Origin of the sequence: Streptomyces sp. AC558_RSS880, assembly GCF_019049255.1 — a bacterium.
Classification (GTDB): Bacteria; Actinomycetota; Actinomycetes; order Streptomycetales; family Streptomycetaceae; genus Streptomyces.
The window spans coordinates 1-54,981 of record NZ_JAGMUJ010000007.1 but is presented as its reverse complement, the minus strand read 5'-3'; the positions used below and the strand labels follow the sequence as shown (position 1 = coordinate 54,981).

The following is a 54,981-nucleotide window of genomic DNA, read 5'->3' as shown; positions in this document are numbered from 1 at the left end:
GGCTCCGTGTTCCACGCCCCGCTGATCGCCGCGACCGAGGGCCTCGCGCTCGACACGGTGGTCACCTCGAACCCCGAGCGGCAGCGGCAGGCCCGCGCCGGGTTCCCGGACGTACGCGTCGCCGCGACCCCGGACGAGCTGTTCGCCCGCGCCGACGAACTGGACCTGATCGTCATCGCGTCCCCGAACAGGACGCACGTCCCGCTCGCCACGACCGCCCTCGAGGCCGACCTCCCGGTCGTCGTCGACAAGCCGCTCTCCGGCACGGCGGCCGAGGCGCGCGGGCTGGCGGCCCTGGCCGAGGAGCGCGGCCTGCTCCTCTCCGTCTTCCAGAACCGCCGCTGGGACAACGACTTCCTCACCCTGCGCAAGCTGGTCGACGAGGGCGAGCTCGGCGACGTGTACCGCTTCGAGTCCCGCTTCGAGCGCTGGCGTCCGCAGCTCAAGGGCGGCTGGCGGGAGTCCGGCGACCCCGCAGAGATCGGAGGTCTGCTCTACGACCTCGGCAGCCACGTCGTCGACCAGGCGCTGGTCCTCTTCGGCCCGGTGACCGCCGTCTACGCCGAGGCGGACATCCGCCGCGACGGCGCGCGGACCGACGACGACACCTTCATCGCGCTGACGCACGCCGGCGGCGTCCGCTCCCACCTCTACGTCTCGGCGACCACGGCCCAACTGGGCCCGCGCTTCCGGGTCCTGGGCTCGAAGGCCGGCTACGTCAAGCACGGCCTGGACCCCCAGGAGGCCGCCCTGCGCGACGGCCTGCGCCCCGGCACCGGCTGGGGCATGGAACCCGAGGAGCTGTGGGGCCGCATCGGCTCCGGCGAGTCCCCGGTGACCGGCGGCGGACACCCCGTGCCGACCCTCCCGGGCGACTACCCCGCCTACTACGCGGCCGTGGCGAAGGCCCTGCTGGAGGGCGCCCCCAACCCGGTGACCGCGCGGGAGGCGGCCGCCGCCCTGGACGTGCTGGAGGCCGCCCGCCGGTCGGCCCTGGAGAAGGTGACGGTGACGCTGTGACCACCCCGAAGCAGACCCCGGAACTGACCCCGGACGTGGCGGAGCTGGAGGCGCAGGAACGCCGCCTGGTCTTCCAGCGGTTCACGTACGACGACGCGTGGGCGCTCGGCTCCCTGCTGGTGGAGATGGCGCGCGAGCGCCAGGCCCCCGTCGCCATCGACATCCACCGCGCGGGCCAGCAGCTCTTCCACGCCGCCCTGCCCGGCTCCGCCCCCGACAACGACGCCTGGATCGCCCGCAAGCGCCGGGTCGTCGAGCGCTACGGCTCCGCCTCCTACCTGGTGGGCGCCCGACACCGCGCCAAGGGCACGACGTTCGAGGCGTCCTCCCGCCTGGACCCCGACACCTACGCGGCCCACGGCGGTTCCTTCCCCATCACGGTGGAGGGCGTGGGCGTCATCGGCGCGGTGACGGTCTCGGGCCTCCCCCAACTCCAGGACCACGAGCTGGTGGTGGAGGCCCTGGAGCACTTCCTGAACCGCACCCGCTCGTAGGCACTGTCGGGCCGCCTCACGGCCCCCGCACGGATCGACAACGGATCGACAGCCGTGCGGGGGCCGGCGTCTCCGCGCCACCAGGCCGTCCTCGTCGGCCCGGGGCCGGTCCTTCCGGGTCCGCCCGGCTCCCGCCGGTACGGCGGAACGCGAGGACGCGCTCCTCCTGCCCGACGACTGTCCGACGACCGCCCGCCCGCTGCCCCGCCTGCGGCGCTGCTCCGGCCGGGTGACACTCGGAGCGCGGTCCTGCGTCGCGGCGGCGACGCTGGCGCCATGACACCCTTCATAACAAGGCGGCTGGCCGCCGCACTGCTGGTCTGGCTCGCCGTCGTTCCCGGGACGGCCGTGGCGGCCCCGGCCGGCGGGGACCCCGGGGCCTCGGACGGGCCCCGCACGACGGTCGCCGACGACGCACCGTCGCCCCTCGAGGTGGCCGCCCGTCCGCTGCGCACCACCGAGCCCTCGGGCCCCTTCGAGGACCTGCGCCCCTTCGGGGAGTCGGTCGGTGACGCCGTGGTGGTCGGCATCGGCGAGGCCGCCCACGGCTCCCACGACTTCGTCACCTTCCGGCACCGGGCGCTGCGGTACCTGGTCGAGGAGAAGGGCTTCCGCTCCTTCGTCCTGGAGGCCAACTGGAGCGCGGGGCTCCGTCTGGACGACTACCTGCTCACCGGGCGCGGCGACCCCGTCCGGATCATGTCCGAGGAGTTCCGGAACGCCTTCCTGCTGCTGCACAGCCAGGAGTACCTGGACATGATCCGCTGGATGCGCGCGTACAACGTCGCCCACCCCGACGACCCGGTCAGGTTCGCCGGCAACGACAACGGCTACGCCGGCCCGGAGCTGTACGACCGGGTCGTCGGCCACGTCCGGCGCGCCCACCCCGACCTGCTGCCCACCGTCACCGAGCTGTACCGGGGACTGCGCCCCACCCTGCCCGTCGACGCGTGGATGCGCGCCGCCGTGGCCGAGCCCCTGGACGAGCGCCGCGCACGGGCCGAACGCACCGGACGCGTCCTCGGACTGCTCCGCGCCCGCGAACCCGCCGGGACGGACGAGGACCACGCCTGGGCGCTCCAGCACGCCACCGTCATCGACCAGGTGGCGCGCCTGTACGCCTTCGACCTCTCCGACCCCCGGAAGGGGCCGGAGGCCATGGCCCACCGCGACACCGCCATGGCGGAGAACACCCTGTGGTGGCACCGTCGCACCGGCCACCGGGTGGTGCTCGGCGGACACAACAGCCACCTGTACACCAGGAGTTCCACCCCCGCCCTCCCCCTCCCCCAGGGATCGGTGCTCCGGCAGCGACTGGGCGACGGCTACCTGGCGGTGGGGCTCTCCTTCGACCGGGGCGCCGTGCACGCCACCGCGCAGGGTCTGCAGAATCCGGCCGACCAGGACGTCGGACGGTTCGAGGTGGAGCCCGCCGCTCCCGGTTCGGCCGAGTACGTCCTGGACCGGGTGGGTCACCGGAACTGGTACGCCGACCTGCGCACCGCGCCGCCCGCCGCCCGCGCCCTGCTGGACGTCACCCGGCCCAAACGGGAGATCGGCACCGACTACCCGCCGACCGGCGACCAGGTCAACCTGCTGAGGTCGATGGACCTGGTGGTGCACCTGGACGAGATCCGGCCGAGCCGGAGACTCGCCCGTGAAGCGACCGAGCAGCGGCCCCACGCGCCGGGGACGTCCACCGACCTGCTGCCCGCCCTGGAGGAGGCGGCCCGTCCGCTGCGCACCGTGGAGCCCGTCGGCCCCTTCGACGACCTGCGCCCCCTGGGGGAGGCGGTGGGTGACGCCCGGCTGGTCGGCGTCGGGCAGGCCGTCCACGGCTCCCGCGACTTCCTCGCCCTCCAGCACCGGGTGTTCCGGTACCTGGTCGAGGAGCAGGGCTTCCGCTCCCTCGTCCTCGAAGCCCCCTGGAGCGCGGGGCTCCGCTTGAACGACTACCTGCTCACCGGGCGCGGCGACCCCGCCCGGATCATGTCCGAGGAGTTCCAGAACGCCTACCTGTTCATGCGGACCGGCGAGGTGCTGGACCTGATCCGCTGGATGCGCGCGTACAACGTCGCCCACCCCGACGACCCGGTCAGGTTCGCCGGGAACGACAGCAGTTACGCGGGCCCCGAGCTGTACGACCGGGTCGTCGACCACGTCCGGCGCGCCCACCCCGACCTGCTGCCCACCGTCACCGAGCTGTACCGGGGACTGCGCCCCACCCTGCCCGCCGGCGAGTACATGGTGGCCGCCATCGAGGAACCCCTGGCCGTGCGGCGGGAGAAGGCCGAACGCACCGGACGCGTCGTGGAACTGCTGCGCTCCCGGAGCTTCGCCGGGCGCACCGTGGCCGGGGACGCCCACGCCCGGGCGGTGCGGAACGCGGAGATCGTCCACCAGGTCGCACGCCAGAACGCCTTCGACTACGACGACCCGGCCGACGCACGCGAGGGCCTGGCCTACCGCGACACCGTGATGACGGAGAACACCCTCTGGTGGCTCCGGCAGACCGGCGCCCGGACGATGCTGGCCGCCCACAACGGCCACGTGTACCTGGAGGGCTACACCCCGGACTACCCGGTCATCCAGGGCGGCCTGCTCCGCCGCGCGCTCGGGGACGCCTACCGGGTCGTGGGCCTGGCCTTCGGCCACGGCTCCTTCCACGCCACCGACGCGGGCGTCTCCAACCCCCGTGACGAGGACGTGAAGGTGTTCCGCTCGGGGCCGACCGCGGCCGGTTCCGTCGAGCAGACCCTGGACCGGGTGAGCCACCGGGACTGGTACCTCGACCTGCGCACCGCACCGCCCGCCGTCCGCACCTGGCTGGCCGTGACCCGTCCCAAACGGGAGATCGGCACGCACTGGCCCCGGGACCCCGACCCGGTCAACCTGCTGGGGTCGGCGGACCTGGTGGTGCACCTGCACGAGATCCGGCCGAGCCGCCTGCTCCTCCACGGCTGAACTCAGCCCGGCCGGGCGGGTCCGGACCGGGCGGGCGGGTCCGGACCGGGCGGGCGGGTCCGGACCGGGCGGGCGGGTCCGGACCGGGAAGCCGGAGGACCGCGCCCGGCTTCCCGGTCCGAGCGGCTCCGCGTCCTCACCTCCCCCGCGGAGCGCTACGCCTGCTGGAACTCCTGCCGCTGCCGCCCGAGCCCGGCGATCTCCAGCTCGACCACGTCCCCCGCCCGCAGGTACGGCTTCGGCTCGGGCCGCCCCATGGCCACCCCCGCCGGCGTCCCGGTGTTGATGACGTCACCGGGATACAGCGTCATGAAGTGACTGACGTACCGCACGACCTCCCCCACCGGGAAGATCTGCTCGGCGGTCGTCCCGTCCTGCTTCAGCTCCCCGTTGACCCACAGCCGCAGCGACAGGTCCTGCGGATCGCCGACCTCGTCCGCCGTCACCAGCCACGGCCCCAGCGGGTTGAACGTCTCGCAGTTCTTCCCCTTGTCCCAGGTCCCGCCCCGCTCGATCTGGAACTCCCGCTCGGAGACGTCGTGCGCGACGGCGTACCCGGCGACGTGCGCGAGCCCTTCCTCCGCCGACTCCAGGTAGCGGGCCGTACGCCCGATCACGACCGCCAGTTCGACCTCCCAGTCGGTCTTCACCGAACCGCGCGGCACCAGCACCGTGTCGTCGGGGCCGACGACCGTGTCCGCCGCCTTGAAGAAGATCACCGGCTCGGCGGGCGGCTCGGCCCCCGTCTCGCGGGCGTGGTCGTGGTAGTTCAGCCCGATGCAGACGATCTTCCCGATCCGCGCCACCGGCGGCCCGATCCGCAGCCCCGTCCCGTCCAGCGCGGGCAGTTCCCCGCTGTCGGCGGCGGCCCTGATCCGGCCGAGCGCGGCCTCGTCGGCGAGCAGCGCCCCGTCGACGTCCGCGACGAGGCCCGACAGGTCCCGCAGGGTCCCCTCGTCGTCGAGCAGCGCGGGCCGCTCCTGTCCCGCCGTGCCGACTCGCAGCAGCTTCATGATTCACGTCTCCCTCGATCGCGGGCCCGCCCGATGGACACGGCCCGGATGCGGCGGGGCGCAGCCATCGGAGGACTGGTCGATCCTCCAAGCCCGCGTTCCACTCCGCAAGACCCGGTTCACGTACTGGACCTCGGAGAACCGTGCACCCGGCCTCAACAGCCCCGACTCCCCAGGGGCGCGGGGAACCGCGCACCCAGCCCCCGCAACCCCACAGCCGTCGGCCACGGCACCCCTGACTCCGGCCCGCCCCGCGCTCAGCGGTACAGCACGGCCCGCTCCGCCACGCTCCACGTCGTACTGGTCACCATGTACAGCGCGGCCGCCAGCGGCATGACGGCGACGGTGACGAGCGTGAAGAAGGACATGAACGGCATCACCCTGGTCACCGCCGCCAGCCCCGGCACCTGCTCCCCCTCACCGGCCGCGGGCATCGCGGGGTTGGCGGCCATCATCCGCCGGGACAGCCGGTAGCCGAACCAGGCGACGACGGTGGCGACCGCGAACAGCCCGACGTACACGAGTCCGGGCCCGCCGAACACCCCGCCGTCCCCGAGCGCGTCCGCCCACCTGCCGCCGAGCGGCGCCTCGAACAGCCGGTGCCCGAGCAGTTCGTTGGCCCGCCCGCCGATCGTCTCGCTGGAGAAGAGGTGGTACAGCAGGAAGAACGCGGGCAGTTGGAGCAGGCCGGGCAGGCACCCGGAGAGCGGCGACACCTTCTCGCTCGCGTGCAGTTCCAGTACGGCCCGCTGCAGCTTCTCGGGGTCGCGGCCGTGCTTGCGGCGCAGCTCGGCGATGCGCGGCTGGAGCGCCGCCCGGGCCTTCTGTCCGCGCGCGGCGGCCCGGGACAGGGGGTGGACGAGGAGTCGTACGAAGGCGGTGAACAGGACGATCGCGGCGGCCGCCGCGGAGACGCCGAACAGCGGCCGGAGCAGGTCGGCCAGGTGCTCGACCAGGCTGGCGAAGACGGACATGGGTGAGCCCTCCGGGGGTCTCGTCGTGCCGGGAGTCCCGGGAAAGCCGGGACGGACGTACGGAATGGCGGCATGACGACCCGCAGCGGGGCGTGGTGAACGTACGGAGCGTACGGAAGGAGTGCCCTACGCGGCGGTCGCCGGGAGGGCGTGCCCCGGTGCCCGGGGTCTGGTGCGCCCCCTGGCGTCGGGGTCGCGCTGGGGCAGGAAGGCCGTACGCCGGTCACGGTCGCGTATCGCCGTACGCACCCGGGTGGGCGGTACGGCGGGCGCGCAGCGGGCGAGGACGAACGCGCAGGCGGCGAGCGCGGCACCGGCCGCGGCGGTCGCGGCGAGCGTGACGTCGGCCAGGGAGAGCCCGCCGGCTGCGGGCAACAGCAGCAGGACGACCTGGACGAGGGGCAGGAGCACGGCGACGAGCCGGACCGTCCGTCCGCGCATCACTCGCCCCCTCCCCTCGACACCGTCCCGGCTCCGTCCGGGCCCCGCACCACCTCAACGCCCGGCACCGGCCTGTGGTTCCACGGGACCGCCCCGTGATTCCACGGGCCGGACATGCGCCACATTCGCCACATTCGCCGTACGGGCCGGCTCCGGTGCCGCGGTCGGCGTGCCGCCGTTCCCGTGGTGGCTCAGCAGGACGTCACGGGAACGGCGGTGACCGGCTTCACGAAGCCGCCCTGGAGGCCGAGGAACCGGGTGAGGCGGTAGCACTGTTCGACCGGCGCGGACCCCTCGTCCTGGGCCTGGTACCGGTCCGGGTACCGGAAGAGGACGACGGCGACGACCGTCCGCCCCTCCCGGACGACGCTCCGCACGTCGGACCGGCTCTCGCCGCTCGGACGGCCGGTGAGCCCGAGGGCCCGCCGCAGACCGGCGCGCGTCAGCCCGGCCGCCTCCGTGTCCTCCATCCGCGCCTGCGCGATCCGGACCCGGTCGCCGATCCGACTGCTCCCCCGGCACGCTTCGACGTCCGGCTCGGTGACCTTCGAGGCCCATCCCGCACCGGGACGGTGTGCGTAGGTGTAGGTGAAGCAGCGCTCCACCATGCCCGGTCCGCGGGGGAGCAGGATGGACTTCTCCTCGTACACGGCGGACCGCGCGGCGACGGCGGTGAACGCGCGCCGTTCCTCGTCGTACGTGATGACGGGACTCTCGGTGTGCTTCCAGATCACGCCCGTCAACGCGTCGGTGCCGGTGTCGCCGCTCCCGGTCAGCGCGTCGGCGGTCCGGTCCGCCGCCTCGTGGGCCTGACCGAGCAGCGAGTCGAGCGCGTCCTGCCGGCGCCGGTCGTTCTCGTTCCCGGTGTGCCAGACCGTGAACCAGAAGTAGATCATCAGCGCGGCGGGAATCATCAGCAGCACCAGACACCCGTTGGCCAACGTCCTGCGCACGCCCCGCCCCCTCGATCGCCTGCCCCTGCCGAAGGGTAGGCCCGCCGCAGCCGTCCCGCCCCGACGACGGCGGAACGCCCCCTCCCGGTCCCGGACCCCGCTCCGGCCTGCGGCTGTCCCACCTTTGTCACCCACCGGCAGTACGGTGTCCCCCATGCGCCCCGACACGCCTGCCGAAAACGTCGACCACACCACCGAGGCCGCCCGCCTGGAGCGGACCGCCGACCTCTACCCCGAGGACGCCGAGGCCCTGCTGCTGCGGGCCGCCGCCCACCGCGAGCTCTCCGGCGACCGCCCCGCCGCGACCGCCCTCTACGACCGCCTGCTGGCCTCCTCCCAGGAGCTGGACGACCCGTATCTGGTACGGGCCCTCAAGGCCTCCAACCTCTGGGAGTACGGCCACGAGGCGGAGGCCCGCGCGATCATCACCGGCATCCGCACGGCGGCCCCGCGCGACGCGGCCCCCTGGGTGATCGTCGCGGAGTCCCTGGAGTCGCACGACGAGCTGGAGCAGGCGCACGAGACGTTCACGGAGGCGGTACGCCTCCTCCTGACCGGTGTCGAGGCACCCCCGCGCGCCACCCACCCGCTCCTCTTCGGCCGCCACCGCGTGCGCAGGATGCTCGGCGCCGCGCACGACGAGTGGGACGCGCTCGCGGACACCGTCCACACCCTCCCGATCACCCTGGACGAACTCCACGACCCCAAGCGGGTGTGGTCCCTGGGCTCGGAGAACCCGGTGGAGCTGGAGGCGGAGATCGTCCGCCTGCGCGCGGAACTGGGCGCGTACCGGGAGGCGCTGTCCCGCCCGTTCCCGGTGGCGGTGCTGCACTGGCCGGCCGGTGAACTGGCGGAACTGACGGAGGCGTACCCGTCCCTGGCGGAGGAGTACCCCTCCTACGAGGAGCACCTCGCGGCCATAGAGGCGGCCCTGCGCGAACTGGCCGCGTCCGGCACCCCGAACCTGGGCATCGTCACGGGCACGGTCCCGTCGTACGAGGCCTTCGCCGCCTCGGAGCTCGCCTCCCCCGCCGACCCGACGCTGCTGCCCCAGTACGCCACGACGCTGGCGGCCCGGGGCCGGGCGGTGGCGTGGCCCCCGGAGCGGTCGGCGGCGTGCTGGTGCGGGTCGGGGCGGGCGTACGGGGAGTGTCACGGGGCGGACTGACGACCGGCTGTGCGCCCGGGAGCGCCACGGGGAACCACCCCGTGACCGCGCCCGTCTCCATGGAGACCTGAAGTCGGCTCCGGGGGACGTCACATGGACCAGCCATGGCTCACGATCACGCTCGTCATGGCCGTCGGCGCGCTGGCCCTGGGCATCGCGATCCTGCGCGGCGCCCTGACCCAGCGCCGGGCCCTGCGCCGCCTCGGCGTCCGCGGCGTCCGCACCCGCGGCGAGGTCGCCCGCAGCGCCCGCCGCGAGGGCCCCACGATCCACCCGCCCCAGGTCCGCTACCAGGCCCCACCCGTGAACAACCTCGACGCCCCGCCCGTCCAGACCTACCGCCGCGCCCCCCTCAACCACGAGTCCCACCCCCTGCACGCCGGCATCCCGGTCGTGCTCCGGTACGACCCGAGGGACCCGCGCAGGGTGGTGGTCGTCCACACGAAGGACGGACGACCGGGAAAGGTGTCGTACTCGGCCACGGCGAACATGACCTGGGGGATCTTCTTCGTGCTCTTCGGGGTGGCCATGGGGGTGGGGGCGTTCCTGTAGCGGCCGCGGGGTGTGCGGGTCAGGCCGCCGCCCGGTCGCCGACGGTCACCCGCTCACCCGGGGCGCACCGCACCAGGCGCGCGTCGTGGCCCCGGCGCCCCGCCTCCGCGAGGAAGTCCTCCAGCGGGGAACGGAAGACCGTGTAGTCGCTGTGGTGGACGGGCAGCGCGCGTCGCGGACGCAGCAGGTCGAGCAGGTCGGCGCCCTGCCCGGCGTCCATGGTGACCACCAGGCCGCCGGGCAGGGTCGTACCGCCGAGGTGCAGGACCGCCAGGTGGATGTCCGGGTAGCGTCCGGCGATCCCGCGCAGCCCGTCGTACATCAGGGTGTCGCCGGAGAGGTAGAGGACCAGCCGGACCTCCCCCGAGCGGTCGCCGAACTCCAGCATGCTGCCCATCACGGGCGGCAGCAGGACCCGCAGCGGGCCGGGCGCGTGGCGACCCGGCAGCGAGGTGACGCGCACGGAGGAGTCCCCGTGCCGCAGGGTGCGGCTCTGCCAGGTACGCAGCCCGGTGGCGCGCCGGAACCCGTACAGGCCCTTCAGCAGGCGGGCGGCGTGCGGGGTGGTGACGAACGGCAGCCCCCGGTCCAGCCCGCGCCGGGCCACCCGGTCGAAGTGGTCGCCGTGCAGGTGCGAGAGCACGACGGCGTCCAGGTCCTGGTGAGGGAGTCCTGCCACGTCGACGGCGGGCTCGGTCAGCCGACGCGCGACCAGCCCGTAGCCGAGGTGGGCGAACTGCCCCCGGTGCAGGAAGTTCGGATCGGTCAGCAGCGTCAGCTCTCCGTAACGGATCAGCAGGGTGGCGTTGCCGATGAAGAGGATCTCCGCGGTGCCCTCGGGCGGATGCTGCCGCACGGCCGACTCCCTCCGTCGTACGTGAGTCCCGTGGGGCCGGGTGAGCGGTGGGGGCGGTTCTACACCTCCCGGGGCGTGCGGTCCGGGCCCGACCCGTGTTCAGGGCGGGGATGAGGGCGGGGGCGCGCCTGCGGTGGCTTCGGGGCGAGGCGTCCAGGACGCGGACCCGGCCGGGTGGAGCGGGATCGGCAGTCCTGCCTCGTGGACGAAGTACGGCCGCAGCTGGATGAGCTGCTGTTCTGGTCGGTGGAGAACGTGGCGGTGGAGTCGGCCGCGCCGGCTTTGGACTCCTCCGCAAGCGCGTCCTGCCCTACTCCTGAGAAGGCTGCTCAGGACGCATCGTCGATCAGCCCGAAGCCCTCCGGGAACTCTTCCAGGAACTCGCGGCGAGCCGGGTCGCCTTCGGCGGCCGCCATCTCCCCGACCAGCTCGATCAGCTCCTGTCGCTGATCACTCGGCAGCGTGCCGACCACGTGGGCGACACCCTCCATGACCTTGACCGCGTCGTCCTGATCCATCTGCTCGTCTTCGCTGCCGTCGATGAACCACAGGACATCGACCAAAGCCTCGGCCAAAGCACGAGTCAGCGAGGGGTACGAGGACGTCACGAGGGCCTCCCGGCGGATCAACGGCAGAGTCCGACCATCCCACCACACACCACTGACATCACTGTCCGTGAGTCTCCGCAAGAAGTGGGCCGGAGCCCGAGAACGGGAGTCGTCCGCCGACGACTCCCGGAGTCGCCGCGCGTCCCCGCGCCATGATCCGTGCCGATGACTTCGGGAGTCATCCGGAGGCCGCTTTCACCTGGTTCGTTCCGGCGGAGACCTCCTGGCCCGAACGCGTCCGCCGGGTCCGGTCAGTCGGCCGTACGCAGCACCAGCCGCACGACCCCCTTGACTCCTCGCCAGAGCCAACCGAACAGTCCTCCCCCCGAAGCAAGGTCAACGGCGTCCGCGGCAGGCTGCGACCAGTCCAACTCGGAGCGGCACCGGGAGCAGGAACGGGGCCAACTGCGCTTTCGCGCACCGCACTTCTTGCACATCGCCATGACCTCATTCTCCCCTACCGCCGTGCCCCCCTTCCCCGTCACCTACGGAAACCCACGAGCCCGGACGCGGCGGCCCCCTCGGCCGGCCGCCCCACCGGAGCCCCGTCCACCGGCCGCCTCGTGCCCGGGACGCGCGCCAGGTGTACGAGGCCATGACGTCGCCTGCGGGACAAGCAGCCTGGTGACACAGGTGACACAGGTGACACAAGGGAGTCCTCCCGTCGCCATCGCCGGGAGGACGCGTTTCGCCGCTGAGCGCGCGTCGCTGTCGCCGCTAGTCGCTCGCCTCCGGCCTGGCAGCGGACGCGGCCGCGACGGCCGTAGCCAGTGGATCACGGGCCGCCCTGCCGAGGAGGTCGGTGAGGTCGGGTGCGGTGCCGTCCAGGAAGCCGTGCCGGACGCCTGTGGCGATCGAGGCGAGCATCGGCGGCTGGAACGGCAGCAGCCCCGCCGTCTCGTCGAGGAGCCGGCGCCGGTACTCACCGAGGCTGACGGTGCGGTGCGCGACGCCGAGTTCGTCGGCCACCTGCCCCGCCGTGATCGGCGTGCCGACGAGGTCGTAGACGCGCCCGCGATGAGGTGCGGGATCCGACGCCACCACCGCCGCGACCTCGGCCAGATCCTCTCGCGGGACCGCGGCCAGGGCACCGTCCCCGAACGCGGACTCCACACCGTCACCGGCCCACATCAGCAGACCGCCGAAGAGTTCGGCGTACAGGCCGTTGCGCAGGATCGTCCACGGCAACCCGCTCGTCCGCACGAGGCGTTCGGTCGCACGGTGTGCCAGAGCGAAACCGAGATGGTCGCCGGCAGTGGTCAGGCTCGTGTAGACGACGTGGCCGACGCCGTCACGGACGGCGGCGTCCAGGATCGCCGCGTGCCGGGCGACGACCTGGTCGTCCTCGGCATAGCCGGCGGAGACGAGCACCAGAGTCGAGACGCCGGCGAGGTCGAGGCTCACGTGGTCGTCGAAGTCGAGACGCCGCATCCCCTCGCCCGGCGTGCGGCTGCCGCCCGTCGCAGCGGCACCACGGGCGTGCAGCGCCGCGAGAGTGGCCGAGCCGAGGTTCCCGTTCGCTCCGGTCACCAGAATCATGATCGATCGCAGTCTTCCGTAGTGGTTCTCATCAGTAACTACGCTTGATCCTCGACCGCACGCCCACCGGCCACAAGAAGGCAGTTCGATGTCACTCACGCACACCGGGGTAACCACCACCCCCGCCGACCTCGACCCGTGCGGGCGCGAGGACCACCCCGACTGCGGCATCCGCGATGTCCTGGATCGCATCGGGGACAAGTGGTCGGTGCTCGTGATCGTCGAACTCGCCGGCGGGCCACGTCGCTTCCGAGAACTCCAGCGCGCCATCGACGGCATCTCCCAGCGCATGCTCACCCTCACCGTGCGCAGGCTCGAACGTGACGGCCTCGTGCTGCGCACCGTGTACCCGACCGTCCCGGCCCAGGTCGACTACCGCCTGACCGGGACCGGGGCCGGCCTGACCCACCTGGTCAAGGCACTCGCCGACTGGTCCCTCGCGCATCGTGCCGTCATCGCCGAGGCACGGCATGCGTACGACCGGGCCCACCCCGACCACGACATCCGCTGACACGAGCAGCTGTCGCCGCATGCCGGACACCTGCTGCCCGAAGGCCGTCGACGACGTCGTGACCGGCAGCACGTCGTCGACGCTCGCGACCTCCATGGCCCGGTCGAGCTCGCCCGGGGCCTCGTGCGCCCGCCTTCCGCGACCGAGTTCGCCGTCCCGCGGGAGCAGCCGTGCATCGCGGTCCCGGTGCTCTCGCTTCTCACCTGGGCGACCTCGCCGACGAGGTCACGGCAGCGCGGGGACTCAATCCCCGATGCCGTCCGAGGCCGACCGCGACGTCAGGGCCTCGGCAAGGCGGTCCACACCGAATCCGCTGATCAGTAGGCGTTCTTTGCGGTTACCGGTGAGCAGCTGGCTCCATGGGACGAAGCCACCGTCGCCGACTTCCAACCGGTTGCCTCCGATACTGGTGTAGATCTTGAAGCAGACGCCGGTGTAGTAGCCGCGTCCGGTGGTCCGGTCGGGGTCCTCGCACACTTCCACCTGTGGCAGCCCGGCGAGGTCGTGGCGCACCCGCTCGAGGGTCGGACCAGGCGCGTCGTCCAGAAAGGTCAGTCCGATCCGTGTGTCCTGTGCCCCGATATCGGCCATGACCTGGGCGGCGAACCTCAGGTGCTCGGTCAGGTGCTGGTGCTCGAAGAGTCGGTTGCCGGTGTCCCGGCCGGCTGTCACCAGACCGAAGAGCTGGAAGTGGGCGAGATTCCCCGGACCCTTGAAGCTCTGGGCGCGCACCACCCGCTGGCCGGCCGCCAACCGGACCGGCACGTTCGAGCGCGGGTCGGCGGCCAGGGCCAGAGCACGCCGGTGCGATGCCTCCAGCGCGAGTGCGTTCGTCGGATCGGCGGCCACCTCGCTGCCCCGGACAGTCGCGATCACCTTGCGCGGATCGACGGTCGCCACGGCCGAGTGCGTGGCCAGTGGCACGACCGGGGCGAGCACGAGGACCTCGAAGCCGTCGGGCAACGCCGACACCAGCGCGTCCTCGGCGCGACGCAGCGCGGCGAACCCGACCGGCGCCGGGGCCACGAACCGGTCACTGCGATAGCGCCGCATCACCTCGGCCGGCGAGACCCGGTCCGCCCGGCGCCGGAACACCTCCAGCAGCAAGGTGGTCAGATCCGCGCCCGACACTCCGTCGACCAGCAGTTCCAACAGCTCCGGCCCGTCGGCCCGCGCCAGAATCCGACGTAACGCCGGGTTGAGCGGGGTGTCTCCGGTGGGGTCATCACGCGTCATGGACGTCGAGTATCACGGTTCGGAGATCAGCAGGACCACCGAGTTTCTGTCACTTGCCGTCCCGGCTCTCGAAGTCGCGCCGACGCTCCCGCCGTACGCGCTCGGCCAGAGCGGGGACGGCGAGCGAGCTCGCCCGGAGGGACCGCGCGACGCGCTCAAGAACCTCCTCAACCGGCTGCACCCGTAGATCAACAGGCCGGCCCATGGGCGCAAAGAGCGTCATGCAGAAGACCGTAGTAGCGGGGCGATGGGATGCCTCGTCGTTCCCGTAAGCCGACAGCGCAGGAACTCAATCTCCGATGTCGTCCAGGGCCGACCGCGCTGCCGCGGTGAACTCACCTATCCGTTCCGAGAGCCGGGCCACTTCGACGGCGTGACGCTCCACGAAGCGGACGTTGCCGTCCGGGGCGTTCGCCGGCGAGTCACGGAAGGCGAGCAGAGTCGTCTGCGTCGACTTGAGCGTGGTGTAGACACTCCGGGCGGCCTGCTCCACCGTCTCCGGCCCTTCGACAGCCAGATTGGCCCAAGCTGCCTGCGCGAGCGCTAGCTGCCCTTGCGCATGCTGCATCCTGCGATCGACTTCCTCGGTGTCCCGTTCACCCACGAACGCACGACCGGCCATCTTGAGAGCGTGCTGGCACTCGGTGGCTGGAGCGAGGAAGGCACTGTACGCATCCCGACGCACCTGCCTGCGCCAGTGCGCGTGCTCGGCCCTTGCCTGGGCCTGCACCTGCTGCCGACTCGACCACCCCGTGATCGCCGACGCGAGAACGGTGCCCGCCACGCCGACTGTCGCTCCGAGTAACGCTGCTCATCCTTGATCCACAGAGGGTGTGTCTACCGCATGCGTCACCTCCCTTGCCATGCAGTCTCCTTCTGGCGCGGGTGTCCGCAGTTCACGGCGCCTGATCAGAAGCTCTCTGCTCCCAGTACCTCCGGTGATAGCGGAGGTACTCCGGGTGGACTCGGTGGCTGTCCCTCACGGTGAGCTTCGGCAAGAGCCTCGCGCCTGCGAGGTCTGACCGCACGATGACGGACCCCTCTTCATCCACTGTGATCGCGCCGATGTCGAGTCGCAGATGACAGTTGGGGCAGAGGCACAGAATGTTGGGCTCGACATCGGGTCCGTGATGGGGCTTCCCCAGAGGCCGTATGTGGGCGCCCTGGCTGTATGGGCTACCGTCTGGGCCCATCAGACGCAGGCCACACAGCTGGCACTCCCCTTCATAGAGTTGCTTGATCCGTTGTGCGGCAGCCGTGTCCCTGACCAGGCGGCGCACCCGCATGCTGCGCGAGCGCGGGAACTTCTCTACATGCGTGGGCTCGTCGTCAAGTTCCTCAAGCACTTCGATGAGGTGACGTTCGGCCGGGGTCTGCACCTGGTTCGGCTCGGGCAGTCTCCGTAGGTCAAACTGACATATGTCGATCGGTGATCCATCTGGAGCCGGTTGCTTGGAAGGCGTCGTGCGCACTTCCGTAATCTCGTACAGACCGTCGTACCTGTAGGAGTTGGACGGCGAGTACCGCGAATCCCCCTTATACCCCCGAATCACGCGGATGGGGTACCCCCGCTCATAGCTGAGTCGGAGCGCAGCATTGTCCTCGTAGGACCATGACTGGCTGCGAAGCAGCCTGCCCGTGGAGTCCTTGTCCTTCCCCGCAGAAGCCCCCGTGTATTGGATCCGCTCCCAGTCGTCCTCGTCGTCCACATAGCCGCCGTGCAGGACGATCGCGTCACCGACCTTGCTGCCATCCTTGTCGAGCAACCAAGAGATGCCTTTCTGGTTCGTCTGGTGCAGTTGCGCGTGCTGCACATCTTTTCGCCGATGGAAGACCATGCCGACGGGCACGCCCTCTATATGTCCGATGACACGTTCGATTCTCATCCATCCATACTGGATCGAAAGTGATCGTTTTTTGCCGAACTACTCCTCAGCGCTGCCGAGTTGTGACCGTCCAGCGAACAGTGCCGACCAACCTCACCCTGGACTGTCAGAACTCTCTGTTACACATGACCCGAGTTGTCCGACGTGATCGAAGGAGCCCGTGTGTCTGAGCTGGAGGATCTGTCCCAACCTGCCGTGGGCCTGTATGAGCAACTGATCACGCTCCGCTTCGAGCAGAAGCTGCAGCAGCTCTCTCAGCTTGGCTGGCACCCGATGAGCGAAGCGGTGGGCTCGGAGTCGGTTCCTCATGTGCTTGCGCGGCACGTCTCACGCACCGTGCGCCGCGTTCTGCAGAACCTGCCCGCTGAGGAGCGCGTGCACGCGGCTAACCACATCCTGGAGTCCATCGGCACGCTGAAGGGCGCCCAAGAGTGGGTTGACCTCATCGCAGACGGCCCTCAGCAGCTCCTAGCCATCACGCGGCAGGAGGCACCGGGGGTCTTCGCCGTACGCCCTGGCATCCCGCTCTCAGATACCGCGCTCCTGACCAACTCACCCGAGGACCCCGGCCTGGGGTTCGAACTGCGCGCAGAACTTGCCACTGCCGATCGTGTGGATCTCCTGTGCGCCTTCGTCAAGTGGCACGGGTTGCGGGTCATCGAGCGGTCCTTGCGGGCGGCTCATGAGCGGGGGGTGCCGATACGGGTCTTGACCACGACGTACATCGGCGCCACTGAGCGGCGAGCACTGGACCGGTTGGTCGAAGACTTCGGAGCCGAGGTCAAGGTCAACTACGAAACTCGCTCGACGCGGCTCCACGCCAAGGCCTGGCTGTTCCGACGGGACAGCGGTTACGACACCGCGTACGTCGGTAGCTCAAATCTGTCGAAGGCCGCTCTCCTCGATGGTCTGGAGTGGAACGTTCGCTTGTCCTCCGTAGCCACGCCCGATGTGATGCGGAAGTTTGAAGCAACGTTCGAGTCGTACTGGAATGACCCGTCCTTCGAGACGTACGACCCTCACGCTGATGGCGGACGCCTGCAAGAAGCGCTGGCAGTGGCTGGCGGTGCGCTGTCAACAGATCGCGCCATCACACTGTCCGGCCTTGAGGTACGGCCGTATCCCTATCAGCGGGACATGCTCGAGCGCCTCGATGTCGAGCGTGAGGTACACGGCCGACACCGGAACCTCTTGGTAGCGGCGACCGGCACGGGCAAGACCATCATGGCTGCACTTGATTACAAGCAGCTCCGCGAGAGACACGATCGCGACCTGCGCCTGCTGTTCGTCGCTCACCGCAAGGAGATCCTGCAGCAGTCATTGCGGACCTATCGGGAAATTCTGTTCGATGCGAACTTCGGAGAGTCCCTGCATAGCGGTGAGATCCCGGAGCGCTGGACACATGTCTTCGCGAGCGTTCAATCGCTCAACGCACGGACGCTTGATCGTCTCGCCCCCGACCACTTCGACGTCATCGTGATCGACGAGTTCCACCACGGAACCTCACCGACCTACCGGAAGATCATCGATCACTTCAAGCCGATGGAGCTGCTGGGCCTGACTGCCACGCCAGAGCGCATGGACGGCAAGAACATTCAGGACGAGTTCTTCGATGGCCGTATCGCCGCCGAGATGCGACTGTGGGAAGCTCTGGACAACAAGCTCTTGTGCCCCTTCCACTACTTCGGCATCAGTGACACCACTGACTTGAGCGACGTGGAGTGGAAGCGCGGAGCGTACGACATGAGCTCGCTCAGCAACGTCCTGACGGGCAACAAGGTCCGCGCTGGCCTCGTCGTCAAGGCCGTCGAGGAGAAAGTGGCAGACCCACACCGCATGCGGGCCTTGGGGTTCTGCGTCTCCGTCGCTCATGCGCACTTCATGGCGGAGTCCTTCCGCTCGGCTGGTTTCAATGCCGTAGCGGTGTCCGGGGAGACGCCGGCCGATCAGCGACGGCAGGCGCTCTCGGATCTGAGATCGGGAGCACTCCAGGTGATCTTCTCGGTCGACCTTTTCAACGAAGGCGTCGATGTCCCAGACGTGGACACTCTGCTCCTCCTCCGTCCGACCTCGAGCGCGACTGTGTTCCTTCAGCAGCTCGGCCGTGGACTCCGGCGCTCCGACAACAAGGCCGTGTTGACCGTGCTGGACTTCATCGGCCAGCACCGTAAGGAGTTCCGTTTCGAGAACCAGTTCCGGGCCCTCACGAACCTGACGCGCAAGCGGCTGCTGGACCACATCGAGCATGACTTCCCGAAGCTCCCCTCCGGCTGCGAGATCGTGCTGGAGGAGAAGGCGAAGCGCACCATCATCGCCAACATCAAGGACCAGCTCAGCGTCAATGTGTCCACGCTGGCGCGTGAAGTCGCTGACTACGGAGAGCCCCTCCTCGGCCGCTACCTGGAGGAAAGCGGCCGAGACATCAAGGAGGTGTACCGAGGGAACGGGAACTCCTGGACCGGGCTGCTCCGCCGCTCCGGCCTGATGGACCGCGAGGCTCCGGAAGGTGAGGTCGCTCTCCTCAAGCGAGTGCCCGCCTTCCTCCATGTCGACGACCCACTACGCGTGGCTGCGTACACGCGCATGCTCGAAGATGATGCCGCCCCCTACACCGACCTCGATGAGCAGACGAAGGCATACGCCCGCATGCTGTTCTTCCAGCTCTGGCCGCTGGGCGGTGTCACGAGGAAGGGCTTTGCGAGCTACGACGCAGGGTTTGCCGTTCTCCGAAAGCAGCAGGCCTTCCGTAGCGAGCTACGCCAAGTGCTGGCGTACAACCTCGCCCATACCGAGCACGTACCCATTCCCCTCCTCGGTGTGGCCGGTGATCGGGGCATCCCCCTGACCGTGCATGCCTCCTACAGCCGAGAAGAGATCCTCCCTGCGCTCGGGCAGGCGGACATCGGAGGCTTTATGCCTGGCGACTTCCGCGAGGGCGTGAAGTGGTGCGAGTCGATCGCGACGGACGCACTTCTCATCACCCGGGAGAAGGATGAGAAGGACTTCTCCCCTCAGACTCGCTACCACGACTTCGCACTGAGCGAGACCCAGTTCCACTGGGAGTCCCAGAACCAGACCTCCGAGACATCCCCGACTGGGCTGAGGTACCAGCATCACGCCGCCCAGGGCAGTCATGTACTGCTCTTCGTCCGCCGTTACAAGACCACCGATATAGGCGGCGCTCAGCCGTGGATGCTCCTGGGCCCTGCTGAGTATCAGGGCCATGAGGGCAGCAAGCCGATGGCCATCACCTGGAAGTTGAAGCATGAGCTCCCGGCGGATGTGCTGTCGTACGCCAAGGCGGTAGCGGCGGGCTGACCGTCAGCGGGAGGCGCGGGTCGCCTCCCGCTCGGCCTCGAAGTGCGTCTGCGCGCGGTCGAGCACCTCGTCCGCGTCGCAGCCGTGGGCCCGGAGCCAGCGGAGGAAGTCCGTGATGACGTCGATCACGGACTCCTCCGCCACCGTCCGACCCACCCTGCCGAACCCGAGTTCGTAGCGGCAGGTCGGCGGCCTCAGCGTCGCGTACATGTCCAGCAGCGCCTCGGCACGCGTCACCGACGGGTCCGTCGCGCTGCCGGCCGATGGCGTGAGCCCGGTGGCCAGCTCGCACCACGTCACCTTGCGGTCCTCGTGGAGCTGGACGCCCCAGCGGTCGGTGAGGGCCTCGACGAGAGCCATGCCCCGTCCGCCCTCGGCGTCGACGTCGGCGGCGACGAGGGTGGGCAGCGCCCGGGTGTCGGGGTCGTGGACCTCGATGCGCAGGTACGCGCCGTCCACGGAGACCGCGAGTGAGCCCGGCGTGCCGAGACCGACATGGGTGACGACGTTGGACACGAGCTCGCTGACGCACAGTTGGGCCGCGTCGACGAGCCCGTGCAGATTCCAGGCCGCCAGGCAGAGGCGTACGACGCGCCTCAATGCGGCCACTTCCTCGGGGTGGGCGGTGAACTCCACGTTCCACGGCTTTCGCGTCAGGCACGCTTCCTGAATCAAGAGGGCTCTCCCATCTGTGTTCACACCCGCCGTTCACCAGCGGAGCGTCACGAGTCATCACTCTGCGTCTCCCGCCGGCGTTCAGCATGGAGCCGGCACATCCCGTCGTGCAATGTGCACGACGGGATTCCCACTTCCGTGTGATTGGCAAGCCGCCCTCTTGGCATGAGACTGAACACTCGTTACAGGCCCGGGGTTTGAGAGGATCGAAATGGCCGGTTCACCGACGGCACGCCGACGGCGTCTGTCGATCGAGCTGAAGAAGCTCCGGGAGAAGAGCGCACTGACCTGCGCCCAGGTCGGCGAGGCGCTGGACTGGAGCGGCTCCAAGGTCAACCGTATGGAGACCGGCAGCGGCAGGGTCCAACCGTCCGACATCGACGCGCTGTGCCGGTTCTACGACACGAGTGACGAGCTGCGCGAGTTCCTCAAGTCACTGGCGCGAGAGGCGAAGACGCGCGGGTGGTGGCAGGTCCACGGCGCGGGTGTGCCCGAGTGGTTCAACATCTACATCGGCCTGGAGCAGGACGCCTCCACGCTCCGCCAGTACCAGTGCGAGGTGCTGCCGGGCCTCATGCAGACCAAGGCGTACGCCCGCGAACTGCACACGACGGGCGCGCACATGTCGGCCGAGGACATCGACCGGGCCGTCCGCGTACGGCTGGAACGCCAGGAGATGCTGGCGCGACCGGACTCCCCCGACGCCTGGTTCATCGTGCACGAGGGCGCTGTGCGCAACGTCATCGGTGACCGGGAGATCATGCGGGAACAGCTCGAACGGGTATTGGAGACGACCGAGTTGCCGAGCGTGACCCTGCAGGTCCTCACCTTCGACTCCGGCACCTACCCGGTGACGGGCTCCTTCACCATGCTGGGCTTTCCCGCCCCGGAAGACCCTGATCTGGTGTACCGCGACGGGATCACGGACGCGGTCTACCTGGAGGGCGAGCATCATGTACGGGAGTACACGCGAGCGTTCGACGGCCTGCGCGCCGCGGCCTTGAGCCCTCAGCGCTCCGCTCAGCTGATCAAGTCCGTCGTGAAGGAGCACTCGAAGTGAGCACCACAGCCCCGGCAGGGCACTCTCTGGTCTGGGTCAGGTCGTCGTACAGCAACGGCGCCGGGGGTGAGTGCGTGGAATGTGCGACCAGTGACGGCAGGATTCACCTCCGCGACTCCAAGGAGGTGGAGGGCCCCGTGATCGCAGTGGGCCACGACACCTGGGCATCCTTCGTGCAGACGATCCGACGGAAGTAGCCGGCGTGCCTTACCCGCTCGCTGGCCGGCAATGCCATGTGCCGAAGGTCAGAGAACGGCGTCCTGCCCCCATGTACCCGTGGAAACCTGGAAGCCGTGCCTTGCTGAAGCTCCCGCCTTCGGTTTTGAACGATCACTGCACAGGATGCGGACATGTAGGACACTCTTCGTAGGACTGGGGAGATCAAGGAGCGAGAGATCGTGAGCGCAGAGCACGTAGAGACGCCCATCCCTGCGCCATTGCCGTTGAGGACCATCGGCGACATCCGGGCCGCTCTGCGGTCCGGGCATGGCTTCCCCGGCGACCAGGAAACCTTCGAAGCGGATCTCCAGCGTGCGCTGGAGGCCTCGTCGGAGACGGACCTCAATGCAGTCGCCGCAGTGATCGTCGACTACCGGGGGCGGATTCGCCTCTACCAGGACCCGGACTTCGACATCGCCATACAGGAGGGCCTCGACCTGGCGGCACAGCTGAAGCAGGAGGATCCACGCGCGTGAGCGGTGTGATTGCGGCCGTCACCGTACGGGCTGCCCAGCGAGCGAAGGATCTGGGAGCCGAACAGGACTTGGAGGCTCTACGGCAGGAGCTCGAACAGGCTCCGCGCCTCGGTGTGCGGCTCGGGCCTCCCCGTCACGACGGTACAGAGGTACGCAAGACGAGAATCGAGCCCCGAGACGGCGTGCCGGGGTTGGCCGTGGCGTATGTGTACACGCCGTCTCCGCCACCCCCGACCGTGGCGATCGTCGCTGTGACGCCGGATGACGGAGCCCGCGAGGAGTAGAAGAGTAAATGCGATCGCGTCATACCGTCCCGGCGACCACCCGGTACACGATCTCTCCGTCGAACTCGGTGAAGCCCAGCGTCCGGTAGAAGGCCCGCGCGTGGGGATCGTCCCGGTCCGTCATCCACTCGGCCCGGCTGCACCCGGTCCGGTTCGCGCCCCGGCGTCTACTCCACCATGCGCTCCGCGTCCCCCGGAATCCAGGGAAACGGCACGTCGGGCCACCGCACGGAGGCCCACGCGTCGACGTCGACGGCGAGAACAGCCTCGATGAAGACCTGCGGCGGGCGGTAGCCGTGGGCAGTGACGTAGTGCGTGATGAGGAACGGGGCGGCGTAGGCGATGCCGGGGTCGCCCGGGATCCGTAGCTCACCGTTGCCCTCCGGGGCCGGCTCGTCCCCCGCCGGGCACAGGTCGCACTCGTGCACGCCCAGGCAGACGTTCATCCACTGGACCCGCTGGACGGCCTTCAGCTTCTCCACGAACCCGTCGGGGACCGGGCCCGTCGAGTACGGCTTGCCGGCCTCCAGCCAGCCGACGTTCAGGCGGGTGTACGCGGGGCGGTACCAGAGCCCGTGGAAGCCCGACTCCAGGTCCGTGAAGGTGTCGTCGTCCAGGTAGTCGTACTCGCTGAGGTCCTCGTAGAACACCCGCGCATCATCGCCTCGCGGTGGCGGTCACCACACCCTGGCCGGGCGTCGCGTCACATTCCCGGCGGCCGTGTCGTCGTACTGCTGAGACACCGTCCAGCACGGAGCAGAGGAGAGGGCGCATGTCGGCAGCCGGGACAACGGGCAACGCAGCAACGATCCACCGTTTCCACTCCGCCGTGAACAGTGGCGACCGGGATCTCATCGCCGAGGCCGTCGACGAGCTCGTCGCGCCGGATCTGCTCTTCCACGCGCCGGTGCCGATGGGCCTGTCGGGTGCGGAGGCCCTGAAGCGGGTGTGGGAGGTGCTTCTGCGGGCGTTCCCCGACATCCACGTCACCGTCGAGGAGACGATCTCGGAGGGTGACAAGGTCGTCGTCAGGAGCACGGTGACCGGGACCCATCGGGGCGAGTACCAGGGTGTGCCGCCCACCGGGAAGACCGTCACCTACAGCGAGATCTTCATCTTCCGCTTCGCGAACGGGCGGGTCGCCGAGGTGCGGGGTGTCGTGGACGTCCTCTCGCTGCTGCGTCAGCTCGGCGCCTTCCCGTCCTGACGAGGCTCATGAGCCGGGATCGTCCCGTCTCGGGGCTCCGCTCCGGTCGAGGAAGGCCGGCACCCGGCACCAGGGCGGGTCCGCCGCGGCCGGGGCGCCGCAGAAGGGGCGGTGCTCGGGTGCCCTGTCTTCGTGCGCTGAGGGATTGAGAACGCTCAACCCCTCAGCGCTGCTGGAGACGGTGCCTCGGGGTGGTCACCAGCAGGGGCTGCCGTCGTCCTCACGCCAGGCGATGTCCGTGACGTACATGGGCATCGTGAAGTAGCTGCCGTGATTGCTGGAGACGCATGCCGTCTTGGGCCCCTGCTCCTCGTGTCCGACGATGACGTACGTCATCGTGACGTCCTGGGACGTCCTGTTGTAGAAGATGTGGCCGAGAGCGCTGCCCGACCATTCACCGTCGGTCACCAGCGACGGCTGCATGTCCGTGTCGCCGTACCAGAACTCGGGCCAGACGCAGAACGTACCCGTCTGGCAGTTCCCGGGAGACCACGCCGACGCGCTGGGCGCGGATGCCATGACACCGAGGAAGGCCGCGGGTATCGCCGCGAGGGCGAGGGACTTCAAACGCATGAAGGACTCCGATCTCAGGACGTCACCGCATGCTCACAACGAACATGTTGAAAGGTCAAGTGTCGCTTTCCGGCCTCCCCTGGCCGGTTCGAAGCCGGTTCGAAGCCGACTCGACGCGATTCCGCCGACCGGCACGAGCACCGGGGTCCGCCTCGGTCCACCTCCGTCGGCCGGGCGCGTGGACCGGTCGGGGCGCAGGCCCGGACTCCCGACGCAGGCCGGACCGGACCGGGCCGGACCGGACCGGGCCGGACCGGGTCGCTCAGCTGGTCTCATCGCCTCCCGCAGGCCCGGAGGAGCCCTACGTCACCGCCCCGGACAGCCGGTCGAGGCGCTCGCGGTGTTCCGGGAGCAGGTCGAGGCGGTCCGCGGCGAGGTTCTCCTCCAGGTGGTCGATGCGGGCGGTGCCGGGGATCGGGAGGACGACCGGTGAGTGGGCGAGGAGCCAGGCGAGGGCGACCTGGGTGGGGGTGGCGTCGAGTTCGGCCGCGACCGCGGTGACCTCCGGGCTCGCTCCCGAGTCGCCCCAGGCGACGGTGCGCCACGGCAGGAACGCGATGCCCGCCGCCTCGCAGGCGGCGAGGACGGGCTCGTGCTCGCGGTCGAGCAGGTTGTACCGGTTCTGGACGCTCGCGATGTCGGTGATCCGGCGGGCCTCGTCGAGTTGGGCGGTGGTGACCTCGGACAGGCCGATCCTGCCGATCTTGCCCTCGGTCCGCAGGTCCCGCAGTGTGCCCACCTGGTCGGCGAGCGGTGTGTCGGGGTCGACGCGGTGCAGCTGGAGCAGTTCGATCCGCTCGACGCGCAGTCGGCGCAGGGCCTGTTCGACCTGGTCGCGCAGGACGGCCGGGCGGCCGTCGAGCTTCCACTCGCCGCCGGGGCCCGTCCGGGCGACGCCGACCTTGGTGGTGACCAGCAGGCCCTCGGGGTAGGGGTGCAGGGCCTCGGCCAGGAGTTCCTCGTTGGCTCCCCCGCCGTACAGGTACGCGGTGTCGATCAGCGTGACACCCAGTTCGACGGCCCGCCGGGCGACCGCGAGGGAGGTCTCGCGGGCCGGGCCCGGTTCCGTGGGCAGGTGCATGGCACCGAACCCCAGCCGCCGTACGTGGAAGTCCCCGCCGATGGGAAACGTCGTCGGTGTCATGTGGTGTCTTCTCCCCCTCGCCCGAGGGGAACGCTAGCAGCGCGACGTGCGAGCGGCGGGCTCGTTCACCGGCCGGTCCACGACTTCAGTGAAGTAGGGCCAGCCGTCCACTTCGAGGTCCCGCACCGATGGTGAGCTCTCCAGAGCAGGCGCCGCGGCGTCGAGCAGGCGCCGGACCGTTCCCGGCTCGTAGAGGTTGAGCCAGGCGTGGTCGGGGAGGCGCACGACCGTGCCCGCCTCGACGTACGCGTTCGAAACGACCCTGTCCGGGCCCGGGGCGAAGACCAGGGACAGTCGGCGTCGCACGCCGTGTGCCGGCGCCTCCGGGAAGAGGGAGAGGGTCACCCGGCAGTCGGGGTAGTCGGGTCTCGCCCGCTGACGGACCGTCCAGTGCCAGACGGTTCCGTTCACCACCAGGCGGCGGACACGGCGCTCGTTCCCCATCGGGCCACAGTAGAACGCCAGCCTGATCGGGCGTACGGGAAAACCGCGGCGGTCAGCGGCTCAGCCCTCGACGGTCTGATCTCCGAGGCCGGAGAGGGCTTCGTCGGACAGGGGGCGGGGCGCGGGGCGATGGGTCATGACGTGGGCAACCGCCTTGACCGCTCGGCCACTTCATGAACGCCGCGAATCCGGCGGTGGCCCGCCGGACGGTCCTCAGCCGCCGGTCGGGGGGCTGGGCTCGCGCCGCATCGCCCAGAGCACCGGTCCGCCGCCCGGCAGCCGCAGCTCCTCGTGCACGGTGAAGCCGAAGTGCTCGTAGAAGGGGAGGTTGGACGGCTTGGAGGACTCCAGGCAGACCGGCAGGCCCGCGGCGTCCGCCTTGGCCAGTCCCGAACGCAGCAGGGCGGCGCCGTGTCCCTGACCCCGGGTGGCCGGGTCGGCGCCGATCACCGCCAGGTACCAGTGGGATCCCTGCGGTGAGTGCTCGGCCGCCGCCTCCACGGCGTCGCGGAACAGAGGGGCCCGGTCGCCGAGGATGTCCTGGAGCTCCTGGACGGTCTCCGCGTCGGGCACGGCCTTCGCCTGCCCCTCCGGCGGTACCCAGAAGGCGGCCGCGCCATCGGTGCGCTCGCACACGCCGTGCTTGACGTACTGCCGGGTGAAGAGTGTGGTGAAGTAACGGCCCAACGCGGCCTCGCGAGAGGAGTCGTCGGGGAAGAACCACCGCATCATCGGGTCGTCGTCGAAGGCCCTGGCGAGGGCGCGGCTGACCGCCTGCGCATCGTCGGCCTTCGCCGTCTTCGGGATGTTCGTCATCGGCATGCCGGTCATTCTGCCTGTCCGATGATCTTCGACTTCGGCGGGGTCCGCACGCGACGGCGAGGAAGAAGCAGGGCCGGGGATTCGCGCCTCGGCGGTCTGATCTCCGAGGCCCGCTCGGCGGTCATCCGGAACATGCTGAACTGAACCGACCGCGGCCGAGGGGACCTGGGCGCGAGGAGTCGAGTACGACCCGGCGGCCGGGATCACCAGGTCCTGACCGGTCGGGACACACGTACCGGCGACCGCCCACCCGGGTCAGGACACCACGCGCAGGTGGGTCGGCCAGCCGATGCGGTCGAGGAGGCGGAACACCGCCTCGATGTCCGCCGGGCTCAGCTTCACGCAGCCGTTGGACTGGTAGTCGCCGGCGCCGTCCCAACGACGCGCTTCGGACCTGCCCGTGCTGCCGTCGCGGTTCGTCTCGGAGTGGATGAACATCTCCGTGCGCGTCAGGGTGCCCCGGGAGCACGTCATGTCCTGGAGGTGGACGGCGTACCCCTTGATGAGGTTGCCGTCGTAGGTACGGGTCCTGGACCGGATCCGCCAGTTCCCGTCCGGCATCCAGCCCTTGGCGCGGGCACAGTCGTCCTGGACGCCGAGACCCGATCCGGCCCGGTAGGTGGCCCGGAGTCTCCCGCCCCGGTGGACCGAGAGCGTCGAATCGGTGGGGTCGTCGGGGTTCTTGTCGAAGACCAGGGTGGTCGCCGGCGTCGCCGCTTCGGCCTGGCCTCCGGCAGGGTCGCCGGTGAGGGCGGCCGGGGTGAGGGCCAGGGCGGTCATCACCGCCCACGCCGTCATGAGGTCGCGCAGGGAACCCATGTTCGCGTTCACGTGCCTGCCTCCTTCCTCGTTCTTTCCTCGCGGCCGGCTCCGTACGGCCACGCGTCTGTGGACGGACCCGGGGAGACGGTTGTCCCGGATGCCGTGGTCCGCCATGGCCGGCGGAGGCCGGTTCTTCGCCGGATCGGCGGCGTGCACCGGCCTCCGCCGGCGGTCGTGTCGGCAGGGGATGCTCACCCGCCCGGGGTCCCCTGCAGGGGATGCGCACCCGCCCGGGCTCCCCCGGCGGGCGGGTGCGCACCCGGACGTTCCGGGGCGGGCGTCACGGCCCGCCCCGGAACGGGGTTCAGGCGATGGCCAGGCGCACCTGGGCCTCGTTCGTCCCGGCGAAGGTGAAGTCGAACTGCTCGCGGACCCCGGAGCCGCAGGCCTGCTTCGTGCGGTATTCGCCGTTGCCGCCGACGATGCGGACCATGGCGCACTTGCCGTCCATACGGGTGTCCTCGAGCCAGCCGGACACCCGCACGGCGCCGCCCGAGCAGCTCAGGGACCAGCCGGCGATCGCGCCGTCGATCTTCGGGGACGCCGTGGACGGACAGGTGGCGGCGCTCGCCGTGCCGGCGGCGCCGACGGCCAGCCCACCGGCGAGAACGATCGTCGACAGCGCGGACAGGACGGACTTGCGGACAGCGGACATGGAGGTACCCCTTCGGATGGAGAGATGTCAGGAAGCGCACCGGCGCCACGCCCCGGGCACATCGCCCGCCGACGAGGGCGGGGCGGGTCGGCCGGGGAGCGCCGGGCACTGCATCCAGACTGACCGTGGGAGCGGGGTGCGGGAAGACATTCCGGGGGGTCTGCACAGGCGCATCCATGCAGCCGCCGTGCATCCCGCGGGAAGGGGTTCTGAGCTGCGGTTATGCCTGCCGGGAGGGGAAGTCGCCCCTCATGCGGCACGGGGACGGGCGGCGTGCATGCGGGGCGCCCCCGTGCGGACGTGGTGTCACGTGGACGGCCGGCACGGCCCGCTCACGCCGGTGTGGAGGGCGTCGGACTCGGGGACCTCTGGTACGCGGGGGCGCCGGCCGGCGGGCGCTGGAACACCAGCAGGGCCAGCCAGGTGTCGACGTCCGCCCTGCCGTTCGGCCGCAGGCCGTGGCGGTCCTGGAAGAACCTCAGGTCCTCGGCGGTCGCCGCGGTGAACTCCCCCGACACCTCCGTGCCGCCCTGGCCCGTGTTGTGCAGAAGCTCCTGGAGGGCCAGGACCGCGTGTCCGTCGGCTCCGCGCCCGAGGGGCATCACCAGTTCGGGCCACGTGTCCTCGCCCACCTTGCCGTCGGACGGCAGGTTGTTCCCGCGCTGGAAGTCCATGACGGCGTCCTGGGTCTCGTTCCCGAAGAACCCGTCCGCCTTCACCTCGTAGCCGTGCGCCCGCAGCAGGTGCTGCAGGGCGCGGCCACGGGTGAACTGGTCCTCCTTCCGCTTCATCAGCAGCGGCCACTCCAGCGGCGCGCCGCTCGCCGGCACGGCGCCGGCCGCCACACCGTCGGCCGTGGTCCGGGGACGGGGGGCGTACTGGTCACGCACGGCCGCCCCGGCGACGAAGGCCAGCACCACCACCGCGGCCATCAGCGCCGGCCGCACCCACCGGTATCGCCCCGGCGGACCCGCGGTGCCGTGCCCGCCCGTGCCGCCCGCGGCATCGGCCGCGTCGGTGGGCTCCGGGCCGTTGCCGACGGCCACTTGGCCGCTGTTCCCCTCCAGTACCGCCCGGCACAGCTCCCGTGCCTGTGCCAGCTCCGCCGCCGGGGCACGCAGATGGGCGTGCAGCGCCTCCACCACCCGCAGCGGAGCGGTCGACGCGTGCTTCGGGTTCAGGTAGCGGGAGAGCGTCGTCTGGTCGATGCCCAGCCTCGAGGCCAGTGCCTGCTGTGTGGGCCGCGTGCCGCCGGGCGCGCTCCCGGCCTCCTCCCACCAGCGTCGCAGCAGCCGCGCCAGCCGCTCCCCCGGCCGTTGCCCCCGGTCCTGCGCCTCCGGCTCGTGCGCCATGTGTCCCTCCCCGTCGTCTCGCGGAACGGCCGGGCGTCCACGCCGTCTGCATCGCTGCATAACAGCAGGTCAACCGCGTGCATGACGGAAGTGCGGATACATCGGCCCACAGCAGCGCAGATCGTAGCGACGCCGGACGAAGAGTCCGGTACGGCCGTACCGAACCCTCCGCGCCCCCGCGTGACCGTCGGACGTCGCGCGGTCCCGCGACCCGGCTGCCCACGGCCCGTTCGGGGAGCCGCGGCGGGAACCGGCGCGGAGAGCACGCGTTCACCCGGACGAGTGCCGGTGCGGGCGCACTCCCGGCACACGTCGCTCACCCACAGGGAGGACGGTCGGCCGGCCCAGCCCTCGACGTCGAGCGCGGTGCCGTACAGCCGGTCCGCCTTCAGCCGGACGACCACCCGGCGTTCGGCGACCGGTTGTTCCAGGAACGCGTCCTCGTCCGACGTCTGCGGGGCCCGGCCCTTTCGTGAATCCCGTGGGCGTCGGTGTCAGGGCGCGTGTGTGCCGCCGGTCCCGACGCGGTGCGGTGCTTTCCAAGGGGGCCGGGGCCTGTGGCGGTTCGGGTGTCAGTTCACCGTCACGCGGCGGGTCCGGTACGGGGAGTGGGCGATACCGTGGGCGGGGTGAACGCCGATCTCCGGCAGGGGGCGCGTGTGGTGAGGGGCAGAAGCGGCCGGGTGGTCCGCACGTACCGGTTGCGTGCGGCGCAGTTGGTGTTCGTCACTCTCGTGCTCGGCCTGCCGGGAGTGCCGTTGGCGGGCACCATCGTGCCGGAGGACGATCTGCCCGTGCCGTTCAAGGCGGGGATGCTCGTGCTGATGAGCACGGTGTATCTCGGCATCGCCTGGTTCTGGCGGGCGGCGACCATCGTGTACGAGGACCACATCGCCGTACGGCGGTTGTTCCGGACCCGCAGGACCGCGTGGGCCGACGTGCTGGGCATCGGCGTGGAGGACGGCACGGCATCGTCCAGGACGCTGCTGCTCGACCGCGAGGGCCGGCTGTTCGCCCTGCCGGGAGGGATCGGGGCGCGGGCCGGCGAAGTGCGCGCCGTCACGGACGTGTGGGAACGGTCTCGGGGTGACGGGTGGACGGCCCCGGACGAGGCCTTCGTGCTGGCGGCGCGGGAGCGTGCCGCAGCCAGGTCCTCGGCGATGGTGCTGGCCGTCTTCCTGACCGTCGGCTCGTTCCTCGCGCTGCTGATGTGCGGATTCGTGCTGGGGGACGTGTTCGACTGGGACAGCGACGGGATTCCCCGGCCGTTCCAGTGGATCGGTTTCGTGCCGGTCGTGGTGTTCCCCGTCGTGTACGGGGTCGCCGTCCGCCGCCTCGGCCGTCGCGCGGGCACCGCTGACGTGCCTTGAGCGGCCTCACGGGGCGTGGGTTCCGGCGCGCCGCCGCAACCGGACGGCCGGGTACCGCGTCCGATCGTGGTGACTCCCCCGACCGAGCGAGACCGAGGATGGGTGACACCGTGCCGACCACCGCCCTGGACATGACCGAACAAGCCGAGATAGGTGCCGAGATCGGCGGTGTGTTGGCCGGAGGGCTCCCCGACGGCTGGGCGAAGGCGACGCTCCGCTGGTCCGATCTGGTGTCCAGCGGCTCCATGGCGGGCCTGGCGGTCCTGGACGCGGACGGCCGCAGCCTCACCGCCGCGGGCGTCCCGCGGGGCATCGACGACCTGTGCCGCCGGCTGCGAGCGGGGATGCACGACGAGACCCACGGCACCTGGTACACGCTCACCTACACGCTGGTCCCGGAGCGGTACTCGGTCGACTACGACTACGACCACGAGCCGGACGCACCGTCCTTCACGCCCGAGCACTACGCCCGGGACCTGAAGTACTTCCCCCGCGCGGAGGAGCACGTGCCCGACTGGCTGCGGGAGAAGCTGGACGGAATCCCCGATGTCTACGGGGCCGTGTACCTGCGTCAGACGGAGGACGACCCCACTCCCTCCCGGGCCGAGTTCGTCGACGCGTTGACCGGGGCGGGCTGGGAGATCGGGCCGTCCGACCGTTTCCGCGGCGAGATCGCCTTCTCCACCGGGTGGGCCCGGCTCTCCACGCTCTCCGACCCCTGGCTCGTCCGCTTCGCCGGTCAGGTGGACCCCGGGCGCTGGGAGGAACTGCACGCCCTGCTCACCGGGTTCGGGTGGAATGTCGGCATGTCGTGCTACGAGCCCCGGGGCGGAGAGCTGGTGCGGGAGTTCCCGCGCCCGCGGGAGAGCGGCAGCTGACCGGGAACGCTCCCGTCCGCGGGCGGAACGGTCGTCGGCCCCGGCGGGCCGGTCAGGGGGTGGCGGTGATGCGGGCGACCGCCTCGCGGGTCAGTTCGCGGTCGGACGGGGTGTCGTCCAGGGCCCGGTGGAGGGTCAGGCCCTCGATCAGGGCGTCCAGCCGGCGGGCCGTGGCGGCGTCGAAGTGCTGTTCCAGCAGGGTGCGGCTGCGGCGCATCCAGCGGGCGCACAGGTCGCGGTACGGCTCGTGGCGGGCCGCCAGGGTGTAGAGCTCCTGGGTGAGGATCAGGTCGCGGCGGGTGCCCTCGGAGAGGGTGTGGATGAGGTCGGTGACCGCTTCGCGGGCCTCGTCGGCGGTGGTGGCGCCGCTGAGGTGGTGCTCGAAGAGGGTCACCACGTGGTCGGCGTAGCCGGTGAACGCCTGGAGCAGGAGGTCGTCGATGCCGGTGAAGTGGTACGTCATCGAGCCCAGGGGGACCTGGGCCCGTGCGGCGATCTTGCGGTGGGAGACGCCCGCCACGCCCTCCTCGGCGATGAGGTCGAGCGCCGCCGCGAGGATGCGCTCGCGGCGGTGGGGGTCGGTGTGTCCGGTGGCCATGGTCCGTGACCGGGGCTCAGAGGGTGCGGACCGGGCGGGCCGGGTTGCCCACGGCCACCACGTTCGCGGGGATGTCCTTGGTGACCACCGCGCCGGCGCCGATGACGGAGTTGTCGCCGATGGTCACTCCGGGGCAGACGATCGCGCCGCCGCCGAGCCAGACGTTGTCGCCGATGGTGATGGGCAGCGCGGCCTCGAGCTTGTCGCGGCGGGGCTGTGGCTCCACGGGGTGGGTGGGCGTGAGGAGCTGGACGTTCGGGCCGATCTGGCAGTCCTCGCCGATGGTGATCCGGGCGACGTCCAGGGCGGTCAGGTGGTAGTTGACGAAGGTGCGGGCGCCGATGCTGATGTTGCTGCCGTAGTCGACGTACAGCGGCGGGCGCACCTCGACGCCCTCGCCCACCGAGGCGAGGAGCTCGGTCAGGATCGGCCTCGCCTCGGCGGGGTTCTCGGGGTAGGCGGCCTGGTAGCGGGCCGCGAGCCGCATCGCGCGCTGCTGTCGGCGGGCGATCTCCGGATCGTCGGCGATGTAGAGGTCGCCCGCGAGCATGCGCTCGAGGTTCGTGCGCGGATCGTTCGCGAAGTGGTCGTCCGTCGGCATGCGTACGATCGTACGCTCTCGGGGGTGCGGACGTACACGCTTCGCTCACCGCGTGTTCGTTTCAGTCCAGGTCACCCCGCTCTATGCAGAACTCGTTCCCTTCGGGGTCGGCCAGGGTGACCCAGCCCCCGCCGTCGGGGCGGGTGTGGTCGGCCAGTTGGCGGGCGCCGAGCCCGATGGCACGGGCGACCTCCTGTGCCCGGGTGCGGCCGGTCGGCCTGAGGTCGAAGTGGAGGCGGTTCTTGGCGGTCTTTCCCTCCGCCACGCGCACGAAGAGCAGGCCGGGCCCGCCGGCCGGGTCCGCGATCAGGGCCTCCGGGTCGCCGGGCTTGTCGTCGTCGGCGAGCGGGTTGCCCAGCATCGCGCTCCAGAACGTGGCGAGGTCGTAGGGGTCGCCGGTGCAGTCGAAGGTGATGTGGCGGAGGGTGGGGTTCAACGGTCCTCCAGGGGCGGGTGGTCGGCGTGGGTGCCGGCTCGCAGGATGGCGCGCGGGGAGGGGTGTCGTCGAACCGTTTGGCGGGCGGTGACGGGATCCGGACGTGATCCGGCCCCGGACAGGGGTCCGGGGCCGGATCACGTCGGACGGTTTTCACGTGTGCGGGGGCCGCGGCCCGGTCGTCACGCCGGGGACAGTTCCGCCCGGCCGAAGAGCAGGGCGTAGCCCGGCGGCAGTTGGGCCAGGACGCGGGTGATCAGGGCGTCGCCGACCAGTTCGGGCAGGACGCCCAGGACCGAGCTGACGTCCCAGCGGGCCGTGGCCGGGGTCGCGCCCTCGATGCGGGCGGCCACCGAGTCGACGAACTCCGCGGCGGTCAGTCTGCGGTTCACCGGGATCTGCGAGGCGACCGCTCTCGCCGCCTCCTCGGGCAGGGCGCGGGCCAGGTCGACGCGCTCGTCGCCGACGACGTGGCCGCCGAGGGCGGAGAGGACGACGCGGGTGACGTTCTCCGCCTGTGACCGTGTCGGGTACTGGCCCGACTCCCGCACGGCGTCGATCAGTTGGTGCCAGCCGTCGTTCCGGGGGGCGGCTGCCGGGGCCGGGACGCCTCCGGCCTGCTTCACGGTCGCGGGCTTCTGCGGTGTCAGCGTGGTCATCCGGTGCTTCTCTCCTTCTCCGGTTCTCCAGTGCCCCGGTCTCCGGTTCTCCAGTGCCCCGGTTCTTCCCGGGCATGTGCCGTCCTCCGGGCCGGATGCGCGCGGGGGCGCGTCCCGCGGACCATTCGGGTCCGCGGGACGCGTGGGGTGCGCGGGACGCGCGGGGGTCAGCCGCCGATCTGCTTGCGGCTGTCGCCGCCGGTGATCTGGATGCGGCGCGGCTTGGCCTGTTCGGCGACCGGGATCCGCAGGGTCAGGACGCCGGACTCGTACGACGCGTCGATGCGTTCCGTGTCCAGGGTGTCCCCGAGGAACAGCTGGCGGGTGAAGGTGCCGGTGGGCCGCTCGGCGACCACGGTCTCCGCTCCCTCGGGCGCCGGGGAGCGGCGCTCGGCGCGCACGTTGAGGACGTTGCGCTCGACGTCGAGCTCGATCGTCTCCGGGTCGATGCCGGGGAGGTCGAAGTGGACGATGAAGTCGTCCCCCGAGCGGTAGGCGTCCATCGGCATCGCCGCGGGACGGCCGGTGGGGGTGGCGCCGAAGACCTGCTGCGCGAGTCGGTCGAATTCGCGGAACGGGTCGGTACGCATGAGCATCACGGTCATCTCCTTCCGTGGGTGTCATCTGCGATGCCCTTACGGTCTTGCCTTCTTATATAGCTCGGGGGAGGAAAGTTGACAAGCTTGGACTCAGGTTGTGTCGCACGACCGGTTGCGGGCCTGGGCGCGGGGGCCGTCTCCCGGAGCGCTAGCCTCGGAGTCCGGACGACCCCGGCCCGGTGGGCCGGCGCAGTGGCAGGAGGCGGCAGGCATGGCGAAGGTACCGAGTTCCGTGGTGGCGGCGAGTGGACTCGTCGGGGGGTACGGCGTGGCCCGCTGGACGCGGAAGCGACAGCTGGGCGGGGTCGTGCTCGCCGCCGCCGGGGCCGCCGCCGCGCAGCAGTGGCGGGAGCGGGCCGGGGGCAGGGCGGCGGGGGCGCTGTCGGTGGCGTACGTCGCCGCGTTCGCGGGGTCGCACCCGCTGGCGAAGAAGGTGGGTGCCTGGCCGGCCGTGTTCGGGGTGGCGGGCGCCGTGGCGCTCGCCTCGTGGGCGGTGGCCGACCGGCGGGGACGGGGCTGAGGGAGGGCGGCCGCGCGAGGGTGTTCCGGCGACCGCGCCATGGTGCCCGGACCGGCCGGCCGACGGGCCGAGTACCCGGGCACCATGGCTCAGGATCGTTCCACGGGACCTACTGGCAGTACTCGTCCTGGTAGACGATCTTCAGCTGGTCGGTCTCGGTCCGCTCGCCGTCGGTGGCGTAGATCTCGGCGGTGTACTCACCGACCGGTGCCAGCCCCAGGGAGAAGAAGACGTAGCCGTTGACGGGCAGGCTGCCGTCAGCGGGGTCACGTTCGTTCGTGCCCGGGGGGATGATCTGACGGCCCAGGTTGGCGGAGGACTTGCCCGGCAGGTTGCGGATGCCGGTCGTGATGGGTTTCGACCAGCTTCCGGACACCGGGGACAGGGCGTACGTCCATGAGAATCCACCACGGACACACCGCACCTGCCCCTCGGCCTCCAGCGTCCACGTCGAGGTCGAGGCGGACGCCGGGGACGCGCCGAGGAGGGAGAACGTCAGGGCCGAGGACAGACCGAGGAGTAATCCGGCCCCGCGACGGCTTGTTTTCATCGGTACCTCCATGATCGAGGGCATGGGGACGCACGAGGCGGTACGACGTTCCCGCCGGCCCGGACCACCGGGCCGAGGGGGGCCGGCCGCCGTCAGCGAGTGTCACCCGCGTGACGATCCTCGAACAAGGGGGTAGTTGCACTTTCAAAGACCAGTGGCCTGATGTCGCCGTCCGGTGTCCGACAAGGGTCCTTCCGTGGCCCTACGACCCTGCGGCCCGGTCACTTCCCCGCCGTCCCCTCCTTCGCCCCGGCCACCGACAGCGGGATCGCGATGTCCTCCAGGGAGCGGCGTTCCGCCTTCACCGCGAGGAACGCGGCCACCAGGCCCGCCGCGCACATCAGGCCGGCGCCGATCTGGAAGGCGAGGACCGTGTCGCCGACCACGCCCGTTTCCGTGAGCTTCGCGAACAGCAGGGGGCCGCTGATGCCGCCGGCGGCGGTGCCGAGGGCGTAGAAGAAGGCGATGGACATCGCGCGGGTCTCCATGGGGAAGACCTCGGAGACCGTCAGGTACGCGCTGCTCGCGCCGGCCGAGGCGAAGAACAGGACGGCGCACCAGCAGGCGGTGAGGGTCGTCGCGTTGAGCGAACCCCGGTCGAAGAGCCAGGCCGTGCCGAACAGCAGGATGCCCGAGAGCAGGTACGTGCCGGAGATCATCACCCGGCGGCCCACCGTGTCGAAGAGCTTGCCGAGCAGCAGCGGGCCCAGGAAGTTGCCGACCGCGATCACGGCGAAGTAGTAGCCGGTGTTCCCTGACGGGACGTCGAAGAACGTGGTCAGGATCGCGCCGAAGCCGAAGGTGATGGCGTTGTAGAGGAACGCCTGGCCGATGAAGAGGGAGAAGCCGAGGACCGAGCGCTTGCGGTATTCGGCGAAGACGGTGCGGGCGATCTCGGTGAACGTGACGTTCTCACGCTGGCGGATGGTGAGTTCGCCCTCCGCGCGGGGCAGCGGTTCGTTCCGCTCGGCCTCGACCTGTCGCTCGATGTCGCCGACGATGCGTTCCGCCTCCTCGTCGCGGCCGTGGATCAGCAGCCAGCGCGGGCTTTCGGGGACGTGACGGCGTACGAGGAGGATGACCAGGGAGAGTACGGCGCCGAGGGCGAAGGTCAGGCGCCAGCCGACGTCCGCCGGGAAGACGTCGGTGTTCAGGGCGAGGATCGACAGCAGGGAGCCGCCGACCGCGCCCAGCCAGAAGCTGCCGTTGATCATCAGGTCGACGCGGCCCCGGTACCGCGCCGGGATCAGCTCGTCGACCGCGGAGTTGATGGCCGCGTACTCGCCGCCGATGCCGAAGCCGGTGAGGAAGCGGAAGAGGAAGAACCACCAGGTGTCGAAGGCGACCGCGGTGAGGGCGGTGGCGCCGAGGTAGACCGCGAGGGTGATCATGAAGAGCTTCTTGCGGCCCCAGACGTCGGTCAGGCGGCCCCAGAAGAGGGCGCCCGCGCAGGCGCCGGCGACGTAGAGGGCGGCGGCGACGCCGGTGACCTCGCCGGAGGTGATGGGCAGTCCGCTGCCCGGTTCGGACAGGCGGCTCGCGATGTTGCCGACGACCGTGACCTCCAGGCCGTCGAGGATCCACACGGTGCCGAGACCGATGACGACGGTCCAGTGCCAGCGGGACCACGGGAGGCGGTCCAGGCGGGCGGGGATACTGGTGGTGACGGTGTGTCTGGTCCCGGACTGCGCGGTGGTCATGGGCTCCCTCCCTGGCGAAGCGAACCCCCGTCGGATGCCCCGGGCGGGCGTTTTCACGCCCGCCCGCTTTGGCATGAGGGGATGTGCAAGGGGGCCCGTGGGGGTATCGGGTTGCGGCGCGTCGTGGTTGTTCGCGCCCGCGCGGCGGAGCCGCGTATCAGCACAGCCCCGCGTCCCTGGGGAGTCGCGGTCACCGCCGGCCAGTACCCACGGGAGCGGAGGGGGCCCACGGCGGGTCGTCCTCGGCGGGACGCGGGGAGCCGCGCGCCCCGCCACGACGGACCCGCGGCGTCCCGCTCCGGCGCACCCCGTGGCCCTTCGGCCGTCCCGCCGCGCGGCGCGGCATGCCGCGCCGCGCTACGCGCCCAGAGCCTGGGAGATCGTGTAGATCAGCAGCCCCGCCAGGGAGCCGACCACCGTGCCGTTGATGCGGATGAACTGCAGGTCCCGGCCGATGTTGGCCTCGATCTTCTTCGTGGTGTGCTCGGCGTCCCAGCTCGCCACCGTGTCCGTGATCAGGGAGGTGATCTCCTTGCGGTAGGTGGTGACCACGTACACCGCCGCGCCCTCCAGCCAGCCGTCGACCTTGCCCTGCACCTTGGGGTCGAGCGACATGCGGGCGCCCAGGGAGAGCAGCGAGGCGCGCACGCGCAGGCGGAGTTCGCTGCGCTCGTCCTCCGCCGCCGAGACGATCATGGCCCGTACGGCGGTCCACGCGGAGGCGATCAGGTCCTGCACCTCGCCCCGGCCGAGGACCTCGCTCTTGAGGCGTTCGACGCGGGCGCGGGTGTCGGTGTCGGACTGGAGGTCGGAGGCGAAGTCGGTGAGAAAGCGGTCGAGGGCGCCGCGCGCGGGGTGGGCGGGCATGTCGCGCATCTCGGTGACGAAGCGCAGCAGCTCCTTGTAGACGCGCTCGCCGACCTTGCGGTCGACGAATCTGGGGGTCCAGCCGGGCGCGCCGCCGTGGACGGCGTCCATCACGGTGTCGCTGTGCAGCACCAGCCAGTCGTGCGCGCGGGTGACGATGACGTCGACGGCCCGTTTGTGACCGCCGTCGGCGACGATCCGCTCCAGCAGCTTGCCCATGCCGGGCGCGATCTCCTGGGCGTCGGCGCGGCGGGTGATGGCCTCGCCGACCACCGCCTGGACGTCGGAGTCGCGCAGCACGGTGAGGGCGCCGCGCAGGGCCGCCGACAGCTCGGCGGTGACCCGGTCGGCGTGTTCGGGGACGGCGAGCCAGGCGCCGAGCCGGCTGCCGATGCCGACGGCGCGCAGCCGCTGCCGTACGACGTCCTCGGAGAGGAAGTTCTCGCCGACGAACTCACCGAGGGAGACGCCGAGCTGGTCCTTCTTCGTGGGGATGATCGCGGTGTGCGGGATGCGCAGGCCGAGCGGGTGGCGGAAGAGCGCGGTGACGGCGAACCAGTCGGCGAGCGCGCCGACCATGCCGGCCTCGGCCGCGGCGGCGACATAGCCCGCCCAGGGGCCGGCGCCCTGGTGGGAGGCCCATTCCATGAGGACGTAGACGACGGTGACGAACAGCAGCAGGCCGGTGGCGGTGAGCTTCATCCGGCGCACCCCGCGCTGCTTCTCCTCGTCCGCGGGGCTGAACGTCGTCATCGCGCGGTTCGTGAAGGCGCCGGTGCGGGCATGCCGCCCCTCAGCGTCCCGGCCGCCGCTTTCTGCCTTTTCCGATGTTTCCGCCGCTTCGGTCCGTTCCATCCGCTCCACCCGCTCGGTGATCCCTCACACATTGTCCCTTCCTGACCGACTCCTGGAACGGAACAGGAGTTCCCGGCGTCTGTCCGGAGGGGGTTTGTCCAGGGGGATCACCTAAGGGTCCCTCCGGTCAGTCTTCCCGGCCCATGGATCATCATGGGTTCACCGGATCGGAGCCTCGGGCTCCCTCTCCCGAGGAGAACAGAACAGCATGACCCGGGGTCGTGACGGGGACGCCGAGGCGCCTCCCGCCAAGCAGCGTGCCCTGCTCGCCGCGATCGTCGCCGCGATCGTGGCGGTCTCCGCCACCATCTACGTCGGTGCCGACGTCGGAGCCGACGGCCGCATGCGGGAGCGCGACACCCTCGCCGGCGGCCGCGGCGCCCGGCACGACCCGGCCGCGCCCGCCTCCGCCGGCACCTGGGTCACCTCCTGGGCCACCTCCCCGGTCGCGGGCGAGCCCGGCACCGAGACGACCGGCCTCGCGGGCCGCTCGGTGCGCAACGTCGTCCACACCAGCGCCGGCGGTACGAGTGCCCGCGTCACGCTGTCCAACCTCTACGGCCAGTCGCCGCTGACCATCACGCACGCCTCGATCGCGGTGTCCGCGGACCCGGACACCGCGGAGGCGCTCGCGGAGACCATGCGGCCGCTGACCTTCGCCGGGAGCCCGACGGTCGTCGTCCCGGCGGGCGAGCAGGTGACGAGCGACGTGGCGCGCATCGCCGTCCCGCACGACGGGGACGTCCTGATCACGACGTACTCCCCCACCGCCTCCGGGCCGGTCACCCATCACCCGCACGCGCGCCAGATCTCGTACGTCGCCGACGGCGAGCACACCCTGGACGCGACGGGGGCGGTGTACACCGGGCAGAGCAAGGTCTGGCGGTACGTGACCGCGCTGGACGTGCTGAGCAACGAGTCGGACGGCACGGTCGTCGCCCTCGGGGACTCGCTGACCGACGGCGCCACCTCGACGACCGGGGAGAACAACCGGTGGCCGGACGTGCTGTCCGACCGGCTGCGGGAGGCGGTCGAGGACGGGCGGGACGTGCCGCACCACAGCGTCGTCAACGAGGGGATCAGCGGGAACCAGCTCCTCGCCGACAGGCTGGGGCGGCCGGCCACGAATCCCAGTGGGCTGAACCGGTTCGAGCGGGACGTCCTGGGCCGGACGGACGTCGAGGTCGTCGTCGTCGCGCTCGGCATCAACGACATCCTGCGCCATCCGGGGACCGCCGATCCGGACACGATCGTCGCGGGACTGAACGCGCTGGTCGAGCGGGCCCATGCGCGGGGGGTGAAGGTCGTGGGGGCGACGCTCATGCCGTTCGGCGGACACGGCGGGTACACCGACGCGCGGGAAGACGTGCGGCAGCGGATCAACGCGGAGATCCGTGCGGGGCGGGTGTTCGACGCGGTCGTCGACTTCGACGAGGCGCTTCGTGATCCGTACGATCCGCGGCGGTTCCGCCCGGAGTACGACTCCGGTGATCATCTTCATCCGAACGACAGGGGGTACACCCGGATGGCGGAGGAGTTCGATCTGGACGATCTGAAGGGTGGGGCTCCGGCGCGGTTGTAGGGGGTCGCGGGCGTTTGTTCCGCCCCCTCCGCCCCTACCCGTCCCGTACCCGGGGCTCCGCTCCGGACCCCGCTCCTCGAACTCCCCCGAAGGGGGCACCCCCAGAGGGGCTGAAGTGTCGCCGGAGGGGCTGCATTCGCCCGTCCGACGTCAACGGTCGTCGCGTCCGCGCGGCTCGCGTTCCTCCGGGCGGCCGTGGAGGTCCAGGTGGTCGTGGAGGTTCAGGTGGTCGTGGAGGTCGGGGAGGGATCCTTCCAGTTCGCGGCGGCGCTGCTCCTTGCGTTCCAGTTTCTCCCTGCGGCGTTCCTCGCGCAGGCGCTGCTTCTCCGCGCGGGGCAGTTTGCGGTCGACGCCGACGCCGCCCCAGAAGGCGAAGCCCGTGACGATCACGCGCGGGGCGCCCGGCTCGCCCGGTACACCCTCCTCGCGGTGGTCGAAGCCGCCCATGACACCGATGCCGCGCACGACGACCTCGACGCCGGGCGGGACGATCACCTCCACCCCGCCCATGATCGCGACCGCGTTGATGACGACCTCGCGGTCCGCGAAGTACGCGTCCCGCAGATCGATCTCCCCGCCGCCCCAGAAGGCGAAGCAGTTGAAGCGGCGCGGCGCCGTCCAGTGGCCCTTGCGCTGGAAGCCCGACATCACGGCCACGGCCCACGACGACGTCACCGCGTCGTCACCGCCGACGATCCTGTCCCCCCAACCGCCGCCCCGCGCGGGCTCCTTGGTCAGGGACACGGCCGGTACGGCCGCCCCCCGGTCCGGCAGGTCGCGGGTGATCGGCGTCAGCTCCCCGTACGTGCGCGCCTTGTACGTCGCGTCCAGCCGCTCCTCGAACTCCTCCATGTCCAGGCGGCCCTCCGCGAGGGCGTCCCGCAGGATCTCGGCGACCCGTTCACGGTCGGCGTCGGAGGCACGGAGGTCCGGGACGGCTGCGTCTTCGGTCATACCAGCAGCCTACGAGTTGTCTCCGCCGCACGGCTACGAGAGGGCCCGGCCGGCTCGCTCCGCGTACATGGTCGCGATGACCGCCTCGATGTCCGGCTCCCGCACCGACAGGTCCACCAGCGGGTACCGGGCCGCGACCCGCGCCACCAGTTCGGCCGCCGACGCCGACGCCGGGAACGACAGCCACTGCCGCGCCCCCTCCACCCGTACCACCCGCGCGGGCGCGGGCGCCTCGATCGGCGGCAGCTCCCGCTCCAGGTCCACCACCAGCGTCCGTTCGCTCTCCCCCGCCTCGTGCAGCCCGGCGAGCGAACCGTCGTACACCAGCCGGCCGTGGTCGATGACCATCACCCGTGAGCACAACTGCTCGATGTCCTGCAGGTCGTGCGTGGTCAGCAGCACCGTCGTGGCCCGCTCGGCGTTCAACTGCCGCAGGAAGTCCCGCACCTTGGTCTTGGAGACGACGTCCAGACCGATCGTCGGCTCGTCGAGGTACAGCACCTCCGGGTCGTGCAGCAGCGCCGCCGCGATGTCCCCGCGCATCCGCTGACCGAGCGAGAGCTGACGCACCGGAACGTCCAACAGCTCACCCAGGTCGAGGAGTTCGGTCAGCCGCTCCAGGTTCTCCCGGTACCGCGCGTCCGGGATGCGGTACATGCGGTGCATCAGCCGGTACGAGTCGATCAGCGGCAGGTCCCACCACAGCGTCGTACGCTGCCCGAACACCACCCCGATGCGGTGCGCCAGCCGCGTCCGCTCCCGGGACGGATCGATCCCGGCGACCCGCAGCCGCCCGCCGCTCGGCGTGAGGATCCCCGTCAGCATCTTGATCGTCGTCGACTTCCCGGCGCCGTTCGGGCCGATGTAGCCGACCATCTCGCCCCGCGCCACCGTGAAGGAGATCGAGTCGACCGCCCGCACCCGATGCCGCTCCCGTTTCATGAAGCCGGTCTTCCTGCGCACGTCGAAGACCTTCTCCACGCCGTCGAGTTCGATGAAAGCGTCCACAGCCTGCTAACTCCCCGTACTCCGGTACGACCTGAGACCCGTCCGCCACGCCAGCCCCGCCAGCACGCAGCAGCCGACCGCCACCAGCGGCGACGCGAACGCCGCCCACCCCGGCAGCCCGATCGGATACGGCCGCTCCAGCACGTACGCGGCGGGCACCCAGTTGACGAAGGCGAGCGGCAGCATGAACGTCACCCCCCGCACCAGATCCTTCCCGAACACGCTCGGCGGATACTGCAACAGCGTGCTCCCGCCGTACGTGAACGCGTTCTGCACCTCGGCCGCGTCCTGCGCGTAGATCTGGAACGCGGCGCCCGCCACGAACACCGCCGAGAAGATCGCCGCGCCGCTGACCACCATCACCGGCACCAGCAGCACCTTCACCACGCTCCAGTCGACCTCGACCGAGGCCAGCGCCCAACCCAGCACCACCACGCCCTGAGTGACCCGCCCCAGCCGGCGCACCGCGAAATGATCCGCGCCGACCTGCGCCAGCACCGGCGCCGGACGCACCAGCAGGACGTCGAACGAGCCGTCCCGCATCCGCCCGCCCAGCACGTCCATCGAACCGAGCACCAGGTCGGCGATCCCGAACGCCGTCGCCGACAACCCGTACAGCAGGGCGATCTCCGGCAGCGACCAGCCGCCCAGCGAGTCGACCTGCGAGAACATCAGCAGGATCCCCACGAAGTCCAGCCCGGTCACCAACAGGTTCCCGAACACCGTGAAGACGAAGGACGTGCGGTACGTCATGCCCGACCGCACCCACATCCCGGCGATCAGCCCGTAGGCCCGCAGCCCCTCCACCAGCACACCGCGCTCACCCACCCTGCACCACCACCCGCCGCGTCGCCGCCGACTGCACCAGCCGCCCCGCCGCCAGCAGCGCCACCGCCCACGCCGCCTGGAACACGAACGCCCCCAGCACGTCCGTCTCCCCCATCAGCACATCCGCCGGCACCTGGATCTGCGCCGCCCACGGCAACATCCGCACCACGTCACCGAGCCCGCCCGGGAAGGCGTTCAGCGGCAGCACCATGCCCGAGAAGAACACCCCCGTGATCATCAGCACCTGGCTGACACCCATGCCGTCCATCAGCCAGAACACGCTCAGCGCCGCCAGATAGCGGATCGCGAAACTCACCACCGCCGCCAGCAGCAGCGTGACCGCGAACGCCGCCCACGCGGTGACCTCCGCCGGCAACGCCATCGGGAAGAACAGCCAGCCGAACACGAACGGCACCACCCCCCGCCCCAGCGTCTGGAACGCCGCCCGCCCCACGTCACCCGCCAGCCACCACACCTGCAGATCCACCGGCCGGTACAGATCGACGGCGATCTCACCCGTCCGGATGCGTTCCATCAGGTCCTTCTCGGCACCCCCGCCCTGGATCGCCAGCGTCGCGTAGAGACACTGCCCCAGCCACACGTACGTGACCGCCTGCGCCTGGTCGTAGCCGCCGAGACCCGGCCGCTCCTCCCACAACGCCAGATACGTGTACACGAGGATCAGCCCGAACACCGTATTGGTGAACACCCCGGCCGCCGTCGCCACCCGGTACGACGCGTACCGCCGGAAACCCCCCACCGCGACGGCCAGGTACAACCGCGCCGAGCCCACGCCCCGCCCCCTCCCGCATCCGGCACCGAAGCGCAGGAGCCTAGTGCGCCCGCCGTACCCCCTGCCACGCATTTTCGTTGGGGCCATGTGTGTGACAAGCCGCGTGCGCGCGCCCCGCACGGCGTCAACGGGGACGCGTCACCGGAAGGGACAGTCTTGAATAAGACGCACACACCACGGCGCAGTGGAACGAACCAGGCGAAACGGGAGTCCGTGCACGACATGAGCGACGAGCCGCAGCCGCAGCAGCCCGAAAAGGGCTGGGCACCGAGAAAACCCCCGGCGGCCACCGCCCCGAAGCGGCCCGAACGCACCGGATGGCACCGGCTGCTCCCCACCTGGCGAATGGTCCTCGGCGGCCTCCTCATCACCGCCGCACTCGTCGTCGGCGGCTTCTTCCTCGGCTACCACCTCGTACAGATCCCCGCCGCCAACGCCCTCGCCACCCAGCAGGCCAACGTCTACCTCTACGCCGACGGCTCCGTCATCGCCCGCGACGGCGAGGTCAACCGGGAGAACGTCGCCCTCTCCCAGATCTCCAAGGACGCCCAGCACGCCGTCCTGGCCGCCGAGGACCGCGACTTCTACACCGAGTCCGCCATCGACCCCCAGGCCATGGTCCGCGCCGCCTGGAACACCGCCACCGGCAAGGGCAGACAGTCCGGCTCCACCATCACCCAGCAGTACGTGAAGAACTACTACCTCCGCCAGGAACAGACCGTCACCCGCAAGGTGAAGGAGTTCTTCATCTCCATCAAACTCGACCGCGAACAGAGCAAGGACCAGATCCTCGAGGGCTACCTCAACACCAGCTTCTTCGGCCGCGGCGCCTACGGCATCCAGTCCGCCGCCCACGCCTACTACGGCATCGACGCCTCCGAACTCGACGCCGCCCGCGCCGCCTACCTCGCCGCCCTCGTCAACGCCCCCAGCCAGTACGACGTCATCACCCACCCCGAGAACCGCGACACCGTCGAACGCCGCTGGAACTACGTCCTCGACGGCATGGTCGACGAAGGCTGGCTCAGCGCCTCCGAACGCGCCGGCCTGACATTCCCCGTACCCCAGCGGACCACCGTCTCCACCAGCCTGTCCGGACAGCGCGGCTACATCGTGAACATCGTCAAGGACCAGCTGATCGACGACAAGATCGTCGACGAGGCCGCCCTCGACGCCGGCGGCTACCGCATCACCACCACCCTGCACAAGGACAAGCAGGACGCCTTCGTCGACGCCGTCAACGACAAACTCATGGACCGGCTCGACCAGGAGAACCGCGAGGTCGACACCTACGTCCGCGCCGGCGGCGCCTCCATCGACGTCAAGACCGGCAAGGTCGTCGCCATGTACAACGGCATCGACTACGTCAAGCAGTACACCCCCAACGCCACCCGCCGGGACTTCCAGGTCGGCTCCAGCTTCAAACCGTTCGTCTTCACCGCCGCCGTCGAGAACGGCTCCCGCACCCGCGACGGCCGCCCCATCACCCCCAACACCATCTACGACGGCACCAGCGAACGCCCCGTCCAGGGCTGGCCCGGCGACCGCTACGCCCCCGAGAACGAGGACCACCGCGACTACGGCGACATCACCGTCCGCGAGGCCACCGACAAGTCCGTCAACGCCGTGTACGCACAGATGGCCGTCGACGTCGGCCCCGACAAGGTCCGTCGGACCGCCATCGACCTGGGCCTGTCCGAGAACACCCCCAGCCTCGACGACGCCGGGCCCTCCATCGCCCTCGGCGTCGCCACCGCCAGCGTCCTCGACATGGCCGAGGCGTACGCCACCCTCGCCAACCACGGCAAACACGGCGACTACACCATGATCGAGAAGGTCACCCAGAACGGGCGGAACGTCGAACTGCCCGAACGCCACACCCGCCAGGCCGTCAGCCGCCAGGCCGCCGACACCACCACCTCCGTCCTGCGCGGCGTCGTCGAGAGCGGCACCGCCACCGCCGCCCAGACCGCCGGCCGCCCCGCCGCCGGCAAGACCGGCACCGCCGAGGAGGACACCGCCGCCTGGTTCGCCGGCTACACCCCCGACCTCGCCACCGTCGTCGCCGTCATGGGCCAGGACCCCGTCACCGCCGGCCACAAACCCCTCTACGGCGCCATGGGCCTGCCCCGCATCAACGGCGGCGGCGCCCCCGCCGAGATCTGGGGCCAGTACACCCGCGAAGCCCTCCAGGACGCACCGGTCACGGCCTTCACCCTTCGCCTCCAGCCCGGCGCCTGGAAGACCCAGCCACCCCCCGGCGACTCCAGCACCGACCCGTCCCCCTCGACCGGCGACCCGAGCGACGCCGACAGCGGAGACGGCGGCGAGACACCGGGCGAGACGGAGACAGGAGACGAATCCACCGGCCAGGACGGAGCGGAGTCGCCCCAGGGACAGACCGACGGCGGCACCACCACCGGCGGCGACACCGGGGACGACAACGCAACGACCGACGGCTCGGGAACCACCGACGACACCGACGACGGCGACACCAACGGGGACGACGACCCCGGCCCGGGCGGCCTCACCGGCGCCCTCACCCAGAACGGCCACTGGGACTGAGGAACACCCGCGGCTCAGTGCCCGGACGTCGCCTTCAACCCCACCACCGCCACCAGCAACAGACAGATGAAGAAGATCCGCGCCGCCGTCACCGGCTCACCCAGCACCAGCATGCCCAGCACCGCCGCCCCGGCCGCACCGATCCCCACCCACACGCCGTACGCCGTACCGATCGGCAGCGTACGAGCCGCGTACGACAGCAGCAGCATGCTCGTCACGATGCCCGCACCGGTGAGCAGACTCGGAACCAGCCGGGTGAAACCATCGGTGTACTTCATCCCCACCGACCAGCCGACCTCCAGCAGACCGGCGACCACGAGCAGAACCCAGGCCATGACAGGCACCTCCGGGACACGAACGGAAACGGGGGTGCGTCGTCTTTGCCTTCACCCCGGTACGGCGCGTCTCGTCGGGGCCCTCTCGGGTCCCTCCACCCTAGCCCGGAAACGGGAAAAGGGCCGGTGACAACGGTCACCAGCCCCTTCCCACCATCGAACTACAGGTCTACAGGTCTACAGGTACAACCCGGTCGAATCCTCGGAACCCTCGAAACGGTCCGCGGCCACGGCGTGCAGATCACGCTCCCGCATCAGCACGTACGCCGTCCCCCGCACCTCGACCTCCGCCCGGTCCTCCGGGTCGTACAACACCCGGTCACCCGGCTCCACGGTCCGTACGTTCTGCCCCACCGCGACCACCTCGGCCCAGGCCAGCCGACGGCCCACCGCCGCCGTCGCGGGAATCAGAATGCCGCCCCCCGAACGCCGCTCGCCCTCACTCGTGTCCTGCCGCACGAGTACGCGATCGTGCAGCATCCGGATGGGCAGCTTGTCGTCATGGGAACGGTGCTCGTGTCTCTTGGCGCTCACGTCCTGAAACCTACCTGCATCCGCCCCGAACGCACGCGCTCGGGGTCATCGCCTGCGCCGACGGGACCCCAGAGCCAGCAGCCCCACGACCCCCACCACCAGCACCGCCACCGGAACCACCCGCTCCAGCCGGGGCGCACCCTCCTCGTCCACGAACTGCGCCTTCACATCACTCACCACACCGTTGACCCGGACGTACGCCCGCCCCAGCGTGTGATCCACGTTCGAGACGACCCGGGCCTTGGCATCCCCCACGATCGTCTTCGGATGCACCCGCACGCCGATCTCGTCCAGGGTCTCGGCCAGCACCGCACGACGGCGCCTGATGTCCGCCTCGATCTGCGCCGGGGTCCTGGTGTCCGCCGTGTCCGCCACCGTGCCGCCTCCGAAATCCACTGATACCTGTTGTGTACCTGTGCCGGACAGTCTGTCAGCTCCACGCCGCCGCGCACGGCCAGGACCCCCGGTTACCCTCGATCCCGGCACCCGATCCACCCAGCGCGTACGTACGAGGAGACCAGACCGATGAGCGACCGCCTCCAGCCCGGGGACGAGGCCCCCGCCTTCACCCTGCCCGACGCCGACGGCAACGAGGTGTCCCTGGCCGACCACAAGGGCCGCAAGGTCATCGTCTACTTCTACCCCGCCGCCCTCACCCCCGGCTGCACCAAGCAGGCCTGCGACTTCACCGACAACCTGGAGCTGCTCGCGGGCGCCGGCTACGACGTCATCGGCATCTCCCCCGACAAGCCGGAGAAGCTCGCCAAGTTCCGCGAGGCGGAGTCCCTGAAGGTCACCCTCCTCGCCGACCCCGACAAGACGGTCCTCGACGCGTACGGCGCCTACGGCGAGAAGAAGAACTACGGCAAGACCTACATGGGCGTCATCCGCTCCACGATCGTCGTCGACGAGCAGGGCAAGGTCGAACGCGCCCTCTACAACGTCCGCGCGACGGGCCACGTAGCCAAGATCATCAAGGATCTGGGCATCTGAGTCCGCTGCCCGGCCGCTAGCATGGCTGGGCAGCATCACGCGGCCGTGGTGGAACTGGCAGTCACGCTGGGTTTAGATCCCAGTGGGGTAACTCCCGTGTGGGTTCGAATCCCACCGGCCGCACCGCCCCCCACCTTTGAAACAAAGGCGGGGGGCGTCTTTATGAGTCAGCCCAGCAGCTCCCGCACCACCGGTACCAATGCCCGGAACGCCTTCCCCCGGTGGCTGATGGCGTTCTTCTCGGCCGGGGTCAGTTCCGCGCAGGTGCGGGTCTCGCCCTCCGGCTGGAGGATCGGGTCGTAGCCGAAGCCGCCGGTGCCGGCGGGGGCGTGGCGGAGGGTGCCCCGCAACTGGCCCTCGACCACGCGCTCCGTGCCGTCGGGGAGTGCCAGGGCCGCCGCACAGGCGAAGTGGGCGCCCCGGTGTTCGTCGGCGATGTCGGAGAGCTGGGCCAGGAGGAGGTCCAGGTTGGCCTTGTCGTTGCCGTGGGTGCCGGACCAGCGGGCGGAGAAGATGCCGGGGGCGCCGCCCAGGACGTCGACGCAGAGGCCGGAGTCGTCGGCGACGGCGGGGAGGCCGGTGGCCTGGGCGAGGGCGTGCGCCTTGAGGAGCGCGTTCTCGGCGAAGGTGACGCCGGTTTCCTTGACGTCGGGGACGTCGGGGTAGGCGTCGGCGCCGACGAGGTCGTGGGGCAGGCCCTCGTCGGCGAGGATCGCGCGCAGTTCGGTGATCTTTCCGGCGTTGCGGGTGGCGAGGATCAGGCGGGTCATGGGGTTCAGTATCCCGGGCCTCGCCGGCCGCTGGTTACGGCGTGCAGACCTTGGTGAGTTCGCCGGCGGCGTCGGTGACGGGGCTGATGTCGGGGGTCTCGTCGCCGTTCTGGATGGAGGTGCGGACGTTCTGCACGGCCTTTTCGAGGTCGTCGACGGCCTTGCTCACGTCGGCGTTGTCGGTCTTGTCGCCGATTTCGCCGAGGTTCTTGTCTATGGATTCGAGGGATTCCTCGAGCTGGGTGACGTCGTTGCCGGCGTTTTCGACGGCTTGCTGCATGTCGGTGACGCTGTCGGCGATGGCGTCGGCGGTCTGGACGCAGTCCAGTGCCTTGTCGACGGCGGCGCAGCCGGTGGTGAGTCCGGCGGTCAGCGCGACGGCCGCCAGGGTGGCGGCGACGGCTGCGGTGCGGCGTCGGCGGCTCGCGGCCATGGAACGGTCCCTCCCCTTGTCGGGCCGGTGTGCGGCCCTGGTCGTTGGCCGGGCGCTCGGGGGTGAGCCGTGCGCCCGTATCTCTTCAGACGCGGCGGCGGCCGGCGCGGTTGCCCGCGTCGGCCGACTGCCTTGGTGTGTCCTTTACCTTTCGAGGACGGTATCAAGTGCGGCGCGCTGGGCGGCGGCGAGTTCGGTGCAGCCGGTGACGGCGAGGTCGAGGAGGGCGTTGAGTTCGTCGCGGGCGAAGGGTTCGGCTTCGGCGGTGCCCTGGACTTCGACGAAGCGGCCGTCGCCGGTGCAGACGACGTTCATGTCGGTGTCGGCCTTGACGTCTTCCTCGTAGCGGAGGTCGAGGAGGGGGACGCCGGCGACGATGCCGACGGATACGGCGCTGACGGTGCCGGTGAGGGGGTGGCGTCCGGCTTTGATGAGTTTCTTGCCCTGGGCCCATTGGACGGCGTCGGCGAGGGCGACGTAGGCGCCGGTGATGGCGGCGGTGCGGGTGCCGCCGTCGGCCTGGAGGACGTCGCAGTCGAGGACGATGGTGTTCTCGCCGAGGGCTTTGTAGTCGATGACGGCGCGGAGGGAGCGGCCGATGAGGCGGCTGATCTCGTGGGTGCGGCCGCCGATGCGGCCGCGGACGGATTCGCGGTCGCCGCGGGTGTTGGTGGCGCGGGGGAGCATCGCGTATTCGGCGGTGACCCAGCCCTCGCCGCTGCCTTTGCGCCAGCGGGGGACGCCTTCGGTGACGGAGGCGGTGCAGAGGACTTTGGTGTCGCCGAAGGAGACGAGGACGGAGCCTTCGGCGTGCTTGCTCCAGCCGCGTTCGATGGTGACCGGGCGGAGTTGTTCGGGGGTGCGGCCGTCGATTCGAGACATGGCGTTGAGCCTAGCCGTACAGGGGGAAGGGGCCCCTTCTCCGGTGGGGAGGGGCCCCGAAGGTGTGGCCGTGGCTTACATCAGGTCTTCGATTTCGGCTGCGATGGGGTCGGCGTCGGTGCCGATGACGACCTGGATGGCGCTGCCCATCTTGACGACGCCGTGGGCGCCGGCGGCCTTGAGGGCGGCTTCGTCGACCTTGGCGGGGTCGACGACTTCGGTGCGGAGGCGGGTGATGCAGCCTTCGACTTCTTCGATGTTGTCGATGCCGCCGAGCCCGGCAACGATCTTCTCAGCCTTGGTGGCCATGTTCGTTCTCCCTGATCCGAACCGCTTTGTCGCAGTAACCCACAGTTGGCCCATCTTTGCGAGCGGTCCTGTCGTGGGGGCCGGATGATGGCGTCACGACAGCGGGACCGTCCTGCCTGACTGGTCTACACCACCGGGTGGACTGCCGCCAAACCCGCTGTCGCCGCTTCGCCAGACTGCTCTCCAGGGAGAGGGACCGGATGAGTGCCGAGAGTGCCGCCGGCGCCGGGGGGACGGTCTCTCCCGCGCGTGAGCGCTGGAACCGTTTGTTCCAGGGTTTGCAGAAGATGGGGCGGAGTCTGCAGTTGCCGATCGCGGTGCTGCCGGCGGCGGGCATCCTGAACCGGCTGGGGCAGCCGGATGTGTTCGGGGACGAGGGTCTGGGCTGGACGAACGTCTCCAAGGTGATGATGGGCGCGGGTGGGGCGCTGCTGGACGGTTCGCTGGGGTTGCCGCTGCTGTTCTGTGTGGGTGTGGCCATCGGGATGGCGAAGAAGGCGGACGGGTCGACGGCGTTGGCGGCGGTGGCGGGGTTCCTCGTCTATTACAACGTGCTGCGTCAGTTCCCGGAGGACTGTCCTCGGGGGTCGGAGGCGGTGCCGATGGTGGGCTGCCGGGTGGCCGACGGGACGGTGACGGCGTTCACGTATCAGAATCCGGGGGTGTTCGGCGGGATCGTCATCGGGTTGATGGCGGCGTACTTCTGGCAGCGGTTCCACCGGACGAAGCTGGTGGACTGGCTCGGCTTCTTCAACGGGCGGCGTCTCGTCCCGATCATCATGGCGTTCGCGGCGATCGTGTTCGCGGCGCTGTGTCTGTGGGTGTGGCCGCCGATCGGTGACGGGCTGGAGAGTTTCAGCGACTGGCTCAACGGCCTGGGCGCGTGGGGCGCGGGTGTGTTCGGGATCGCGAACCGGGCGTTGCTGGTGATCGGGCTGCACCAGTTCCTGAACGTGCCGATGTGGTTCCAGTTCGGCAGTTACACCAGGCCGGACGGCGCGGTGGTGCACGGCGACATCAACATGTTCCTGGCGGGTGATCCGACCGCGGGCCAGTTCACCACCGGTTTCTTCCCGATCATGATGTTCGCGCTGCCGGCCGCCGCGCTGGCGATCACGCACTGTGCGAAGCCGCACCGGCGCAAGGAGGTGGGCGGGCTGATGCTGTCGGTGGGGCTGACGTCGTTCGTGACCGGTATCACCGAGCCGCTGGAGTACTCCTTCCTCTTCATCGCGCCGTTGCTGTATGTGGTCCACGCGGTGCTGACGGGTGTGTCGATGGCGGTGACGTGGGGGTTGGGGGTGAAGGACGGGTTCAGCTTCTCGGCGGGGCTCATCGACTACGTCATCAACTGGAACCTGGCGACCAAGCCGTGGCTGATCATTCCGATCGGGCTGTGCTTCGCGGCGGTGTATTACGTGGTCTTCCGGTTCGCGATCACGCGGTTCGATCTGAGGACTCCGGGGCGGGAGCCGGAGGAGGAGGTGGAGGACGCGGCGAAGGCGTGATCTCGTAGGCTGGAGATGGCTGTTCGAGCCCTCGGACCGTGGGGTCCGGGGGCTCTTCGGTGTGCCCTGCGGAGGGTTCCGTTCAGCGGTCCCGGGCGGGCACGGTGGGTAGCCCGGCGGTAGCAGGAATCATGGGTTCCTTATGCGGCCTTCATCGTGCTACAACAGGTCTACACCAGTAGTGGTGTAGACCACCACCGATGGAGGAAGTATGAGCACCGCCACCGCCTCGGCGGCCCCCGCAAAGAAGCGGGGATCCGGCCTGTTCCAGGGCCTGCAGAAGGTCGGACGCAGCCTGCAGCTGCCTATCGCCGTGCTGCCGGCGGCGGGGATTCTGCTCCGGCTCGGCCAGACCGACGTCCAGGAGAAGCTGAACCTCCCCGACAAGGTCACCGCGGTGTTCGCCACGGCGGGCGGCGCGATCTTCGACAACCTCCCGATGCTGTTCTGCATCGGTGTCGCGATCGGCTTCGCCAAGAAGGCCGACGGCTCCACCGCCCTCGCCGCACTCGTCGGTTTCCTGGTCTACAGCAACGTCCTGAAGGCGTTCCCGGTCACCGAGGCGAAGGTGCAGGACGGCGCGGACATAGCCGCGACCTACAACAACCCCGGTGTTCTCGGCGGCATCCTGATGGGTCTGCTGGCGGCCGTGCTGTGGCAGCGCTATCACCGCAAGAAGCTGGTGGACTGGCTGGGCTTCTTCAACGGCCGCCGTCTCGTCCCGATCATCATGGCCTTCGTCGGCACCCTCATGGGTGTCCTCTTCGGTCTGGTCTGGGAGCCGATCGGTGAGGTCATCTCCGACGCCGGCGAGTGGATCACCGGTCTGGGTGCCGCGGGCGCCGGTCTGTTCGGTCTGATCAACCGCGCGCTGATCCCCATCGGCATGCACCAGTTCGTGAACACCGTCTCCTGGTTCCAGATCGGTGACTTCACCAACGCGGCCGGTGAGGTCGTGCACGGTGACCTGAACCGGTTCTTCGCCGGTGACCCGGACGCCGGGCAGTTCATGTCGGGCTTCTTCCCGATCATGATGTTCGGCCTCCCGGCCGCCGCCATCGCCATCGCGCACGCCGCCCGCCCGGAGCGCCGCAAGGCCGTGATGGGCATGATGGTCTCCCTCGCGCTGACCTCCTTCGTGACCGGTGTGACCGAGCCGATCGAGTTCTCGTTCATGTTCATCGCCCCGGTGCTGTACGCGATCCACGCGGTGCTCACCGCCCTGTCCATGGCGATCACCTGGGCGTTCGGTGTCCACGCGGGCTTCACCTTCTCCGCGGGCGCCATCGACTACGGGCTCAACTGGAGCCTGGCGACCAAGCCATGGCTGATCATCCCGATCGGTCTGGTGTTCGCGGCGATCTACTACGTGCTCTTCCGCTTCGCCATCGTCAAGTTCAACCTTCCGACCCCGGGCCGTGAGCCCGAGGAGGAGCTCGAGGACGCCACGAAGGCGTGAGTCGTCCTCGTACGACATGACACCGGGGCCCCCGGAAGCCGTCACGGCTTCCGGGGGCCCCGCTCGTTCCGGTCTCAGATCTCGTACGTCGCCCCGGGCGCCGCCAGCCCCACCGGGCCGTCGTACACCGCGCGGGCGTCGGTGAGGTTGACCTGCGGGTCGGTCCACGGGGGGATGTGGGTGAGGATCAGGCGGCGGGCGCCCGCGCGGGCCGCCGTCTCACCCGCCTCGCGGCCGTTGAGGTGCAGGTCGGGGATGTTCTCCTTGCCGTGCGTGAAGGCGGCCTCGCACAGGAAGAGGTCGGCGTCGCGGGCGAGGTCGTCGAGCGCGGGGCTCACGCCCGTGTCGCCGGAGTACGTCAGTGTCCTGCCGCCGTGTTCGATGCGGATGCCGTACGCCTCGACCGGGTGCGCGACGCGCTCGGTGTGGACGAGGAACGGGCCGATCTCGAAGGTGGACGGCTTGACCGTGTGGAAGTCGAAGACCTCGCTCATGGAGGAGGCCGTGGGGGTGTCGGCGTAGGCGGTGGTGAGCCGGTGCTCGGTGCCCTCGGGGCCGTAGACCGGGAGGGGGGCGCAGCGGCCGCCGTCGTGCCGGTAGTAGCGCGCGACGAAGTAGCCGCACATGTCGATGCAGTGGTCGGCGTGCAGGTGGCTGAGGAAGATCGCGTCGAGGTCGTAGAGACCGCAGTGGCGCTGCAGCTCGCCCAGGGCGCCGTTGCCCAGGTCGAGAAGCAGCCGGAAGCCGTCGGCCTCGACGAGGTAGCTCGAGCAGGCCGATTCCGCGGACGGGAACGACCCCGAGCAGCCGACGACGGTGAGCTTCATGAAGCAGAAACCTCCGCTGGCGGGTGTGGAGAGACGGGGGTCGTGCGGTTTGTCGAGCGTAAGGCGCAAAACCTGTGGTCGCTCCTCCGCCAGGGGCCGTTGTGGGCGAACTCACCTGTGGTGTCACCGGTTCGGCTGGAAGCGGCGCGTGCCGGGGCCGGAGGGGGCGCTCGGTGGTGGCTCGCGCCGGTACGGTCGGGGCATGGACACGGCCTGGTGGCTCGCGCTCGCCGCGGTGGTACTGCTCGCGCTCGTCACCGCGCTCGTCGACGGGTGGGGGCGGGGGCACCGGTCCCGGGGGC

The 54,981-nt window shown here is 70.4% G+C and carries 59 protein-coding genes, 1 tRNA gene, 1 pseudogene and 1 riboswitch (1 of these 62 only partly in view); of the genes and pseudogenes, 20 read left to right on the top strand and 41 right to left on the bottom strand.

The genetic code is table 11. The features are described 5' to 3' along the window. The 3 genes from KUM38_RS02530 to KUM38_RS41520 all read left to right on the top strand — a co-directional run. Nucleotides 1-1,020: the 3' portion of a Gfo/Idh/MocA family oxidoreductase gene (locus tag KUM38_RS02530; protein WP_217127600.1), read on the top strand. Its footprint begins 48 nt before the window's first position; only the last 1,020 of its 1,068 coding nucleotides appear in the window; the start codon falls outside the window, past its left edge; the stop codon is at nt 1,018-1,020. Continuing rightward, nucleotides 1,017-1,514, top strand: a complete 498-nt coding sequence (locus KUM38_RS02525; RefSeq protein ID WP_217127599.1) for a heme-degrading domain-containing protein — start codon at nt 1,017-1,019, stop codon at nt 1,512-1,514. The genes KUM38_RS02530 and KUM38_RS02525 overlap by 4 nt, the downstream gene beginning before the upstream one ends. 276 nt (nt 1,515-1,790) lie before the next feature. Next, the gene (locus KUM38_RS41520) at nt 1,791-4,478 is read left to right on the top strand and encodes an erythromycin esterase family protein (RefSeq protein WP_254396562.1); all 2,688 of its coding nucleotides are present in this window, start codon (nt 1,791-1,793) and stop codon (nt 4,476-4,478) included. A gap of 155 nt (nt 4,479-4,633) precedes the next feature. On the opposite strand, the gene KUM38_RS02510 is transcribed toward KUM38_RS41520, so the two are convergent. From KUM38_RS02510 to KUM38_RS02495, 4 genes are all read right to left on the bottom strand, one after another. Next, nucleotides 4,634-5,491 carry a fumarylacetoacetate hydrolase family protein gene (locus KUM38_RS02510; RefSeq protein WP_217127598.1) on the bottom strand — a complete coding sequence of 286 codons (858 nt, stop codon included), beginning with the start codon at nt 5,489-5,491 and terminating at the stop codon, nt 4,634-4,636. 257 nt (nt 5,492-5,748) lie between these two features. Then, nucleotides 5,749-6,465: a YidC/Oxa1 family membrane protein insertase gene (locus tag KUM38_RS02505; protein ID WP_217127597.1), complete on the bottom strand. Its 717-nt coding sequence runs from the start codon at nt 6,463-6,465 to the stop codon at nt 5,749-5,751. A gap of 126 nt (nt 6,466-6,591) precedes the next feature. After that, the gene (locus KUM38_RS02500; RefSeq protein WP_217127596.1) at nt 6,592-6,906 is read right to left on the bottom strand and encodes a DUF6412 domain-containing protein; all 315 of its coding nucleotides are present in this window, start codon (nt 6,904-6,906) and stop codon (nt 6,592-6,594) included. A gap of 191 nt (nt 6,907-7,097) precedes the next feature. Next, nucleotides 7,098-7,859 (bottom strand): hypothetical protein, encoded by a 762-nt coding sequence (locus tag KUM38_RS02495; RefSeq protein WP_308408888.1) that lies wholly within the window; start codon nt 7,857-7,859, stop codon nt 7,098-7,100. Between the two features lie 154 nt (nt 7,860-8,013). On the opposite strand from KUM38_RS02495, the gene KUM38_RS02490 reads away from it, so the two are divergent. Both KUM38_RS02490 and KUM38_RS02485 read left to right on the top strand, forming a co-directional pair. Continuing rightward, nucleotides 8,014-9,027 (top strand): SEC-C domain-containing protein, encoded by a 1,014-nt coding sequence (locus tag KUM38_RS02490; RefSeq protein ID WP_217127594.1) that lies wholly within the window; start codon nt 8,014-8,016, stop codon nt 9,025-9,027. Between the two features lie 93 nt (nt 9,028-9,120). Further along, on the top strand, nt 9,121-9,579 hold the full coding sequence (locus tag KUM38_RS02485; protein WP_217127593.1) for a DUF3592 domain-containing protein: 459 nt from the start codon (nt 9,121-9,123) through the stop codon (nt 9,577-9,579). Nucleotides 9,580-9,598: 19 nt separating this feature from the next. On the opposite strand, the gene KUM38_RS02480 is transcribed toward KUM38_RS02485, so the two are convergent. The 3 genes from KUM38_RS02480 to KUM38_RS02470 form a co-directional block, all read right to left on the bottom strand. Beyond that, complete coding sequence (locus KUM38_RS02480; protein ID WP_217127592.1) at nt 9,599-10,435, bottom strand: MBL fold metallo-hydrolase; 837 nt, start codon at nt 10,433-10,435, stop codon at nt 9,599-9,601. A gap of 329 nt (nt 10,436-10,764) precedes the next feature. Beyond that, nucleotides 10,765-11,043 carry a hypothetical protein gene (locus tag KUM38_RS02475; protein WP_217127591.1) on the bottom strand — a complete coding sequence of 93 codons (279 nt, stop codon included), beginning with the start codon at nt 11,041-11,043 and terminating at the stop codon, nt 10,765-10,767. A 717-nt stretch (nt 11,044-11,760) separates the two neighbouring features. Further along, the gene (locus KUM38_RS02470) at nt 11,761-12,582 is read right to left on the bottom strand and encodes an NAD(P)H-binding protein (RefSeq protein WP_217127590.1); all 822 of its coding nucleotides are present in this window, start codon (nt 12,580-12,582) and stop codon (nt 11,761-11,763) included. An 88-nt stretch (nt 12,583-12,670) separates the two neighbouring features. Here KUM38_RS02470 and KUM38_RS02465 point away from each other — a divergent pair, with 88 nt between their 5' ends. Beyond that, nucleotides 12,671-13,093 (top strand): helix-turn-helix domain-containing protein, encoded by a 423-nt coding sequence (locus tag KUM38_RS02465; RefSeq protein ID WP_217127589.1) that lies wholly within the window; start codon nt 12,671-12,673, stop codon nt 13,091-13,093. 243 nt (nt 13,094-13,336) lie between these two features. Here the strand turns inward: KUM38_RS02465 and KUM38_RS02460 are convergent, their stop codons facing one another. The 4 genes from KUM38_RS02460 to KUM38_RS02445 all read right to left on the bottom strand — a co-directional run bounded on the left by KUM38_RS02460 (nt 13,337) and on the right by KUM38_RS02445 (nt 16,215). Beyond that, complete coding sequence (locus KUM38_RS02460) at nt 13,337-14,329, bottom strand: hypothetical protein (RefSeq protein WP_217127588.1); 993 nt, start codon at nt 14,327-14,329, stop codon at nt 13,337-13,339. A 49-nt stretch (nt 14,330-14,378) separates the two neighbouring features. Beyond that, nucleotides 14,379-14,552 carry a hypothetical protein gene (locus KUM38_RS02455; protein WP_217127902.1) on the bottom strand — a complete coding sequence of 58 codons (174 nt, stop codon included), beginning with the start codon at nt 14,550-14,552 and terminating at the stop codon, nt 14,379-14,381. A gap of 66 nt (nt 14,553-14,618) precedes the next feature. Next, nucleotides 14,619-15,113, bottom strand: coding sequence for a hypothetical protein (locus KUM38_RS02450; protein ID WP_217127587.1), 495 nt, complete (start codon nt 15,111-15,113; stop codon nt 14,619-14,621). 112 nt (nt 15,114-15,225) lie between these two features. Continuing rightward, complete coding sequence (locus tag KUM38_RS02445; RefSeq protein ID WP_217127586.1) at nt 15,226-16,215, bottom strand: YDG/SRA domain-containing protein; 990 nt, start codon at nt 16,213-16,215, stop codon at nt 15,226-15,228. 162 nt (nt 16,216-16,377) lie between these two features. On the opposite strand from KUM38_RS02445, the gene KUM38_RS02440 reads away from it, so the two are divergent. Continuing rightward, a complete protein-coding gene (locus KUM38_RS02440) occupies nt 16,378-19,533 on the top strand; it encodes a DUF3427 domain-containing protein (protein ID WP_217127585.1) in 3,156 nt (1,051 codons plus the stop codon). A 3-nt stretch (nt 19,534-19,536) separates the two neighbouring features. Here KUM38_RS02440 and KUM38_RS02435 read toward each other — a convergent pair whose 3' ends face one another. Beyond that, entirely contained in the window at nt 19,537-20,169 is a 633-nt protein-coding gene (locus KUM38_RS02435) for an ATP-binding protein (protein ID WP_217127874.1), read from the bottom strand. 250 nt (nt 20,170-20,419) lie between these two features. On the opposite strand from KUM38_RS02435, the gene KUM38_RS02430 reads away from it, so the two are divergent. From KUM38_RS02430 to KUM38_RS02420, 3 genes are all read left to right on the top strand, one after another. Then, nucleotides 20,420-21,268, top strand: a complete 849-nt coding sequence (locus KUM38_RS02430) for a helix-turn-helix transcriptional regulator (protein ID WP_217127584.1) — start codon at nt 20,420-20,422, stop codon at nt 21,266-21,268. Continuing rightward, entirely contained in the window at nt 21,265-21,465 is a 201-nt protein-coding gene (locus tag KUM38_RS02425) for a DUF397 domain-containing protein (protein ID WP_217127583.1), read from the top strand. The genes KUM38_RS02430 and KUM38_RS02425 overlap by 4 nt, the downstream gene beginning before the upstream one ends. A 201-nt stretch (nt 21,466-21,666) precedes the next feature. Beyond that, nucleotides 21,667-21,963, top strand: coding sequence for a DUF6247 family protein (locus KUM38_RS02420; protein ID WP_308408887.1), 297 nt, complete (start codon nt 21,667-21,669; stop codon nt 21,961-21,963). Between the two features lie 451 nt (nt 21,964-22,414). Here the strand turns inward: KUM38_RS02420 and KUM38_RS02410 are convergent, their stop codons facing one another. Then, nucleotides 22,415-22,897 (bottom strand): hypothetical protein, encoded by a 483-nt coding sequence (locus KUM38_RS02410; RefSeq protein ID WP_217127582.1) that lies wholly within the window; start codon nt 22,895-22,897, stop codon nt 22,415-22,417. A gap of 122 nt (nt 22,898-23,019) precedes the next feature. On the opposite strand from KUM38_RS02410, the gene KUM38_RS02405 reads away from it, so the two are divergent. Continuing rightward, the gene (locus tag KUM38_RS02405; protein ID WP_217127581.1) at nt 23,020-23,454 is read left to right on the top strand and encodes an ester cyclase; all 435 of its coding nucleotides are present in this window, start codon (nt 23,020-23,022) and stop codon (nt 23,452-23,454) included. Nucleotides 23,455-23,649: 195 nt separating this feature from the next. Here the strand turns inward: KUM38_RS02405 and KUM38_RS02400 are convergent, their stop codons facing one another. From KUM38_RS02400 to KUM38_RS41515, 8 genes and pseudogenes are all read right to left on the bottom strand, one after another. After that, nucleotides 23,650-24,027 (bottom strand): hypothetical protein, encoded by a 378-nt coding sequence (locus KUM38_RS02400; RefSeq protein ID WP_217127580.1) that lies wholly within the window; start codon nt 24,025-24,027, stop codon nt 23,650-23,652. Nucleotides 24,028-24,328: 301 nt separating this feature from the next. Then, on the bottom strand, nt 24,329-25,171 hold the full coding sequence (locus tag KUM38_RS02395) for an aldo/keto reductase (RefSeq protein ID WP_217127579.1): 843 nt from the start codon (nt 25,169-25,171) through the stop codon (nt 24,329-24,331). A gap of 33 nt (nt 25,172-25,204) precedes the next feature. Continuing rightward, on the bottom strand, nt 25,205-25,615 hold the full coding sequence (locus tag KUM38_RS02390) for a hypothetical protein (RefSeq protein ID WP_217127578.1): 411 nt from the start codon (nt 25,613-25,615) through the stop codon (nt 25,205-25,207). 213 nt (nt 25,616-25,828) lie between these two features. Beyond that, nucleotides 25,829-26,446: a GNAT family N-acetyltransferase gene (locus KUM38_RS02385; protein WP_217127577.1), complete on the bottom strand. Its 618-nt coding sequence runs from the start codon at nt 26,444-26,446 to the stop codon at nt 25,829-25,831. A gap of 246 nt (nt 26,447-26,692) precedes the next feature. Beyond that, entirely contained in the window at nt 26,693-27,268 is a 576-nt protein-coding gene (locus KUM38_RS02380; protein ID WP_308408886.1) for a L,D-transpeptidase, read from the bottom strand. Nucleotides 27,269-27,563: 295 nt separating this feature from the next. Further along, nucleotides 27,564-27,914 (bottom strand): hypothetical protein, encoded by a 351-nt coding sequence (locus KUM38_RS02375; RefSeq protein WP_217127576.1) that lies wholly within the window; start codon nt 27,912-27,914, stop codon nt 27,564-27,566. 332 nt (nt 27,915-28,246) lie between these two features. Beyond that, entirely contained in the window at nt 28,247-29,266 is a 1,020-nt protein-coding gene (locus KUM38_RS02370) for a peptidoglycan-binding protein (RefSeq protein WP_217127575.1), read from the bottom strand. Between the two features lie 347 nt (nt 29,267-29,613). Next, nucleotides 29,614-29,712 (bottom strand): annotated as a pseudogene (locus KUM38_RS41515) (PPOX class F420-dependent oxidoreductase); the annotation flags it as partial. 183 nt (nt 29,713-29,895) lie between these two features. Between KUM38_RS41515 and KUM38_RS02365 the strand changes: the two are divergent. Next, on the top strand, nt 29,896-30,636 hold the full coding sequence (locus tag KUM38_RS02365; protein ID WP_217127574.1) for a PH domain-containing protein: 741 nt from the start codon (nt 29,896-29,898) through the stop codon (nt 30,634-30,636). Nucleotides 30,637-30,746: 110 nt separating this feature from the next. Beyond that, nucleotides 30,747-31,514, top strand: a complete 768-nt coding sequence (locus KUM38_RS02360; protein WP_217127573.1) for a hypothetical protein — start codon at nt 30,747-30,749, stop codon at nt 31,512-31,514. Between the two features lie 52 nt (nt 31,515-31,566). Here KUM38_RS02360 and KUM38_RS02355 read toward each other — a convergent pair whose 3' ends face one another. The 5 genes from KUM38_RS02355 to KUM38_RS02335 all read right to left on the bottom strand — a co-directional run bounded on the left by KUM38_RS02355 (nt 31,567) and on the right by KUM38_RS02335 (nt 34,404). Continuing rightward, a complete protein-coding gene (locus KUM38_RS02355; protein WP_217127572.1) occupies nt 31,567-32,112 on the bottom strand; it encodes a TetR/AcrR family transcriptional regulator in 546 nt (181 codons plus the stop codon). A 16-nt stretch (nt 32,113-32,128) separates the two neighbouring features. Then, nucleotides 32,129-32,713 carry a sugar O-acetyltransferase gene (locus tag KUM38_RS02350; RefSeq protein ID WP_217127571.1) on the bottom strand — a complete coding sequence of 195 codons (585 nt, stop codon included), beginning with the start codon at nt 32,711-32,713 and terminating at the stop codon, nt 32,129-32,131. 61 nt (nt 32,714-32,774) lie between these two features. Beyond that, a complete protein-coding gene (locus tag KUM38_RS02345; RefSeq protein ID WP_217127570.1) occupies nt 32,775-33,149 on the bottom strand; it encodes a VOC family protein in 375 nt (124 codons plus the stop codon). 182 nt (nt 33,150-33,331) lie between these two features. Continuing rightward, complete coding sequence (locus tag KUM38_RS02340) at nt 33,332-33,808, bottom strand: DUF2267 domain-containing protein (protein WP_217127569.1); 477 nt, start codon at nt 33,806-33,808, stop codon at nt 33,332-33,334. Between the two features lie 167 nt (nt 33,809-33,975). After that, nucleotides 33,976-34,404 carry an Hsp20/alpha crystallin family protein gene (locus KUM38_RS02335; RefSeq protein ID WP_217127871.1) on the bottom strand — a complete coding sequence of 143 codons (429 nt, stop codon included), beginning with the start codon at nt 34,402-34,404 and terminating at the stop codon, nt 33,976-33,978. A 214-nt stretch (nt 34,405-34,618) separates the two neighbouring features. Between KUM38_RS02335 and KUM38_RS02330 the strand changes: the two genes are divergently transcribed. After that, the gene (locus KUM38_RS02330) at nt 34,619-34,927 is read left to right on the top strand and encodes a hypothetical protein (protein ID WP_217127568.1); all 309 of its coding nucleotides are present in this window, start codon (nt 34,619-34,621) and stop codon (nt 34,925-34,927) included. Between the two features lie 109 nt (nt 34,928-35,036). On the opposite strand, the gene KUM38_RS02325 is transcribed toward KUM38_RS02330, so the two are convergent. From KUM38_RS02325 to KUM38_RS02315, 3 genes are all read right to left on the bottom strand, one after another. Beyond that, nucleotides 35,037-35,477, bottom strand: coding sequence for a DUF5980 family protein (locus KUM38_RS02325; protein ID WP_217127567.1), 441 nt, complete (start codon nt 35,475-35,477; stop codon nt 35,037-35,039). 221 nt (nt 35,478-35,698) lie between these two features. After that, the gene (locus KUM38_RS02320) at nt 35,699-37,177 is read right to left on the bottom strand and encodes an MFS transporter (protein ID WP_217127566.1); all 1,479 of its coding nucleotides are present in this window, start codon (nt 37,175-37,177) and stop codon (nt 35,699-35,701) included. 357 nt (nt 37,178-37,534) lie between these two features. Then, nucleotides 37,535-38,899 carry a DUF445 domain-containing protein gene (locus KUM38_RS02315; RefSeq protein ID WP_217127565.1) on the bottom strand — a complete coding sequence of 455 codons (1,365 nt, stop codon included), beginning with the start codon at nt 38,897-38,899 and terminating at the stop codon, nt 37,535-37,537. Nucleotides 38,900-39,107: 208 nt separating this feature from the next. On the opposite strand from KUM38_RS02315, the gene KUM38_RS02310 reads away from it, so the two are divergent. Further along, a complete protein-coding gene (locus tag KUM38_RS02310; protein WP_217127564.1) occupies nt 39,108-40,481 on the top strand; it encodes an SGNH/GDSL hydrolase family protein in 1,374 nt (457 codons plus the stop codon). Nucleotides 40,482-40,631: 150 nt separating this feature from the next. Here KUM38_RS02310 and KUM38_RS02305 read toward each other — a convergent pair whose 3' ends face one another. Genes KUM38_RS02305 through KUM38_RS02290 form a run of 4 tightly spaced genes read right to left on the bottom strand, consistent with a single transcriptional unit; the run spans nt 40,632 to nt 44,064 of the window. After that, a complete protein-coding gene (locus KUM38_RS02305) occupies nt 40,632-41,435 on the bottom strand; it encodes a DUF1707 domain-containing protein (RefSeq protein ID WP_217127563.1) in 804 nt (267 codons plus the stop codon). 33 nt (nt 41,436-41,468) lie between these two features. Continuing rightward, the gene (locus KUM38_RS02300; RefSeq protein WP_217127562.1) at nt 41,469-42,443 is read right to left on the bottom strand and encodes an ATP-binding cassette domain-containing protein; all 975 of its coding nucleotides are present in this window, start codon (nt 42,441-42,443) and stop codon (nt 41,469-41,471) included. Nucleotides 42,444-42,449: 6 nt separating this feature from the next. After that, nucleotides 42,450-43,271: an ABC transporter permease gene (locus KUM38_RS02295; protein ID WP_217127561.1), complete on the bottom strand. Its 822-nt coding sequence runs from the start codon at nt 43,269-43,271 to the stop codon at nt 42,450-42,452. Further along, the gene (locus KUM38_RS02290) at nt 43,264-44,064 is read right to left on the bottom strand and encodes an ABC-2 family transporter protein (RefSeq protein ID WP_217127560.1); all 801 of its coding nucleotides are present in this window, start codon (nt 44,062-44,064) and stop codon (nt 43,264-43,266) included. Before KUM38_RS02290 ends, KUM38_RS02295 begins: the two co-directional genes overlap by 8 nt. A 222-nt stretch (nt 44,065-44,286) precedes the next feature. Between KUM38_RS02290 and KUM38_RS02285 the strand changes: the two genes are divergently transcribed. Beyond that, entirely contained in the window at nt 44,287-46,629 is a 2,343-nt protein-coding gene (locus tag KUM38_RS02285; protein ID WP_217127559.1) for a transglycosylase domain-containing protein, read from the top strand. Nucleotides 46,630-46,643: 14 nt separating this feature from the next. On the opposite strand, the gene KUM38_RS02280 is transcribed toward KUM38_RS02285, so the two are convergent. From KUM38_RS02280 to KUM38_RS02270, 3 genes are all read right to left on the bottom strand, one after another. Continuing rightward, the gene (locus tag KUM38_RS02280) at nt 46,644-46,964 is read right to left on the bottom strand and encodes a multidrug efflux SMR transporter (RefSeq protein WP_030825380.1); all 321 of its coding nucleotides are present in this window, start codon (nt 46,962-46,964) and stop codon (nt 46,644-46,646) included. Nucleotides 46,965-46,997: 33 nt separating this feature from the next. After that, nucleotides 46,998-47,059, bottom strand: a riboswitch (guanidine-III (ykkC-III) riboswitch). Between the two features lie 82 nt (nt 47,060-47,141). Next, nucleotides 47,142-47,444: a co-chaperone GroES gene (locus KUM38_RS02275; RefSeq protein WP_203634995.1), complete on the bottom strand. Its 303-nt coding sequence runs from the start codon at nt 47,442-47,444 to the stop codon at nt 47,142-47,144. A gap of 99 nt (nt 47,445-47,543) precedes the next feature. Further along, nucleotides 47,544-47,873, bottom strand: coding sequence for a DUF3618 domain-containing protein (locus KUM38_RS02270; protein ID WP_217127557.1), 330 nt, complete (start codon nt 47,871-47,873; stop codon nt 47,544-47,546). Nucleotides 47,874-48,023: 150 nt separating this feature from the next. Here KUM38_RS02270 and bcp point away from each other — a divergent pair, with 150 nt between their 5' ends. Next, complete coding sequence (gene bcp, locus KUM38_RS02265) at nt 48,024-48,491, top strand: thioredoxin-dependent thiol peroxidase (RefSeq protein WP_217127556.1); 468 nt, start codon at nt 48,024-48,026, stop codon at nt 48,489-48,491. A 39-nt stretch (nt 48,492-48,530) separates the two neighbouring features. After that, nucleotides 48,531-48,614, top strand: a tRNA-Leu gene (locus KUM38_RS02260). A gap of 44 nt (nt 48,615-48,658) precedes the next feature. Here the strand turns inward: KUM38_RS02260 and rdgB are convergent. The 4 genes from rdgB to KUM38_RS02240 all read right to left on the bottom strand — a co-directional run bounded on the left by rdgB (nt 48,659) and on the right by KUM38_RS02240 (nt 50,885). Then, nucleotides 48,659-49,261 carry an RdgB/HAM1 family non-canonical purine NTP pyrophosphatase gene (rdgB, locus tag KUM38_RS02255; RefSeq protein WP_217127555.1) on the bottom strand — a complete coding sequence of 201 codons (603 nt, stop codon included), beginning with the start codon at nt 49,259-49,261 and terminating at the stop codon, nt 48,659-48,661. 34 nt (nt 49,262-49,295) lie between these two features. Next, nucleotides 49,296-49,694, bottom strand: a complete 399-nt coding sequence (locus KUM38_RS02250) for a hypothetical protein (RefSeq protein WP_217127554.1) — start codon at nt 49,692-49,694, stop codon at nt 49,296-49,298. Between the two features lie 144 nt (nt 49,695-49,838). Beyond that, nucleotides 49,839-50,576 (bottom strand): ribonuclease PH, encoded by a 738-nt coding sequence (gene rph, locus KUM38_RS02245; RefSeq protein WP_217127553.1) that lies wholly within the window; start codon nt 50,574-50,576, stop codon nt 49,839-49,841. Between the two features lie 75 nt (nt 50,577-50,651). Next, nucleotides 50,652-50,885 carry a glucose PTS transporter subunit EIIB gene (locus KUM38_RS02240; RefSeq protein ID WP_217127552.1) on the bottom strand — a complete coding sequence of 78 codons (234 nt, stop codon included), beginning with the start codon at nt 50,883-50,885 and terminating at the stop codon, nt 50,652-50,654. A 200-nt stretch (nt 50,886-51,085) separates the two neighbouring features. On the opposite strand from KUM38_RS02240, the gene KUM38_RS02235 reads away from it, so the two are divergent. Both KUM38_RS02235 and KUM38_RS02230 read left to right on the top strand, forming a co-directional pair. Continuing rightward, on the top strand, nt 51,086-52,393 hold the full coding sequence (locus KUM38_RS02235) for a PTS transporter subunit EIIC (protein WP_217127870.1): 1,308 nt from the start codon (nt 51,086-51,088) through the stop codon (nt 52,391-52,393). Nucleotides 52,394-52,604: 211 nt separating this feature from the next. Then, the gene (locus KUM38_RS02230; protein ID WP_217127551.1) at nt 52,605-53,852 is read left to right on the top strand and encodes a PTS transporter subunit EIIC; all 1,248 of its coding nucleotides are present in this window, start codon (nt 52,605-52,607) and stop codon (nt 53,850-53,852) included. Nucleotides 53,853-53,926: 74 nt separating this feature from the next. Here the strand turns inward: KUM38_RS02230 and KUM38_RS02225 are convergent, their stop codons facing one another. Continuing rightward, nucleotides 53,927-54,679, bottom strand: coding sequence for an MBL fold metallo-hydrolase (locus KUM38_RS02225; RefSeq protein ID WP_217127550.1), 753 nt, complete (start codon nt 54,677-54,679; stop codon nt 53,927-53,929). Nucleotides 54,680-54,981: the final 302 nt, after the last annotated feature.

Coding starts and splice junctions, on each gene's coding strand:
- KUM38_RS02335 (WP_217127871.1), bottom strand. CDS start 34,404: ATGCTCATGCGTACCGACCCGTTCCGCGAATTCGACCGACTCGCGCAG.
- KUM38_RS02275 (WP_203634995.1), bottom strand. CDS start 47,444: ATGCTGCACGATCGCGTACTCGTGCGGCAGGACACGAGTGAGGGCGAG.
- KUM38_RS02340 (WP_217127569.1), bottom strand. CDS start 33,808: ATGACCACGCTGACACCGCAGAAGCCCGCGACCGTGAAGCAGGCCGGA.
- bcp (WP_217127556.1), top strand. CDS start 48,024: ATGAGCGACCGCCTCCAGCCCGGGGACGAGGCCCCCGCCTTCACCCTG.
- KUM38_RS02240 (WP_217127552.1), bottom strand. CDS start 50,885: ATGGCCACCAAGGCTGAGAAGATCGTTGCCGGGCTCGGCGGCATCGAC.
- KUM38_RS02325 (WP_217127567.1), bottom strand. CDS start 35,477: ATGAAAACAAGCCGTCGCGGGGCCGGATTACTCCTCGGTCTGTCCTCG.
- KUM38_RS02230 (WP_217127551.1), top strand. CDS start 52,605: ATGAGCACCGCCACCGCCTCGGCGGCCCCCGCAAAGAAGCGGGGATCC.
- rph (WP_217127553.1), bottom strand. CDS start 50,576: ATGTCTCGAATCGACGGCCGCACCCCCGAACAACTCCGCCCGGTCACC.
- KUM38_RS02370 (WP_217127575.1), bottom strand. CDS start 29,266: ATGGCGCACGAGCCGGAGGCGCAGGACCGGGGGCAACGGCCGGGGGAG.
- KUM38_RS02395 (WP_217127579.1), bottom strand. CDS start 25,171: ATGACACCGACGACGTTTCCCATCGGCGGGGACTTCCACGTACGGCGG.
- KUM38_RS02460 (WP_217127588.1), bottom strand. CDS start 14,329: ATGACGCGTGATGACCCCACCGGAGACACCCCGCTCAACCCGGCGTTA.
- KUM38_RS02315 (WP_217127565.1), bottom strand. CDS start 38,899: ATGGAACGGACCGAAGCGGCGGAAACATCGGAAAAGGCAGAAAGCGGC.
- KUM38_RS02235 (WP_217127870.1), top strand. CDS start 51,086: ATGAGTGCCGAGAGTGCCGCCGGCGCCGGGGGGACGGTCTCTCCCGCG.
- KUM38_RS02430 (WP_217127584.1), top strand. CDS start 20,420: ATGGCCGGTTCACCGACGGCACGCCGACGGCGTCTGTCGATCGAGCTG.
- KUM38_RS02465 (WP_217127589.1), top strand. CDS start 12,671: ATGTCACTCACGCACACCGGGGTAACCACCACCCCCGCCGACCTCGAC.
- KUM38_RS02400 (WP_217127580.1), bottom strand. CDS start 24,027: ATGCGTTTGAAGTCCCTCGCCCTCGCGGCGATACCCGCGGCCTTCCTC.
- KUM38_RS02485 (WP_217127593.1), top strand. CDS start 9,121: ATGGACCAGCCATGGCTCACGATCACGCTCGTCATGGCCGTCGGCGCG.
- KUM38_RS02320 (WP_217127566.1), bottom strand. CDS start 37,177: ATGACCACCGCGCAGTCCGGGACCAGACACACCGTCACCACCAGTATC.
- KUM38_RS02310 (WP_217127564.1), top strand. CDS start 39,108: ATGACCCGGGGTCGTGACGGGGACGCCGAGGCGCCTCCCGCCAAGCAG.
- KUM38_RS02470 (WP_217127590.1), bottom strand. CDS start 12,582: ATGATTCTGGTGACCGGAGCGAACGGGAACCTCGGCTCGGCCACTCTC.
- rdgB (WP_217127555.1), bottom strand. CDS start 49,261: ATGACCCGCCTGATCCTCGCCACCCGCAACGCCGGAAAGATCACCGAA.
- KUM38_RS02390 (WP_217127578.1), bottom strand. CDS start 25,615: ATGGGGAACGAGCGCCGTGTCCGCCGCCTGGTGGTGAACGGAACCGTC.
- KUM38_RS41520 (WP_254396562.1), top strand. CDS start 1,791: ATGACACCCTTCATAACAAGGCGGCTGGCCGCCGCACTGCTGGTCTGG.
- KUM38_RS02385 (WP_217127577.1), bottom strand. CDS start 26,446: ATGACCGGCATGCCGATGACGAACATCCCGAAGACGGCGAAGGCCGAC.
- KUM38_RS02405 (WP_217127581.1), top strand. CDS start 23,020: ATGTCGGCAGCCGGGACAACGGGCAACGCAGCAACGATCCACCGTTTC.
- KUM38_RS02500 (WP_217127596.1), bottom strand. CDS start 6,906: ATGCGCGGACGGACGGTCCGGCTCGTCGCCGTGCTCCTGCCCCTCGTC.
- KUM38_RS02490 (WP_217127594.1), top strand. CDS start 8,014: ATGCGCCCCGACACGCCTGCCGAAAACGTCGACCACACCACCGAGGCC.
- KUM38_RS02355 (WP_217127572.1), bottom strand. CDS start 32,112: ATGGCCACCGGACACACCGACCCCCACCGCCGCGAGCGCATCCTCGCG.
- KUM38_RS02445 (WP_217127586.1), bottom strand. CDS start 16,215: ATGAGAATCGAACGTGTCATCGGACATATAGAGGGCGTGCCCGTCGGC.
- KUM38_RS02250 (WP_217127554.1), bottom strand. CDS start 49,694: ATGGCCGCGAGCCGCCGACGCCGCACCGCAGCCGTCGCCGCCACCCTG.
- KUM38_RS02510 (WP_217127598.1), bottom strand. CDS start 5,491: ATGAAGCTGCTGCGAGTCGGCACGGCGGGACAGGAGCGGCCCGCGCTG.
- KUM38_RS02375 (WP_217127576.1), bottom strand. CDS start 27,914: ATGTCCGCTGTCCGCAAGTCCGTCCTGTCCGCGCTGTCGACGATCGTT.
- KUM38_RS02280 (WP_030825380.1), bottom strand. CDS start 46,964: ATGGCCTGGGTTCTGCTCGTGGTCGCCGGTCTGCTGGAGGTCGGCTGG.
- KUM38_RS02505 (WP_217127597.1), bottom strand. CDS start 6,465: ATGTCCGTCTTCGCCAGCCTGGTCGAGCACCTGGCCGACCTGCTCCGG.
- KUM38_RS02330 (WP_217127568.1), top strand. CDS start 34,619: ATGGCGAAGGTACCGAGTTCCGTGGTGGCGGCGAGTGGACTCGTCGGG.
- KUM38_RS02350 (WP_217127571.1), bottom strand. CDS start 32,713: ATGCCGACGGACGACCACTTCGCGAACGATCCGCGCACGAACCTCGAG.
- KUM38_RS02225 (WP_217127550.1), bottom strand. CDS start 54,679: ATGAAGCTCACCGTCGTCGGCTGCTCGGGGTCGTTCCCGTCCGCGGAA.
- KUM38_RS02455 (WP_217127902.1), bottom strand. CDS start 14,552: ATGACGCTCTTTGCGCCCATGGGCCGGCCTGTTGATCTACGGGTGCAG.
- KUM38_RS02285 (WP_217127559.1), top strand. CDS start 44,287: ATGAGCGACGAGCCGCAGCCGCAGCAGCCCGAAAAGGGCTGGGCACCG.
- KUM38_RS02305 (WP_217127563.1), bottom strand. CDS start 41,435: ATGACCGAAGACGCAGCCGTCCCGGACCTCCGTGCCTCCGACGCCGAC.